This is a genomic window from Buttiauxella sp., assembly GCF_035271705.1.
Taxonomy (GTDB): Bacteria; Pseudomonadota; Gammaproteobacteria; order Enterobacterales; family Enterobacteriaceae; genus Buttiauxella.
Genome location: NZ_DATERI010000217.1, coordinates 1 through 57,671, shown reverse-complemented (window position 1 = coordinate 57,671; position 57,671 = coordinate 1). Strand labels below are relative to the sequence as shown.

Here is a 57,671-nt window from a genome sequence, read left to right as displayed (position 1 = left end):
ACGCGCTTCTTCGCCTTCTGTCAGAACCACACGCTTAGGATCCAAACGCGCCTGGGAGAAAATCGGCTTCATGAACAAGTTGGTTTTGTAAACGAATTCGGTGAGCTTATCTTTATAAGCATCGAAATCCTTAATCGGGCGGGTTGCGACACCCGAATCCATCGCCGCTTTCGCCACCGCAGGGGCAATTTGCACAATCAAACGCGGATCGAACGGTTTAGGGATCAGGTACTCAGGGCCGAATGTCAGCTCTTCTTCGCCATAAGCAGAAGCCACTACATCACTTTGCTCAGCATGAGCCAGTTCAGCAATCGCGTGAACCGCTGCCAATTTCATCTCTTCGTTAATGGCCGTGGCACACACATCCAGCGCCCCACGGAAGATGAACGGGAAGCACAGCACGTTGTTCACCTGATTGGGGTAGTCGGAACGGCCGGTGCAGATAATCGCATCCGGGCGCACTTCTTTTGCCAGCGGTGGCAGAATTTCCGGCTCTGGATTTGCCAGCGCCAAAATCAGCGGAGCACGCGCCATCTTCCTGACCATATCTGGGGTCAGCACTTTCGGGCCGGAACAGCCAAGGAAGATATCCGCACCTTCAATGACATCATCCAGGGTGCGTTTACCGCTATCTTCCACCGCGTAAGCCGCTTTGGTTTCCGCCATGTTCTCTTCACGGCCTTTGTAGATAACGCCCTTGGAATCGCAAACCACAATGTTGTGCTTCTGCATGCCCAATGCCACCAGCAGATTCATACAGGCGATACTTGCAGCCCCTGCCCCGGACACCACCAGGCGGATATCAGAAATATTTTTCTTAACCACACGCAGACCATTAAGCACCGCCGCGGTACAGATAATCGCGGTGCCGTGTTGGTCATCGTGGAACACAGGAATGTTCATGCGTTCACGCAGCGTTTTCTCGATATAGAAACACTCTGGGGCTTTGATATCTTCTAAGTTGATGCCGCCAAAAGTAGGCTCGAGTGACGCAATAATGTTAATTAATTTGTCTGGGTCCATCTCATCGATTTCGATATCGAACACGTCGATACCGGCAAATTTCTTGAACAGAACACCCTTACCTTCCATAACAGGCTTGCCGGCCAGCGCACCGATATTGCCCAGTCCTAGCACCGCGGTACCGTTAGAAATCACACCCACCAGATTGCCGCGCGCCGTATATTTGTAGGCCGCAAGGGGGTCTTTTTCTATCTCAAGACAAGGTGCCGCAACACCCGGAGAGTAGGCCAATGCCAGATCACGTTGAGTAGCCAGTGGTTTGGTCGGGCAGACCTGAATTTTTCCGGGAATGGGGAATTCGTGAAAATCGAGGGCACTTTGCTTCAGTTGTTCATCCATTTCTTCGTTCCTTTTTTCATAATCAATACCCAATGAGTTTCGGGTTGCAGGAGGGCGGCAAGGCAGCGTATTCCGATGAGCTTACATAAGTAAGTGATTCGGGTGCGCGAACACAGCCAACACACCTGCGGCCTGAAGGCCGACGGGTATAAAGGGTCGGTTAGGTCTTGGTAAGGCCAGGTAGTATCGCGCTTGCACGCGTTCTAAACTTTGAACATCGCCATACAATCAACAATACCTGGCAAAATTGTTAGGAAATCAGAGCGATTATGTTACCCATCATTAACAACAATGCCATACCTATCTGCTATGCTTTTTAGTTATGCCTTTGATGAATTTTCGTCGAAAGTGACATGGAGCACTCAAGTAATACCTTGTATCTCAAGGAGATAGCCATGAACCAGCTAGACAGCATCAAACAATTCACCACCGTTGTTGCCGACAGTGGTGACATCGAATCTATCCGTCATTACCAGCCCATGGATGCAACGACTAACCCCTCGCTACTACTGAAAGCTGCCGGATTAGCCCACTATCAAACACTCATTGATGATGCCATTGCTTATGGCAAACAGCGCGGAGGCACGCAAGAAGCTCAGGTGACTCAAGCCTGCGACAAACTGGCAGTCAATTTCGGTGCGGAAATTCTGAAAAGCATTCCAGGGCGTGTCTCGACGGAAGTCGATGCTCACCTCTCTTTTAACAAAGAAAAAAGCATCGCTAAAGCCCGCCATTTGATTGATCTTTATGAAGAGCTTGGCATTGATAAATCAAGAGTTCTTATCAAGCTCGCCTCCACCTGGGAAGGTATTCGTGCCGCTGAAGAGCTGCAAAAAGAAGGGATCGATTGCAACCTGACGCTGCTGTTCTCCTTTGCCCAGGCACGTGCTTGTGCCGAAGCAGGCGTATTCCTGATTTCACCGTTCGTTGGCCGTATCTACGACTGGTATCAGGCACGTAAACCGATGGACCCGTATGTCGTTGAAGAAGATCCGGGCGTCAAATCGGTACGCAATATCTATGATTACTTTAAGCATCATAGCTACAGCACCATCGTGATGGGTGCGAGTTTCCGCCGCACCGAGCAAATTCTGGCGTTAGTGGGCTGCGACCGCCTGACTATCGCTCCTAACCTGCTGCAACAGCTGCAGGAAAGTGATGAACCTGTAGTGCGTAAATTGGTGCCGACTTCGCAGGGCTTCCATCGCCCAGAACCGATTAGCGAAGCTGATTTCCGTTGGGAACATAATCAGGACCCAATGGCCGTCGAAAAACTCGCAGAAGGCATCCGCCTGTTCGCCATTGATCAACGCAAACTGGAAGATTTACTCGCCGCCAAACTTTGAACGACAACCACGGAGTGAAACATGTCATCTCGTAAAGAGCTTGCTAATGCCATTCGTGCCCTGAGTATGGACGCGGTACAAAAAGCGAATTCGGGCCACCCAGGTGCTCCGATGGGAATGGCAGATATTGCCGAAGTGTTATGGAACGACTTCCTGCACCATAACCCTACCAACCCCACGTGGGCTGACCGGGACAGATTTATTCTTTCCAATGGTCACGCCTCGATGCTGCTCTACAGCCTGCTGCATCTGAGCGGGTATGACTTGCCGCTGGAGGAATTAAAAAACTTCCGCCAGCTTCACTCTAAAACCCCCGGGCATCCGGAAATTGGTTATACGCCAGGTATTGAAACGACCACGGGGCCGCTTGGCCAGGGGCTTGCCAATGCCGTCGGTATGGCGATTGCTGAACGCACATTAGGGGCGCAATTCAACCGCCCCGACCATGAAATTGTCGACCACTTTACCTACGTCTTTATGGGGGATGGTTGCCTGATGGAAGGCATTTCCCATGAGGTTTGCTCCCTGGCTGGCACACTCGGCCTGGGTAAACTCATTGGCTTCTATGATCACAACGGCATTTCGATTGATGGTGAAACTGAAGGCTGGTTTACCGACGATACGGCCAAACGCTTTGAGGCTTATCACTGGCATGTGGTGCATGAAATTGACGGTCACGACCCCGAAGCGCTGAAGAAAGCGATTCAGGAAGCGCAAAGCGTCAAAGATAAGCCGTCGCTGATTATTTGCCGCACCGTCATCGGTTTCGGTTCGCCAAATAAAGCCGGTAAAGAAGAAGCACACGGATCACCGTTAGGTGAGCAAGAAGTCGCACTCGCTCGCAAACAACTGGGCTGGAACTATCCGGCATTTGAGATCCCAAAAGAGATTTATCACGCCTGGGATGCCAAAGAAAAAGGCGAGCAAGCCGAAACGGCCTGGAATGAAAAATTTGCCGCCTATGCCAAAGAACATCCTGAACTCGCGGCTGAATTTAACCGGCGGATGCACGGTGAATTGCCAGAAGGTTGGCAAGAAACCACGCAGAATTTCATTGAAAAACTGCAAGCGAATCCGGAAAAAATAGCCACCCGTAAAGCCTCACAAAACGCGCTTAATGCCTATGGCCCAAGTTTGCCAGAATTGCTGGGCGGTTCTGCTGATTTGGCCCCGAGTAACCTGACCATCTGGAAAGAGTCCAAATCCATCAAAGAGGACATCGCCGGGAATTACATTCACTACGGCGTGCGTGAATTCGGTATGACGGCCATCGCCAACGGCATCGCTCATCATGGTGGCTTTGTGCCGTATACCGCCACCTTCCTGATGTTTGTCGAATACGCACGAAACGCTGCGCGTATGGCGGCACTGATGAAAGCCCGGCAAATCATGGTCTATACCCATGACTCGATTGGCCTTGGCGAAGATGGCCCCACTCACCAGGCGGTTGAGCAACTGGCGAGCCTGCGCATGACCCCTAACTTCAGTACCTGGCGTCCGTGCGACCAGGTGGAAACGGCGGTGGCGTGGAAAACGGCCATCGAGCGACATAACGGCCCTACTGCGTTGATTCTTTCGCGTCAGAACCTCGCACAAATGGAGCGATCGCCGGATCAAGTCAAAGCGATTAGCCGTGGCGGTTACATTCTGAAAGACAGCGACGGCACGCCGGATGTGATTCTGATCGCAACAGGTTCAGAGATAGAAATCACGGTGCTGGCGGCAGATAAACTCACAGCCGAAGGGCATAAAGTTCGCGTGGTTTCGCTACCTTCAACGGATATTTTTGATGCCCAGGACGAAGCGTATCGAGAGTCTGTTTTGCCTTCAGAGGTTTCTGCGCGCATAGCAGTGGAAGCCAGTATTGCGGACTATTGGTACAAGTATGTCGGCCTGAAAGGAGCGATTGTCGGGATGACGACTTACGGTGAATCCGCTCCCGCCGATAAGCTGTTCCCGTTCTTTGGTTTTACCGTTGAGAATGTGGTCGCTAAAGCGAAGAAGGTGTTGGGCGTTTAATGGTTTCCTTGAAAATATAAAACCCTCATCCCCTATGGATTTCGAGTTGCAGGCAGGCGGCAAGAGAACAAGTCCCGATGAGCTTACTTGAGTCAGTGATTCGGGTGAGTGAACGCCGCCAACTCACCTGCAACTTGAAAGACAAAGGGGATTAGTTGGTCACCCATAAAGTTGGCCAAGAAGCACTCCCATTCCACTCATCGCAGGACGGCTCTTCTGCATACCGCACCAAACGAAAACGTTGCCCGTCAAAACGCCAGCGCGTTGCGACGCCGCAATCACCGATACCGCGCCCTTTCGCAAGTGTCGTCAGCTCTTTATTGTTTTCGTCGTATCCGGTATTCATCAGTTCAAGATCGGTGTTGCCGCTTCCTGGCGTGAACGGCAGTTTTAGACGGATTTGCCGTGCAGCGAACGGCTTCTGGCGCGATACGATCCACGCGAGATCGACAATATTGTATGCTCCGGCTTCACAGCCCACCATCAGCAGCGCTTTGTCGTCACTGAGGGCAAACACGCGCACTTCTCGGCGAGCCGGATCTAACGAACACTGGCTGTTATTCACCCGCCAGGTGCCGTAATCCATCAAGTCGCTCAGTTCCAATTGTGTGAGCGGTGTCGGCGTTGGGTTAGTCAGCTTGACGGCTTTGAGTGCGGGCGCAGGTGGCACACTCAGTGGCGGATCAGCACCTTTCTTAACCCAGGCGGTTTCGCTGCCCACTCGCTGTTGCTGGCTATCAATAAACAGTAACGAAGCTTTCAGCCCGCTGAGCGAGAGGTTTCCTTTCCCTTGTTTCAGGGTAATGGCATCCGCATTGGCCACTTTATCGAGGTAACCATTGATCGCATCCGCATCGTCGGTTTTGAGATGATGAGGGGTGACCTGCCATTTCGTCAGATCCAACACCAGCGGTTCGCCATCCAACAACATTTGTGGCGCAATCGGTGGTGCTTGCAGTTCAGTGGTAGTCAGATTGCCCAAATCAATTCTCAGGGTCGCATCGGTATGCGCACCCGCACTGCGAGTCAGCGTCATGACCAGACCATGATGAAGCCCGGTGTTACGGGCTGAACAAAAATTTTGATTGTTGCAGGTGACTTGCCAGTCGGAGAATGATTTTTGTGCCGCTGCCGCGAAAACAGAGTTCGCTATAAAGAATAAAAAGAGAAACAGCAATTCTTTGCGCAGAAACATTGTCGGCACATATCCTGAGAAGACGAAGAGAGATTAATTTATACCCTAAATAATTCGAGTTGCATCACGGCGGCAAGGGAACGAGCCCCTGGGAGCTTACATAAGTAAGTGACCTGGGTGAGGTCGCGCAGCCAACAAAAAGGCAACTTGAAGTATGACGAGCATACAAAATGTGGCGATATCTTCGTCTGGTTAACGTTTGTGCTCAATCGGATTTATCGGATAGCTCTCGTTAAAACCACCCACCACCAACTTATTGAATTCTATGACCTTTAATCCATCACTCCGCGTAATTTCAGCTGTTGAAGCAGAATGACTGTTTTTCCGTCACGAATTTCACCACTTTCGACCATTTCCATCGCCCGTTTGAAGGGTAATTCGAGCACATCAATATCTTCGTCATCAATCCCACCACCCGCATTTTCGCGTTGAGCGTCGCTGTATTGCGCAAAGTAGAAATGAATGAGTTCTGTCACACCACCCGGTGACATATAAAGCTCGAATAATTTTTCGACTTCACCCACCTCGTAACCCGTCTCCTCAATCGCTTCTTTACGCGCACAGGTTTCCGGCTCGTCAGCATCTAACAGACCCGCGCAGGCTTCAATTAACATGCCATCGGCATTGCCATTGACCCACGTTGCGACACGGAACTGGCGCGTCAGCACCACGGTTTTTTTATCGCGGTTATACAGGAGTATCGTGGCACCGTTACCCCGGTCATAGACTTCACGTTTGTGACGGATAACTTCCGCTTCGTTACGGTATAAATCGTAGGTGATATTACGGAGGATGAAGTAATTTTCTGAGAGAATTTTATCTTTGATGACTTCGATTTTGACTGACATACCGTCTCCACAATGAGTTAGGGGAGCCGATAATCATAAGCTTTGATTTAGCGTTTGTCTTGCTCTCCGTCATACTTCAAGCCGCAGATGCGTTGGCTGCAACTGCTCGCCCCAGTCACATAGTTCACTATGCTCCTGGGGACTTGCCGTCTGGCCGCCTTCCTGCAATTCGAATTATTTAGGGGAAAATAATTAATTAATAGAAAAACTAATAGCCATTTTTGACTTCGCTCATATCCGGCAACTCATGTGCAATCCCTTTGTGGCAATCCACACAGGTCTGCCCATCTTTGACCGCTTTATCATGCATTTTTGCCGCGACGGTTTTCTGGGCGGTAAAATCCATATAATCAAAATTATGGCAGTTGCGGCACTCTTGCGAATTGTTGTCTTTCATCCTGCGCCACTCGGTTTGTGCCATCGAAAGCCGATGGTCATTAAACTTTTGTGGTGTGTCGATTAAGCCAAACGCCTTGGCATACAACTCTTTGCTGGCCTGAATTTTACGTACTATTTTCGGTACCCATTCATGGGGGACATGGCAATCCGGGCAAGTCGCACGCACGCCACTACGGTTGTTGTAATGCACGGTCTGCATATACTCCTCGTAGACGTTGGCGCGCATTTCATGACAACCGATACAGAACTCTTCGCGGTTGGTCATCTCCATGCCGGTGTTAAAACCACCCCAGAAAATAATCCCACCAGCGAAACCAATCAGCAGTAACGTGCCCAGTGCCAGACGACTTGGGCGACGCCACCACTGCCATATACGCCGAATGATGCCAGGTTTACGGGTTGATTTATCCATAATGGCCTCTAGTTTCCAAAACCTTTAGACGGCGTGAATGTGTTCCCGACAATGGGTGACGCATCGGTTTGAGGAACATGACATTGCAGGCAGAAATAGCGGCGTGGCGCGACGTTCGAAAGCACGTTGCCATCGCTATCCATAAAGTGCGTCGGGCTGACGCGCGGCGCGCCTGTGGTGCGGTAATGTTCAACGCCGTGGCATTGCAGACAACGATGGGTATTTTTGCTCACCTGGTAGCCGTCAACACTGTGCGGGATAAGTGGCGGCTGATTGACATAATTCAGCGCCATACGCTCCTGCTGTTTTGGCATCCGCACCGAGCCTTCTGCCGTGCCTGAAACTTCAGGAGACGGCGTCAAATCGGCCCCGCTTGTTGCCCACAACGCGCCACTCACTAGCAGCGTAAACGCGGCAATCCATTGAAAAAACGTCTTGGTCAGGATGGTTTTTTTCATGATGTTATCCCCTTACACCTTCGCCAGTTTGACGGCGCATTTCTTATAATCCGTCTCTTTCGAAAGCGGATCAGTCGCATCCAGCGTCAGGTTATTCACCAGTTGAGCAGCGTCGAAGAATGGCAGGTACACCAACCCTTGTGGGGGACGGTTACGGCCACGTGTTTCCACAATCGAAATCACTTCACCACGGCGTGAAACCACTTTGACTTTGTCTCCACGGCGCAAATCACGCGCTTTCGCATCGAGCGGATGAATAAACAAAACCGCTTCTGGGAAGGCACGATGAAGTTCAGGTACACGACGCGTCATGCTGCCGGTATGCCAATGCTCCAGCACACGTCCGGTGGATAACCACAGGTCATATTCTTTATCTGGCGACTCTGCTGCGGGCTCAAATGGCAACGCGAAAATCACCGCCTTGCCGTCTGGTTTGCCGTAGAACTTGAAGCCTTCGCCCGCTTTCACATACGGGTCGTGGCCTTCGCTGTAACGCCAGAGCGTTTCTTTGCCGTTAACGACGGGCCAGCGTAAACCGCGTGCTTTGTGGTAATCATCGAATGGTGCGAGATCGTGCCCGTGTCCCCGCCCGAAAGCGGCGTACTCTTCGAACAGCCCTTTTTGCAGATAGAAACCCAACTCGTGAGATTCGTCATTGAGCTGGTCTTGCGCCAGTTCAGTGAGCGGGAATTTGCTGACGTTAGAATTGGCAAACAGCACGTCGAACAGCGTTTTGCCCCGATATTCCGGTTTCTGATCCACGAGTTCGGCAGGCCACACTTCTTCCACTTTGAAACGTTTGGCAAAGTTGACCAGCTGCCAGAGATCCGATTTTGCCTCGCCCGGTGCTTTAACCTGCTGGCGCCAGAACTGGGTACGGCGTTCGGCGTTGCCATAAGCCCCCTCTTTTTCCACCCACATCGCGGTAGGTAAGATAAGATCGGCGCTCAACGCGCTGATCGTTGGGTAAGGATCGGAAACAATCACAAAGTTACGCGGGTCGCGCCAGCCCGGCATACGTTCTTCGGTAATATTCGGCCCGGCTTGCATGTTGTTGTTACACATCACCCAGTAAACGTTGAGCTTGCCATCTTTCAGCGCGCGGTCTTGTGCCACGGCATGTAAGCCTACTTTTGCTGGAATCGTGCCCGCCGGAAGCTGCCACATGTTTTCCGCGATTTGGCGGTGCTTCTCGTTAGTCACCACCATGTCGGCTGGCAGGCGATGGGAGAAGGTGCCGACTTCACGCGCGGTACCACAAGCCGAAGGCTGGCCGGTTAAAGAGAACGGGCCGCAGCCAGGCTGGGAGATTTTACCGGTCAACAAGTGGATGTTGTAAACCAGGTTGTTAGCCCAGACGCCGCGCGAGTGTTGGTTGAAACCCATCGTCCAGTAAGAAATGACTTTCTTGTTCGGGTCGGCATACAACTGTGCGAGCGCTTCGAGTTGGTCTGTTGGTACACCGCTCATTTGCGCGGTTTTTTCCAGTGTGTACTCAGCAACAAACGCTTTGTAATCCTCAAAACTCATTGGCTCAGAGGCATCAGAACCTGGGTTTTTGGCCGCTTTTTCCAGCGGATGCGTAGGACGCAAGCCGTAACCGATATCCGTAACCCCTTTACGCAGATTCACATGCTGCTTAAAGAACGATTCGTTGACGGCATTGTTCTGGATGATGTAATTAGCGATGTAGTTAAGAATTGCCAGGTCACTTTGCGGGGTAAACACCATGCCGTTATCGGCCAGTTCAAAACTACGGTGCTCGAAAGTCGAAAGCACCGCGACGTTAACCTGCTCATTCGACAGACGACGGCTGGTGATGCGCGACCATAAAACCGGGTGCATCTCAGCCATGTTCGAGCCCCACAGTACGAATGCGTCGGCCTGCTCGATGTCGTCATAGCAGCCCATCGGTTCGTCCATGCCGAAGGTACGCATGAAACCCACCACCGCAGAAGCCATGCAATGGCGCGCGTTCGGATCAAGGTTGTTAGAACGGAAACCGGCTTTGAATAATTTAGACGCGGCGTAACCTTCCCAAACCGTCCACTGGCCGGAACCAAACATCCCGACGGCTTCCGGCCCTTTTTCCTTCAGGCTGGTTTTAAATTTTTGTTCCATGATGTCAAAGGCCTGCTCCCAGCTTATGGGTGTGAACTCGCCTTCTTTATCGAACTGGCCGTCTTTCATGCGCAGCAACGGCTGGGTAAGTCGGTCTTTTCCGTACATAATTTTTGGCAGGAAGTAGCCTTTGATGCAGTTCAGGCCACGGTTCACAGGTGCATCCGGATCGCCCTGGCTTGCCACCACGCGTCCATCTTGCGTGCCGACTAATACACCACAACCGGTGCCACAAAAACGGCACGGCGCTTTATCCCATTTGATGGCATCTTGTTTACCCACAACGGCACGGGCAACGCTGGGTACGCTAAGACCCGCGGCGGCCGCCGCAGCTGCAATAGCGTTCGCTTTCATAAAGCTACGACGACTGAGTTTCATGGTGTTTCCTCACCTTGCTCATCCTGCTGGTGATAAACCAGCGACACCGCCAACACACCCGCAATATTGCGTGCTGACTCAATTTGATTCAGTAGCTCATCGCTGCGCGCAGCTTCCATTACCACCACCAATTTGCCCTGACTGCCGTCGGTTAACGCAACTTCGCTACCCGGCAGCTCGCTCAATGCGTGACTGACCGCGACAACATTGTGTGGATGTGCCTGAACCACCAGGCCGCAGACGTGCCAGTCAGTTTGCATTTGCGTGTCTCATCGTGATGGCTGAAACCGGGCAACCGGCGATACATGCGCCGCAAGCGCTGCAATCGGCATGGTTGAGTAGAGGTTGGGCGATGCCCTGTAGAGAGGGGCGAAAGGCAATGGCCTGAGTTTCGCAGTTATCCTGGCAACTGCGGCATTCGATGCTGTTTTTGGCCAGGCAGTTATCGCCAATCGATAAGGTATGTTCCCAGGGGGAAACCTCGCGATTAAGAAAGATTTTTTCGGGGCAAGCTTGCGCGCAAGCGTAGCAAAAGGTGCATTCACCTTGGGTAAAATTAACTTCAGGGTAGCCCCCCTGACCGCGTTTTAAAATATGGGTTTCACAAGCAGACAGGCAAGCATCGCAGCGCGTGCAATCCACAAGAAAATGATTTTCGTCTCCGCTCCAGGGTGGGCGGAAAGCAGAACTGGAGCGTCCAAAACTGCCAGTTAATAATCCACGACGGGAAAAATTAGCCATAAAGCACATCCTTGCATCACAAATGCCAGCTCAAGGCATGCTGAAACTGGCAAACACATCTGTGTTATTTCCGTAGTTTTCTACAGGTTTTTATTAAGTGCTACGTTATGTGACAAAGGGGGAGTAGCGGCATCACCCTTTAGGGGTAAATGCAGGGATGGGATCAAAAAGGAATTCGGTTTGAAAAACAAACACTCATCCCGACGCGAAGCCGGGATGAGTTCAGCCATTAATTAAGCCGCTGAGGGGGAACTTGCAGATATTCCATAATCCCCGCTGCAGCGTGGCGACCTTCCGCCATCGCGGTCACCACCAGGTCTGCGCCACGCACCGCATCACCACCAGCGAAAATTTTCGGGTTGCTGGTCTGATAGCGCAATTTATCTTCGACGCTGGCGATGATGCGCCCCCAGCTATCGAGTTTCACGCTATGTTCTTCCAGCCACGGCATGCCATGTGGATTGAAGCCAAACGCCATAATGACCGCATCGGCTGGCATCACAAATTCGGAGCCTTCAATCGGTTTCGGGCGACGGCGGCCTTTCTCGTCGGGCTCACCCATTTGCGTACGCAGCATTTGGATCCCCATCACTTGGCCACGCTCATCCAGCTCAATGTTCAGCGGCTGCACGTTGAACTCGAACGATGCCCCTTCTTCCCTGGCATTTTTGACCTCTTTTTTGGAACCTGGCATGTTGGCTTCATCACGACGATAAGCACAAGTCACCTGCTGGGCCCCATGACGTAATGAGGTGCGCACACAATCCATTGCGGTATCGCCACCACCGAGGACAACCACCCGCTTACCCGCCATATTGATATACGGCTCTTCAGGTAATTCAGGCAGCCCCATCACCTGTTTGGTGTTGGCAATCAGGAACGGCAGCGCGTCGTAAACCCCTGGGGCGTCTTCGTTCGGCAGCCCCGCTTTCATTGAGCGGTATGTACCCACGCCGACAAATACCGCATCAAACTCCGCCAGAACCTGTTGCAGGGAGATATCGCGGCCAATTTCTGTGTTGAGTTTAAATTCGATACCCATCGCGCTGAAAATTTCACGACGACGGCTGAGTAACGATTTATCCAATTTGAACGCCGGAATACCAAACGTCAGTAGCCCACCAATTTCAGGATGACGATCAAACACCGTGGCCTGGACCCCGTTACGCGCCAGAATATCCGCACAGGCAAGCCCGGCAGGCCCAGCACCAATCACGGCGACACGGCGATTTGTCGGTTTGACATAAGAGAGATCAGGCGTCCAACCGCTGGCAAAAGCGTTGTCGGAAATATAACGTTCGATATTCCCGATGGTGACAGCCCCGTATTCGTCTTTCAGTGTGCAGGCACTTTCACATAAACTTTCTTGTGGGCAGACGCGCCCAGTCACTTCTGGCAAACAGTTGGTCTGATGTGATAACTCTACGGCCTCCAGAATGCGTCCTTCTTTGACCAGTTCAATCCATTGCGGAATATGGTTGTGCAGTGGACAAGTCCATTCACAAATACTGTGTTCGCCGCATTTAAGACAGCGGTCAGCCTGGCTTTCCGCCTGGGTTTTATCAAAAGTACGATAGATTTCGTCGAAGCCAGTTTTACGCAAATCCAGGTCAATTTTGTCCGGTTCTTGCCGCGCAGGTGTGGCACACATTTTGTTTACTTTGGTTAATTCGCAACCCACTGACGGTTGTTGCACCCTTTGCTGCGCTGTGCTGTGCCACGGCTGAGATTCCTGCGTCGCTGAGCGTAAGCGTCGGGCTTTCGCAAGCGTGGCTAGTGTCTCACTGCTTATCAATTTCAGCGCTTTGCTGGGGCAATTTTCCACACACGCCGGGCCATTTTCGCGGTGCAGACATAAATCACATTTATGGGCGTTGGCCTTAACCGAGCGCCCATCATTTAGCGGAATGGTAATGACCTGCATGGCGCCAAACGGGCAAGCCACGACACAGGATTTACAACCAATACATTTCTGCTGGTTGACCTGGACACTGTCTTTGACACGTGAAATAGCTTCATTTGGGCAACTGCTGGCGCATGGGGCGTCCTCACAATGCCGACAAGTGACGGCGTTACGTCGCCCCTCGTGCTTAATCACCGCAATCCGTGGCTGGAATTGCTCGCGGGTCAGAACATGTTTTTCATCATTGTGGGACATCACACAGGCAACTTCACAGGCATGACATCCGATACAAAGTTGTGCATTGGCAAGAACAAAACGATTCATCACTACCCCTTGCCTGTTATCAAGAACAGAAGGCGATTACTCGTTAGCATTCAAGTCGCAGGTAGGCGGCCAGGGAGCTTATCCCGGTGAGTGCAGCCAACACCCTTGCGGCTTGAAGGATGACGCGTATATTTTTTATGGGGTGATGTTATGACCTGGCGACGTACAAACTGGCAATGGTCATTTGCCCAATTTGTCCTGAAATCTGCTCATAACCTGGTGCGGATCAATTTCCTTTAGGGGTTAATGAAACATCGTTTCCCCCGTTTTGTTATGCAACAGTTATGCTTGTGATGTAACCGAGTTAATTCCTAACCTTTATTTTGGAAGATATGCCGAAATACAAACAACCAGGATTTGTGACGCCGCCAGTTTCTGATACGTTTCGCTTTCTATTCTTCGACGAGTAAATATGCAGTGATGGTAAAACGCTCTGTTTCCACGAGCCTGGCCCGAGCCTTTTTTTATATCGTCTTGTTATCGCTGCTTTCCACTGGCATTGCGATGCTCACTCTTGCGAGTAGTTTACGTGATGCCGAAGCGGTAAATGTCGCAGGCTCTTTGCGGATGCAGAGCTATCGCCTGGGGTATGATTTGCAGGGCGATCGCACCCAGATCGACAAACATCTTGAGCAATATAACCAGTCGCTGCGCTCATCTGCTCTGCTTAAAATAGAGAAATTCTGGGTGCCTGTGGAAGTACGAACTCGTTTTACGGCGATTAATAATGCCTGGGCCGAGATGGAAGCGCATATTCGCTTGGGTGATTTGCAATGGTATCGGGCCAACATTGCCAGTTATGTCGCGCAAATCGACCTGTTTGTGCTTGCTCTTCAGCATTATGCCGAACGCAAAATGATGCGGGTTGTTTTGGCCTCGGTGATTGGTTTCATTGCTATTTTTACGCTGGTGTTTTTCACGCTACGCCGCTTCCGCTATCAGGTTGTGGCTCCGCTCAAAAAGTTGATGGAAGCAAGTCGCGCGATTGAACGTCGCGAGTTCGATCACCCGCCGTTGAATACACAATTGCCGAACGAACTAGGTTTGTTATCCCATACCTTCACCCGCATGTCCGGTGAGTTGCAAAAGCTGTATCGCTCACTTGAAGACAGCGTGCAGGAAAAAACCCTGGATTTGCAGGAGGCCAATCGCACGCTAGAAGTGTTGTACGCCTGCTCACAAGCACTGACAGTCAGCACCATCGATCAACACTGTTTCGAGCGCGTATTGCAGCAAGTTCGCCAGAAAACACCGGTCAATTATCTTGAGATGAAAACCAGTGAAAACTGGAAGATACATGAAGGTATTCAACAGCATAACCAGGTGTGGCAAACCTTACCGATTGTGCTTGAAGATGAAGAGTTGGGTTTGCTTCGTTGGCAAGCGCCACAAGGTGTTCCGCCGTTGCCGCTTATGCAAAGCCTGGCCAATATGCTGGGCCGTGGGTTGTATTTCAATCAAGCGCAAAAACACTATCAGCAGCTTTTGTTGATGGAAGAGCGTGCGACCATTGCCCGGGAGTTACATGATTCGCTGGCGCAAGTGCTCTCCTATTTACGCATCCAACTCACCTTACTAAAACGTACAGTCCCGGCGGAGAACCTGCCTGCCCAGCTCATTATTAATGACTTTTCTCAAGCGCTGAACGACGCCTATCGTCAATTGCGTGAGTTGTTGGCGACCTTCCGCCTCACGCTCCAGCAGGCTGATTTACCGTCTGCATTACAGGAAATGATCGCTCAGTTGCGTAAGCAGAGCGAGGCCACTCTGACACTGGATTGTCAGATTCCGACTCAGGCGCTAGATGCCTCGCAGCAGGTGCATTTACTGCAGATTATTCGCGAAGGTGTGTTAAATGCGATTAAGCACGCGCAAGCCAATAAAATATCCGTAAGCTGTAGCACGTCCCTGTCAGGGGTTCATAATGTGAGTATTCTTGATGATGGCAGCGGGATTGCCAGCCTGACGGAACCCGAAGGGCATTACGGACTCAATATCATGCATGAGCGTGCCGCCCGTTTAGGTGGCGAGCTGGCTATTTCCCGCCCTCCACAGGGTGGGACTTTAATTACGTTGATTTTTCGTACGCCGACGTCAGAACCAACGGCGCACGGAACACCCGTGAATTTATAACGATAATAATTTGAAGAGTATTGGGGTAAGCAATGAGTGAGAAAACTGTCTGTCAGGTATTGATCGTCGATGACCATCCCTTAATGCGTCGTGGCATTCGACAACTGCTGGAAATGGATGACAGCTTTCACGTGGTGGGTGAAGCCAGCAGTGGCGCTGAGGCTATCAGTATGGCGAATCGCCTCGCTCCAGACCTTATTTTGCTCGATCTCAATATGAAAGGTTTGAGTGGGCTGGATACGCTTAACGCCATGCGTCGTGATGGGGTAAGCGGGCGTATTGTGGTGCTGACAGTTTCAGATTCACGTAGCGATATTTTCACTCTGATTGATGCCGGTGCCGACGGATATTTGCTGAAAGATAGCGATCCTGAAGTGCTGCTCGAAGATATTCGTCGTGGAGCAACCGAAGGCGAAGCCTATAGCGAACAAGTCGCGGAATATTTACGTACCCGCAGTACCGATAAACGCAGTGACGACCTGTTCGCCGTGTTAACTGAGCGCGAAATAGATGTGTTACAAGAGGTCGCCAAGGGGTTATCGAATAAACAAATTGCCTCGGACCTGCATATTTCCGAAGAGACCGTGAAAGTACATATTCGCAATTTGCTGCGTAAACTTCAGGTGCGTTCCCGGGTTGCAGCAACTGTGTTATATCTTGAAAGTCGGGGCTTTTAAATCCGCTAACATCAGCCCTACTCCACTCTAGAGCGCGAAGATTATTTACAATATCTCCTTATTTTCTCCACGTTTGGACCTGCGGTAAAGGCTACAGTGACGACTGATACTCATAATCACAATCTGAAGTACTGACGAGGTCCTGACTGAATGGCGAATTTCTTCATCAATCGCCCCATTTTTGCCTGGGTGTTAGCCATTATTTTATGCCTCACGGGTTTACTCTCCATTTTTTCCCTTCCTGTGGAGCAGTATCCTGACCTCGCACCGCCAAACGTGCGTATCACGGCGAACTATCCTGGTGCATCGGCACAAACGCTGGAAAACACGGTTACGCAAGTCATTGAGCAGAGTATGACCGGGCTGGACAACATGATGTATATGTCCTCCCAGAGTAGTAGCGCAGGCCAGGCCAGCATCACACTGAGCTTTAAAGCCGGCACTGACCCTGATGCCGCCGTCCAGCAGGTGCAAAACCAATTGCAGTCGGCCTTACGTAAATTGCCGCAGGCGGTGCAAACCCAGGGCGTCACCGTCAGGAAAACCGGCGATACCAATATCTTGATGATTGCCTTCGTTTCGACCGATGGCAGTATGGATAAGCAAGATATCGCCGACTATGTGGCCAGTAATATTCAAGACCCGATCAGCCGTCTTAACGGTGTGGGTGATGTGGATGCCTACGGTTCGCAATATTCGATGCGCATCTGGCTCAACCCGACCAAACTCACCAGTTACCAGATGACCACTGAAGATGTGGTCGATGCGATTAAATCGCAGAATGCGCAAATTGCCGTGGGTCAACTAGGCGGCACACCGTCAGTCGATATGCAGGCGCTTAACGCAACGATTAATTCCCAATCGTTGCTGCAAACCCCGCAACAATTTAAAGATATTACGTTACGCGTTAATCAGGATGGGTCACTGGTGTCACTCGGTGATGTCGCTGACGTGGAAATGGGTGCAGAGAAATATGACTTCCTGAGCCGCTTTAATGGCCAGCCTGCGTCAGGACTGGGGATTAAGCTTGCGTCTGGTGCTAACGAGTTGGAAACCGACAAACTCGCCCGCGCCAAAGTTGAAGAATTGTCGAAATATTTCCCGCCGGGCCTGGAAGCGAAAATCGCGTACGAAACCACACCGTTTGTGAAAGCCTCGATTAAAGATGTGGTGCAAACGCTGCTAGAAGCCATTCTGCTGGTTTTCCTCGTTATGTATCTGTTCTTACAGAATTTCCGGGCAACGTTAATTCCGACTATCGCCGTGCCAGTGGTATTGCTGGGCACCTTCTCAGTGCTCTATGCGTTTGGCTATAGCATCAACACGCTAACGATGTTTGCCATGGTTTTGGCCATCGGTCTGTTGGTGGACGATGCCATTGTGGTGGTAGAAAACGTCGAACGCATCATGAGCGAGGAAGGACTCTCGCCCAAAGAAGCGACCCGAAAATCGATGGGCCAGATTCAAGGCGCGTTGGTCGGGATTGCGATGGTGCTCTCTGCGGTCTTCGTGCCGATGGCCTTCTTTGGTGGTACAACTGGCGCGATTTACCGCCAGTTCTCGATAACTATCGTTTCTGCCATGGTGTTGTCGGTTTTGGTGGCGATGATCCTGACGCCCGCCTTATGCGCCACATTACTCAAACCGTTGCATAAAGGTGAGCAGCACGGCCAGAAAGGTTTCTTCGGCTGGTTCAACCGCATGTTTAATCGCAATGCGGCACGCTACGAAACTCGAGTCGGAAAGATTCTGGCGCACAGTCTGCGTTGGATCCTGATTTACGTGCTGCTGATTGGCGGAATGGTGTTCCTGTTCCTGCGCTTACCGACCTCATTTCTGCCTTTAGAAGATCAGGGTGTGTTTACCACATCCATACAATTACCCAGTGGTTCTACGCAGCAACAAACGGCCAAAGTGGTTGATAAGATCGAGCAGTATTATCTGACGACAGAGAAAGAGAATGTGCAATCCGTGTTCTCAACCATTGGTGCCGGGCCTGGTGGGAACGGACAAAACGTCGCTCGTATGTTCGTTCGCCTGAAGGATTGGGATGTGCGTGATCCGAAAACGGCCAGTTCGTTTGCCATTATCGAACGTGCGACTAAAGCCTTCAGTAGAATCAAAGAAGCTCGCATTATTGCCAGCAGCCCGCCTGCCATCAGCGGTTTAGGTAACGCCGCCGGTTTTGATATGGAATTACAAGACCACGCCGGTGCCGGTCATGATGCGTTAATGCTGGCACGTGACCAACTGCTGGATATGGCAAGCAACGAAAAAATGCTGACCCGCGTTCGCCATAACGGTTTGGATGACAGCCCGCAAATGCAGATCGATATCGATCAGCGTAAAGCGCAGGCGTTGGGCGTAACCATTGATGATATCAATAACACGTTGCAAACGGCCTGGGGCTCAAGTTACGTGAACGACTTTATGGATCGCGGACGCGTCAAAAAGGTGTATGTGCAGGCAGGGGCGGAATATCGCATGCTGCCGGAAGACATTAACCAATGGTATGTGCGCAATAAAGACGGTGGAATGGTGCCCTTCTCAGCGTTTGCCCGTTCGCATTGGGAAACCGGATCACCGCGCCTTGAACGCTATAACGGCTATTCATCACTAGAAATTGTTGGTGAAGCAGCACCGGGCGTCAGTACCGGTACCGCAATGCAAATTATGGAAACTCTGGTAGAGAAATTACCGTCTGGTTTTGGTGTTCAGTGGACGGGGATGTCTTATCAGGAACGCCTTTCAGGGGCGCAAGCTCCAGCACTCTACGCTATCTCGTTATTGGTGGTGTTCTTGTGCCTGGCAGCGCTTTATGAAAGCTGGTCTGTCCCGTTCTCGGTCATGTTGGTGGTGCCACTGGGTGTGATTGGGGCACTGTTAGCCACCTGGATGCGCGGCCTGGAAAACGATGTTTATTTCCAGGTGGGGCTACTGACGGTAATCGGGCTTTCGGCCAAAAACGCCATTCTGATTGTTGAGTTTGCCAACGATATGAATGCGCAAGGCCGTGAACTGGTTGCCGCCACACTTGATGCTTGCCGCCAACGTTTACGCCCGATATTAATGACTTCACTAGCCTTTATCTTTGGCGTATTACCCATGGCCACCAGCAGTGGTGCAGGCTCAGGTAGCCAGCATGCGGTGGGGACGGGAGTCATGGGTGGCATGATTTCAGCCACAGTGCTGGCAATATTCTTCGTTCCCCTGTTCTTTGTGCTGGTGCGTCGACGTTTCCCGCTTAAAGAGCATTCTGAAAACTAACTATTTTGAAAACTAACTATTTTGAAAAACAGGCAACAAAAAAGCGACCCAGGCAGGTCGCTTTTTGTCTGGCTCAAAGGGTATTGAGAATATACCGGCATACTTCAAGTTGCATGTGCGTTGGCCTTCCTGCAACTCGAATTATTGGGGTATAAGAACATCAAGTTCTTGCTGTTTGATTCATCTACGAAGCATATCTTCGATGAAATCTTTCCAGTTTCCTAGTTCGTGTTCGATCATAACCGCCTCTCTTATATACCCTTGATACTTCAAGTTGCAGGTGCGTTGGCTGCTCTCGTTCCCCCGAATCTCTTACTTGAGTAAGCTCATCGGGACTTTCTCGATTGCCGCCTTCCTGCATCTCGAATTATTTTGGGTATTTCTATTCAATTTATACGTAATCCCTTCCATGGAGTGAAGCGACGTGACTGAGTAGTTTCACTGGCTATCAACAAATGGTGAAAGTCGACTGCGTATTGTGATAATTATCACCTCAACAGGTAATTTAAAATGTGACGACACACTTGAAACAAAATGTATTGTCAACTTTCTGGCTTATCCACTAAGCCACTAAAAATCTGACTTGCCGTAGCTATCAGGGGTTGAGAAATTGTGTAACATCAAATGGCTATAAAACAATCACCCGGATAAAAAAGAACCGCTATTACCTCACTTTTAGATTAGCAATTAGGTTATATTTTTCCTTGCGACTTTTTTATCATTTTAATTATCCTCATTACCTGCATATACCCTAAATAATTCGAGTTGCAGGTAGGCGGCAAGGGAGCAAATCCCCTGGAGCTTACTTGAGAGTGACTGGGGTTTGTGAGTGCAGCCAACACCCCTGCAGCTTGAAGTATGACGGGTATAAATAATCATCTCTAAAGACAAGGGTTAAATCCGTGATAATTCTCTACGGTATTAAAAACTGCGACACCATCAAGAAAGCACGCCGTTGGCTTGAGACTCAAGGTGTGGATTATCAGTTTCATGATTATCGCGTCGACGGGCTGGATGCCGATTTATTGAACCGTTTTATAGCAGAATTAGGCTGGGAAGCACTGCTCAATACGCGTGGAACAACATGGCGTAAACTCGACGAAGCTCATCGTGCAAGCATTACTGACGCGCAGACAGCCGCAGTACTGATGCTTACCATGCCAGCAATCATCAAACGCCCATTGCTCTACGCGCCCGGGCAGCCTATGCTGCTGGGTTTCAATGAATCGAACTATACCCAATGGATTTCAAGTTAGATTGAGGCGGCAGCGCAGTGACTCCCCAGGAGCTTACTCAAGTTAGTGAGTGGGGTGAACGAGCAAAGCCAACAAAAAGGTCACTTGAAAAACGATGGGAATATCAGCAGTTTATCAACGAGGTGTAGTCCTATGTCTTGCCCGGTTATTGAGCTGACGCAACAGCTTATCCGCCGTCCTTCCCTGAGCCCAGACGATGCAGGTTGCCAGGCGCTAATGATTGAGCGACTGCGTGCTATCGGTTTTACTATTGAGCACATGGATTTTGGTGACACACAAAACTTCTGGGCATGGAGAGGAAAAGGCGAAACGCTGGCATTTGCTGGCCATACCGACGTCGTGCCTTCAGGCGATGTCAACCGCTGGATTAACCCACCCTTTGAACCGACTATCCGCGATGGCATGCTGTTTGGCCGTGGTGCTGCAGACATGAAAGGTTCTCTGGCAGCCATGGTGGTTGCGGCGGAACGTTTTGTTGCGCAGAACCCGCATCACAAAGGCCGGCTCGCGTTTCTCATCACCAGTGATGAAGAAGCCAGTGCCAAAAACGGCACGGTGAAAGTTATCGAAACGTTGATGGCGCGTAATGATCGCCTCGATTATTGCCTGGTCGGCGAGCCGTCCAGTACTGAAGTCGTCGGCGACGTGGTGAAAAATGGCCGTCGTGGCTCGTTGACCTGCAATCTCACCGTGCATGGTGTGCAAGGTCACGTTGCCTATCCGCATCTGGCTGATAACCCGGTTCACCGCGCAGCCCCGATGCTGAACGAATTAGTGGCTATTGAGTGGGACAAAGGAAACGAGTTTTTCCCTGCCACCAGTATGCAAATTGCCAACGTTCAGGCAGGAACAGGCAGCAACAATGTCATTCCTGGCGATTTGTATGTGCAATTTAACTTCCGTTTCAGTACCGAACTGACAGACGAAGATATTAAACAGCGCGTGATTGCCCTGCTCGATAAGTATCAACTGCGCTATACCCTCGACTGGTGGCTATCAGGCCAACCGTTCCTCACTTCACGCGGCAAGTTGGTCGATGCGGTGGTGAATGCAGTTGAGCACTATAATGAAATCAGACCGCAACTGTTGACCACTGGTGGCACATCCGATGGGCGTTTTATCGCTCGCATGGGTGCGCAAGTAGTGGAACTGGGGCCTGTGAACTCGACCATTCATAAAATTAATGAATGTGTTAACGCCGCGGACCTGCAACTTCTTGCCCGTATGTATCAACGTATTATGGAGCAGCTTGTCGCCTGACAGGCTGCAATTAACAGTCATCATCGCCAAATTAAATGGCGTTGTGGTATGGCCGCCAGGGAGCTTATCCCGATGAGCTTACTTGAGTCAGTGATTCGGGTAAGTGAGTGCAGCTAACGCCGCGACAACGTCAAGTAAGAAGGCGAAAGAGGTTATACGCATGGAATGGCTATCACACTACTGGTGGATTATCGTACTAGTATTTCTGCTGGGTGTTTTCTTGAATGTTATTAAGGATCTGAAGCGTATCGATCCCAAAAAATATATGGCAAACAAACCCGAACTTCCCCCTCATCGTGACTTCAACCATAAGTGGGATGACGAAGACGATTTCCCGAAGAAAAAGCCATAGTTATGCAAAAAAGCCACTTCTGCGAGTTAACACCGTTCACTTAAGCCAGTGAATGAGGGGAAACACCGGGATTGGGTTCCCGGAGGGACGCCAAACCCGGTGGTCGCCCCGGACATCTCGTTCTTAAATTTCTGCTTCATCCAGACGCATCAAACGATCCAACCGCTGGTGGTAACAACGCAATGTGGCTTCCACATCTGCTGCGGGCATAAACGAATCACGATACACCGCATCCACAATGTGACTTTCCTTTTGCATATCGTTGAGTAATTTAACGATGAGCTTATCCGTCATCCCCATACTCAAACCGAGTTCCCGGAAATCCATACCAAGATATTCACCATAGGCAGTTTTAAAACCCGGAGCCAGTTCGCGGTCGCCTTCTTCACAACACAGCAACGGCAGTGCCATAAAGCCCGAGCTGAAAATGGCCGGATAGGGTGCGACTGACACAAAGTCATAAACGGGTGATAGCGTCGGTTCGCCGATTCTCGGGTGAATTAAGCCAAAATTACGCAGGTGCATATCGTTATTACCCAACAGATACGCATAGGCAATGCGCCGGAACAAGTCGATTTTAAAGGCGATATTGCTATTCACATGCTGAGTCAGGAACTCCGCTAACTGCTGATAACTCACATACTGCTTACCGTCACTGCCTGTTTTACCGTACTTTTCGCCGACATTCATCGCGGCATCGAGCTGTTCTTGATGAATAGCTGCCCCGGTTTGTCTGACCCTATCAAAACGGCGAATAACAAAAGCTAATTCGTGGGGGTCATCGTGCAGTGGTGCAAAACTCACCAACCCGTTTGGTGGCACGTCAAACCCAAGACGAGCCATCAGTACCATGGTGGCGTGTTCATTTTCTGCCAAATGAGGGAATTCAGCCGGAGAAGGCTTGAGAATGTATTCTCCCTGGTGTTCAACCACGGCAAATTCACCGTTACGCACCACCATTTGCAGTTTCGGCTGATAGCCGGAAATACTCATGCCGCGCTGCGCTTTTGGCAATTCGTGAATAAATTCGTTGCGCGTAAAACTCAACTGCGGGTTCATTTTGCTCGAACCCGTCAACTGTTTCAGCCCTTTGGACGAATAACCTGACGCTTGCTCTTTGGCTTGCAGCAGCGGAGTTAACAGAATATGGCAACGCATGGCTAATCCTCCTGCATGTTGACCAGTTGCACCGCACCAATCAGGTTTTTTCCGTTATCGATAAGCATACCGAGAAGGTCCTGCTCATCGCGTTGCTGTAGTTGGCTGTAGCGCATTTTCAACCAACCTTCTGGTGCCAGAGAGGCAAAAAAAGGCGGTAATGTTTGGCTGTGGAAGTGGCCAACACGCACCGGTAAACTGAGGGACAGCGGTGGGCCGACATAGCCCTCTCGATAACTAAATTCATAACTGCTGTCATCCTGGCGCAACTCACCAACCGGCTCGCCATATAACCACACCTCTACACGGCGGCGCATAACTTCACACCTAATGCTTCGGCTACGCGTAACACGGTGCCAAATTTGACCAGTTCGGGATCTTTAAACAGGCGTTTGAGCGTTGAGGCGGAAACGCCGGTTTGTAGCTCAAGGGTCGCAAGATCGATATCCAACTCTTTGCGGCGCTGGTTCAGTTTTTGCCCCAGTTGTGCTGTGTGGGTGATGTCCTGCTCATCAGTCAGGAGATCGGATTCTTGCGCGCGCAGCGTCACGGCTTTTTTAACGTCATTCAATAAATCGCTCATGGCCTGCAGTTTGTCGGCGAGCGTGGCATTGTTGTAGTTCATATATGACCTTAAATTCATCATAAATACTGAGAGGTGTTATTTATGGATCCATAATGCAAATATGTATCATAAATGAACCTTATTTTAATTATTAACTAAAAATGGGTCATTTACGGTCTCTTGTCAATCATAGGGTTCATAAAAAGTCTTTTTCAGTATTTCTATACTGTTTTTAGACCATTTATAAACTCCACAGCGGAGATGTAGCAGAGTTGTGCGCGGCTTATCCAGATTTTGGCTAACGAAATGTAAATTAATTGTTTCACTCGTAAGAGCGGAAACCTTATTAATGAAGGCATGTTAATCAACACGAGTTTGTGGCATGTCTTATCGAATCAGCCTGTTGGATAAAATCCCGGTCGCGAAGGACGATACTCCTGGCGACGCCCTGAAACACACGCTGCATCTGGCACAACAAGCAGAAGCCTGGGGTTATCACCGCTTCTGGATTGCCGAGCACCACAACACCTCACGGCTGGCAAGCCCATCACCGGAACTGCTGATTGCCTGGATTGTCGGGCAAACCCGCCGCATTCGTGTCGGATCGGGTGGGGTGATGTTGCAACACTACAGCCCTTACAAAGTGGCAGAAAACTTCAATCTATTGGCAAACCTTGCGCCGGGTCGCGTTGATCTCGGAGTCGGTAAAGCGCCTGGTGGGTTACCACTGTCTACCCAAGCGTTGCAGCGCGGTGGGCTGGATAAAACGTCGTTTGCCGACAAATTCGCTGAACTGGATCACTGGCTTTCTTTACCCGCCACACCTGAGGACGACGCTCCCGACGACAAAGAAATCTTACGTGCAACACCGGTTCCTGTGCGCAGTGCCGATCGCTTTTTGCTCGGCGCAAGCCTCGAAAGTGCAGCCCTTGCCGCAAGCCTTGACTGGAACTTCGTGTATGCCGCCCACCTGAATGGCGATAAAAACTTGATGCGCCAGGTGCTCACGGCCTGGAGCAGTAAAAGCCAGCGCGACACGGTGGTGGCCGTGCAGGTGATTGTTGCGCAGGATGCTGAAAAAGCGGCTGAACTGGCAAATCTGGTGGAAATCTGGAGTGTTGAGCTGGAAAACAGCCAGCGAGTCAGTGTTGCGAGCGAAGAGCAGGCTCACGCATTTGCTCGCCAGGCGGGCAGTGCCATCAAACGGATCGAACGCCGCGAACCTTTGCTGCTCCAGGGCACCGCCGAGACGGTTAATGCCGGGCTTGCGGCATTACGCCAGGAATTTGGCATCGACGAATTCATTATTGATACCCCTATTGCTGACCCCGCTGCACGTTATCAGTCGCTGCGTTTGTTGGCAGGCGTTCAACAAATAAAATCGGTATCTGATTTTGCCGCCGAACATGAAGCCTGGTAAGGGGAAACCGATGACATTCGCACCCGTGACATTCAAACAACAGCTAATCGACTGGCGGCGTGAGTTGCACCAGCACCCGGAGTTATCCGGGCAGGAAGTTGCGACCACCACGCGCATCCGTCACTGGCTGGAAGCGAGCGGATTACGGCTGTTGCCATACTCGCTTGCAACGGGCGTGGTGGCTGAAGTTGGCCAAGGGGAAAAGGTGATTGCGCTGCGTGCTGATATAGACGCGCTGCCAATACAGGAAACCAGCGGCGTGTCGTTTAGTTCACAACGCGAAGGCGTGATGCATGCCTGCGGACATGATATTCACAGCAGCGTGATACTGGGGGCCGCTCTGCTATTAAAAGAGCGTGAGGCGCACTTACCCGGGCGCGTTCGTTTGTTGTTTCAACCGGCTGAAGAAAACTTCACTGGCGCTAAGGCACTGATTAAAGCCGGAGCATTAGAAAACGTGTCCGCTATTTTTGGCATGCATAACGAGCCTGGCTTACCGGTGGGCACCTTTGCCACCAGAGGCGGCGCATTTTATGCCAACGTTGACCGTTTTGTGTTACGGGTTCGGGGCAAAGGCGCACATGCCGCCCGTCCGCAAGAAGGTACTGACGCCATCGTGATTGCCAGCCAGTTGGTATTGGCATTGCAAACTATCGCCAGCCGCAACATTGATACTCTGGATTCGGTGGTGGTGAGTGTCACGCGCATACAAGGGGGAAATACCTGGAATGTGTTGCCTGAAAGTGTCGAACTGGAAGGCACGGTGCGCACCCATCGTGACGATATTCAGCAACAGGTCGAGAAACGTATCAGTGATATTGCAGCCGGTTTAGCCAGTGCGTTTGGCGCACAAATTGAGGTGGAATGGTTTAACGGGCCAATCACATTGAATAACGATGAAAAATGGGCGGCATTTGCGATGCAAGCCGCAAAAGATGCGGGCTACCAGACACAAACCTCCGAACTGCATATGGGCGGTGAAGATTTTGCTGTTTATTTGCAAACCATTCCCGGTGCGTTTGTCAGCATAGGCAGTAATAGTATTTACGGGTTACATCATTCGGCCTTTAACCCGGATGAAGCATTAATTGAAGATGCAGCACGCTATTTCGCCACGCTTGCGGAAAAAGCCTTGCTGGAAATCTAATTATTTCTAATACGCAGGGGTCAACTCCCCAGGATGCGTGCACCCTGAAAATGAGGATGGAATATGTCTGATAATCGACAACTGCGCCTTGGAACAATCTTACATGGTGCTTCAGGAAATATGTCCGCATGGCGACACCCGGCCGCTATTGCCGATGCCAGTATTAATTTTGATTTTGTCAAAGAGACCGCTTTAAAAGCCGAGCAGGGCAAACTGGACTTTTTGTTTGTCGCTGATGGTTTATATATTAATGAAAAATCTATTCCGCATTTTTTGAATCGCTTCGAACCACTCACAGTGCTGTCGGCGTTAGCCAGCGTCACCTCCCATTTAGGGCTGGTCGGTACGTTGTCGACATCCTATAGCGAGCCGTTCACTGTGGCGCGCCAGTTCGCAAGCCTTGACCATTTAAGCAAAGGACGCGCGGGCTGGAACGTAGTGACTTCACCGTTGGAAGGTTCGGCAAAGAATTTTTCCCGTGACAAACATCCAGAACATGCACTGCGTTACCGCATTGCTGATGAATATTTGGATGTCGTGAAAGGATTATGGGACTCCTGGGAAGAAGATGCGTTTACGCGGGATAAAGCCAGCGGGCAATTCTTTGATCCAGAAAAGTTACACACGCTGAATCATCAGGGTGATTTCTTTAAAGTCGCAGGGCCACTGAATATTTCCCGCACCCCACAAGGCAGGCCGATTGTATTCCAGGCGGGTGCCTCTGATGACGGTAAGAAATTAGCCGCACATCATGCCGACGCTATTTTTACCCATCACGATACGCTTGAAGAAGCGCAGCATTTTTATCGGGATGTAAAAGGGCAACTGGAAAACCATGGCCGCCGTGCAGATGATTTAAAAATATTCCAGGGTGTCAGTGTAATTGTCGGCAAAGATGCTGATGACGTAGAAAACCAGTATCAAACCACTGCTGCACTGGTGTCGATATCTGACGCACTGAATTATCTTGGCCGCTATTTTGAACATCACGATTTCAGCCAATACCCTCTCGATGCACCATTCCCGGATATCGGTTCACTTGGGCAGAACAGCTTCCGTAGTACTACCGATGAAATCAAACGTCATGCCCGCGAACGTAACCTGACGCTGCGCCAGGTGGCACTGGAAGCCGCATCACCGCGTCCACGTTTTGCTGGCACCGCCCAGCAAGTGGCGGATGGATTACAGCAGTGGTTCGAAAGCCACGCCGCAGACGGTTTCATCATTCAGGGCGGTACGCCTGATACCTTCACACGTTTTGTTGATGAAGTGGTTCCGGTACTGCAAGCACGGGGCTTATTCCGCAAAGAATATCCAGGCACAACATTGCGGGAAAGTTTGGGTTTGGCAAATCCCGTGAATCAATTTTCGTAACCACATAAAAAAGAGAACACCTGCTATGAAAAAACAATCGCTAATCTTGGCTATCGCTCTGGCTGTTTCATCTGCATCAGCGGCAAGCTGGGCGCAAGAAGTCACCATTAATGGCACGGGCGTAAGCCTGGAAGCCAATAAAACGCCGATTAATACCGTCGTCAATCCAGCGGCGGTTGCACAACTACCAAAAGATTATCGCTTTGCGGTTCCTGGTAAATTCACCGTCGCGGTAGCGGCTCTCAATTCACCCCCTTTAACGGTGTTTGCTGAAGATAACAAAACACTGCTCGGCAGCGAGGTGGATATCGCGCGTCTGGTTGCGGACAGCCTCGGGCTTGAGCTCAACGTGGTACCCACTTCATGGGAAGACTGGCCGCTGGGCGTGACATCGGGCAAATACGATGCGGCCATCAGCAATATCACCGTCACTAAAGATCGCAAACAGAAATTCGACTTTGCGACCTACCGTAAAGACTCCCTCGGCTTCTACGTGAAATCTGACAGTTCGATTAAGAAGCTTGAGAAAGCTGAAGATATCGCCGGGTTGCGCATTATCGTCGGCTCAGGAACAAACCAGGAATCTATCTTGCTGTCGTGGAACGAAGAGAACCTGAAAAAGGGGCTTAAACCCTTCACGCCGGTTTACACCAAAGATGATGCCGCACAAACCCTGGCGTTGCAGTCTGGCCGTGCTGATGCCTTCTTTGGCCCGAATGTCACCGGTGCCTGGAAAGCCGCTCTGACGCAGAAAACCCAATTAGTCGGCACGGTGGATGGTGGCTGGCCGAAAGCGGCACATATCGCCGTCACCCTGAAAAAAGATAGCGGCCTCGTCGAATCGGTGCAAACCGCGCTCAATGGCGTCATCAAGAACGGCGATTACAACAAAGTCCTGAACCGTTGGGGGGAAGGCGTGGAACAAATCCCAGCATCCGAAATTAACCCAGCCGGCCTTGGCGATTAAGGAGCTGAACATGCGCGAACAATTCCGAGATGTTTCACCGGAAGCCCCCGAGCTTCAGCCGATTATTAGCGGGCTGTTTGGTGAGTATGAAGCGCGTTATGGGGATTACTTTTCCCGTGATGCCGAAGTGGAGTTAACCGAATGGTATCTGCCGCCGCAAGGGTTGTTCATTGTGCTGGAGCGTGACGGGGAAATCATTGCCACGGGTGCATATAAACCTTTCGATGAACATACCGCCGAGTTGAAGCGCATCTGGACACATCCCACTTTGCGTCAACAGGGGCTTGCACAACGTATTGTGCGTGAACTGGAAAACAGGGCGCAGTTTGCCGGTTACAGCCATGCATTCCTGACCACCGGTTTTCGCCAACCAGAAGCGGTAAAACTCTATCTGAGTCTCGGTTATCAACCTCAGTTTGATATTCACCGTAACCCAGAAGAATACAGCGTTGCGCCGTTCGATGGGCGCCTGCGCTTTACCAAAGTGCTGGCACTGGCACGTCTGAAAACGGCCTGAGGAATCATGATGACTACACCATCAACCCTACCATCAACCATTAAAGTGGTTCCGGCGCGTTATCCGCTACGCACGCTGGGTGCTGTTGTCGCCCTGTTCGTGCTGGCGATTGTTATCCAGTCAGTGGCGTTTAACCCGCGCTGGGAGTGGAGCGTATTTGCCCGCTGGTTCTTCGACCCCGTCATCCTTGAGGGGTTGGTGCAAACCTTACTGTTGACCCTGATTGGCACCGTTCTCAGCGTCATATTTGGCGGTTTGCTGGCGCTGGCCAGGTTGTCCTCCTCCTGGCTGCTCAATAGCCTGGCCTGGGGGTATATCTGGCTGTTTCGCTCACTGCCACTGATCGTGGTGCTGATCATTCTTTATAACTTCTCGTATCTGTATGACACGCTTTCGATTGGTATTCCGTTTACACAAATTAGCTGGGGAAGCTACCAGACCATTAATGTGCTGGGGCAGTTTTCTACCGCAGTAGTGGGGCTGACGCTGGTACAAAGTGCTTATACCGCGGAGATTATTCGCGGCGGTTTTTTAGGTGTCGATCATGGGCAATATGAAGCCGCGGCGGCATTAGGTTTACCCGCCTGGCGACGTACCGTGCGCATTATTTTACCGCAGGCCTTACGCACTATTTTACCGTCTGGTTTTAATGAAATTATCAGCCTCGCGAAAGGGACGTCGATGGTTTACGTCTTGGCGATGCCGGAGCTGTTCTACACCATTCAGATGATCTACAACCGCACGCAGGAAGTGATTCCGTTACTGATGGTGGGCGCAGTCTGGTATCTGGTTATCACCAGCGTGTTGTCACTCATTCAACATCTGGTTGAACGTTGGCTGGCACGTAGTGAAAGACGCTCGGCGATTAATCAACAAAGCCATGCTCGTCATCCATCTTCACGTCAGCCCGTGCTGCAAACTCAGGAGATCGTTCATGTCCCTATCCCATAATCCAAACGGCCAGACGGGGCATATCTCGATTACCGGTGTCAGCAAATATTTTGGCCGCCATAAAGCGCTGGATAACATCTCGCTTGATCTGAAACCTGGCTCGGTGACAGTTATTCTGGGGCCTTCGGGCTCCGGTAAATCCACCTTGCTGCGTGCCATTAATCATCTTGAGCGCGTTGATGAAGGCTTTATCCAGATTGATGGCGATTACATCGGCTATCGCCAGGCGGGGGACAAACTGTATGAACTGAAGGAAAAGGAGATCCTGCGCCAGCGCGTGAACGTAGGCTATGTGTTCCAGAACTTTAACTTGTTCCCGCATCTCACGGTGTTGGAAAACCTGATTGAAGCACCGATTGCCCACAAACAGCTCAATCGTAAACAGGCGATTGAGCAAGCTTATGAACTGCTGGATGTCGTTGGGCTGCGCAATAAAGCGGATGCCTGGTCACGGCATCTTTCCGGTGGGCAACAGCAGCGTATTGCTATTGCCCGTGCACTGGCATTGCGTCCACGGGTGATGCTATTTGATGAGCCGACTTCCGCACTCGACCCGGAGCTGGTGGGGGAAGTACTGGATGTGATTAAGAAATTAGCCCGTTCGGGTACCACGCTGGTGGTGGTGACGCACGAAATTGGTTTTGCCCGGGAAGTGGCGGATAACGTGGTGTTTATGGTGGACGGGAAGATTGTTGAGCAAGGTAGCAGCGATGAGGTGCTTAACCATCCGCAACATTCACGAACGCGTCAGTTTTTATCTAAGGTTCTTTCTTAAGGAGCAGGCATGAAATTTGTCCCACTGGCGCTATTGATGATGAGTACCACGCTGTATGCACAGGGAAATCTGGATCTCAAAGCGAATGAACAACCCATCCATGCTGTGAAAGACCCGCAGGCTATCAGCAAAATTCCGCAGGACTATAAGTTTGTTGAGCCGGGAACGCTAACGGTGGCTATCTCGGCACTCAACTCGCCGCCGCTGGCACTGCTGGCGAGTGATAACCGCACCAGGATCGGCAGTGATCCTGATATTGCGCGTTTGCTGGCCGACAGTTTAGGGCTAAAACTCAAACTGGTGCCGACCGCCTGGGAGGATTGGCCTTTGGGGATTACCTCTGGCCGCTACGATGTGGCACTGGTGAATATTGCCGTGACCGAGCAGCGTAAAACGAAATTCGATTTCGCGACTTATCGAGTTGATTCGTTGGCGTTTGCGGTAAAATCTGACAGCCCGATTCAAAAAATCAGTGGGCCAGCAGACGTCGCAGGTTTACGTATTATTTTAGGTTCTGGCACAAATCAGGAAAAAATCCTGTTGGGTTGGAATGAAATAAATGAACGTGAAGGGCGCAAAGCCGCACAACCGATTTATCTGACTGATGACGCATCTGGCAATTTGTATATTCAGGCGGGGCGTGCGGATGCCACTTTCGGCCCGCAAAGTGTGGCAGCCTATAAAGCTGCGCTCACCGGGACCACGCGGGTTGTCGGGTTGGGGCCGAAAAAAGCCTATGTCGCCACCACCACTAAAAAAGGCAATGGGCTGGTTTATGCGCTGCAAGCGGCACTGGATGGTGCGGCAAAACGCGGTGAATACCAGCAAGTGCTGGACAGATGGGGAGAAAAGGGCGAAGAAGTGGCTACGTCTGAGGTGAATCCGCCAGGGATTACCTATCCGTAGCGATTTCCGGTTAAGCCAAAAGGACTTGGCTTATAAACCCATGAATATCGTCCAGCGCCTGCTCGCGTGCCAGCGGCGCATTGTCGATAATCAGCTGATCCGAATACCCGTTTAGCAACGCGCTAAGCTGGCGGGTCACCCGCCCGACATCGGTCTGGCGAAACACGCCGCTCTCAATGCCGGTTTCAATAATGCTTGCCAGCAATGCATCCCACTTTTCGGTCAGCGTCAGGGCAAGATCGGCATACACCTTGTTATGTACCGCCAGCCGCCACAACGAACCGTACAACTCCCAAACGGCATCGGCGCGGTCAGGCAAATAATCTTCGATGAAAATATTCAAGCCTTGTTCTGGCCCCACGGCGCGCGTCTTTTGGCTAAAGGCTTCCAGCTCCGCAACCATAAAGCGTTCAAACGCTGCGATGCACAGCGTCTGCCAGTCGGGGAAATAGTGATAAATATGGCTACGGGCGATACCCACTTGTTCGGTGAGTTCGCGGGTCGTCACTTTTTCTACCCCTTTATCCGTGAACAGCCTGATCGCGGCATCAAGAATATTCTCTTTTAGAACAGACGTTTTTTCTTTCATCCCGGTACCTTCGTTGACTTTGAGCAAGTGCTCAAATAGAATCTTTTCATTCTTGAGCAACCGCTCAAGAATAACAATCTAAGAATATAAAGTCATGTCTACTTGTCAGCAAACCGCTCAGCTTAAACCATCGAACGGTGCATTGAATACTTTAAAAAAACTCGCAAAACTCCACAGTAAAAAGCTGGTTGTTACTCTGCTACTGGTGGTCGCCGAGAACGTCGTTTACTTGCTGTATCCGTTAATGGCGGGCTTTGCCATTAATGCCATCATCAACGGGCAATCCCTGCATGCGTTGTTGTATGCGCTGGTGGTTTTCATTATGTGGGCGATAGGTGCTGCACGCCGCAGCATGGACACACGCACCTTCGCCAGAATTTACGCAGGCCTTGCGGTGCCGGTTATCCTGGAACAGCGTAAAAACGATCATAGCCATTCGACGATCGCTGCACGTGTGACGTTGTCACGTGAATTTGTCAATTTCTTCGAAACACATCTGCCGCTGCTGATGACTTCGCTGGCGTCGATCATCGGCGCAGTTGTGATGCTGTTAACCATTGAGTTCTGGGCGGGCGTGGCTTGCCTGGCGGTGATGGTTTTCTTCGCACTATTCCTGCCCAGCTATACACGCAAGAATGAATTGCTGTACGAGAAACTGAACGACCGGCTGGAAAAAGAGGTGGGTTTTGTCGGCACAGCCTGTGAAAACACGCTCAACAAGCATTACAACTTTTTGGCGCTGGTGCGTATTCGGTTGTCTGACCGTGAAGCGTACGGTTATCTGGCCATTGGTATTGCCGCAGCGTTCCTGTTCGCTATGACCATTTGGCTTATGACCATGAAAGGGGTTGGGAACGCCGGGCATATTTACTCGGTCATGACGTACATGTGGATGTTTGCCATGAGTCTTGATGACGGCCCATCTCTGCTGGAGAAATACTCGCAGCTTAAAGAGATAGGCAAACGGGTGAATACCGGGCTGGTGGATTAACCGACTTCAGGCAGTGCGCCTGTGGCAATCAGCGCCTGGATAACAATCACGGCGATGCCGCAGGCAAAGACTAAAATCAACAGCGGTTTGCCGCCAGCGACGCGGTAAACCGACTCGGTTTGCTGCTCACGGCTTTTCCACACTAAAAGTGAAGGGATGATCAGCGCCAAAATCGCCAGCGCCACACCGGCATAACCTAACGCCATCACAAAACCTTGCGGATAGAACAGGGCGAAGACCAGCGGAGGCACAAAGGTCATCAGTCCTGTTTGCATCCGGCCTGACGCTTTGCGGCTGCGGTTGAATAAATCGCTCAGGTAATCAAACAACCCCAACGACACCCCTAAGAATGACGTCGCCAACGCAAGATCGGCAAACAGGTGAACTGCCAGCTCAACATGCGGTGAGGCCACCACTTCACGAACCGCCTGCAACAAACCATTCAGACCAGAATGATTGGCTAATAACCCACTGAATACCCCAGAGTCAATCGCCCCCAACGTCGCGACTTGCCAGAAAATATAGGCAACTAACGGGATTGCGCTGCCGATGATAAACACCCAACGCAACTTACGCAGATTCCCGTCCAGGTAACTGACAATACTGGGCACGCTGCCATGGAAACCAAACGAGGTGAAAATCACTGGGATAGCAGAAAGTGCTAAGCCTTTTTCCAGCGGCAATGTCAGCAGATTAGTGTGATGGATATGCGGCATCATCAACGCCAGCATCACCACCAACATAATAATCTTGGCGCTGAACAACACACGGTTGAACATATCCACCATATGTGTGCCGATACAAACAATGCCCCCGGCAACAATAGTGAACAGCAATACGCCAGTAGTGACAGATATCTGGGTTGCGAACCATTGACTGAGGCTGGCTGACAGCAGTTCTCCCGCACCACTGATATACGCCGCAGTTAACGCGTACATCAGGAATAACATACTAAAACCGGTTATCCACTGCCCTGGTTTGCCAAGATAACGGCGGGCGAGAGTGCCAAGGCCGGTATCAGCAGAAACGTGTTGATAAACCTCCACCAATAACAGCGCGGTGTAGCACATCAGCCCCCAAAGACTGACCAACAAAAGCAACGTTACGCCAAAACCCACGCCGGCTGAAGCCAGTGGCATTGCCAGCATTCCTGCGCCAATTGTGGTCCCTGCGACGATAAAGATACTGCCAAGAGTGCGATTCTTCACGCTTCCCTCTAAATTTACGCTTGTTATAACGACATTGTGCCGCGCAGATTAAGGGATTGCAGGGAGTCCGTCAAATGTGGGTTACAAGTGGTGTAATGTTAGCTTTACGATTTAAGGTGGCGGGTTAAAGTGCCCGCAAGCAAACGAGCTAATCCTGGAAATTGGGTGTCTGGGAAATGATGTATTTTCGCTACGCTTAATGCTGTGATGGGCACAAAGAGGGGACGGAAAGAGTGGATAATCTGTTTAAACATTTTCCCGATGCAGCAGTGCATCAGGAGGCGGAAACATTCGAAGCATTGCTAAACGCACCCGGCGTAAAAATTGAAAGAATCATTTCTACGGGACAATCCACGCCTCCAGAAACCTGGTACTGCCAGGCCGAGTGCGAATGGGTGATAGTTTTGCAAGGTTCTGCGGGTTTACGCTTTGAACAAGAAGCGCAGATACGGACTCTTTATCCTGGTGATTTTGTCAATATTCCTGCCAACTGCCGTCACCGTGTGGAGTGGACGGATGCGAATACCCCAACAGTTTGGCTTGCGGTGCACTATTTATCCGAGGAATAAGGGCGGATGACGTTTGCGCTTATTCGCCCTACAAAACAAACTTCTGCATTTGTAGGTCGAATAGTCGTGAAGTCTCTGCTGCGTGCTGGCACAGAATGCAGAGTTATTCATCGCAAACGTGCATTCCGGAAAAGAGATTACAGATCTTGCGGATATAGATGGCCTGCGGAACGTCGATATTTTATGGCGTTTATCTGGATGAAAATCGCTATATCTATAAAACTGAATTAATTGATGGGTAATTTGAGATAAGTATTCAATAAATATAATTTACCTATCAATTTTAGTACTTATCCTATTGATTACTTGACTTTTCATTCGTCGATGGTGACATTGCTACGTCCTGAACGGGCGCATGTTAACAAGAATCCTAATAGATTCTTGCGCGTATTTTTTTATTTAAAATTAGAAATTGCATTAATCGACTATTACATTGCTTAACTATTAAATTACTTAACTACAAGGATTTGTTTGGATGAAAACCAAAAATTTATTTCTGTCTGCCGTTGTTTTGACCGCTTTACTGCTCAGTGGCTGTGCCAGCGTCCCATTGGCTCCAGAGCCAGAGTCCATCGCCGCGAAAGCATTCCCTGCACCGGAGCAGAATAAAGCTGGATTATATATTTATCGCGACAGTTTCGTGGGTAAAGCACTCAAGAAAGATCTCTATGTTGATGGAAAATGTATTGGTGAAACTGCGGATAGAACCTTTTTCTATATGCAAGTAACCGGCGATCAGACTCACAAGGTTTCAACTGAGTCTGAATTTTCAGCAAATGATCTGTCTTTGTTCATGAAAGCCGGGAAAAATTACTTTATCAGGCAATATATTAAAATGGGCGCATTCGTTGGTGGTGCGGGTGTAAGTGAATCAACTGAAACCGAAGGCACACGCGTTGTCTCTAAACCAGAAGTCCGCATGGCCAAACAAGGCCACTGCGATAACTGAGTGAGTAATATTTCAAATACACACGTGTAACACCGAGGAATAAGGGCGGATGACGTTTGCGCTTATTCGCCCTGCAAAACCCGTTAACTCGGTTATCGTAGGGCGGATAAGTGCTGCGTCATCCGGCTGTTATTTCTGCTCTTTTTTCCCCGCCAGATTCAGCGTTGGCGTCTCATTAAAGAAGTTCCACGGTTTCAGCAGCGTGTGAACCCATTCCGTTGGCATGATTGGCCACTCTTCGGCGCGGGCGACGTGAGTGGTGCCGGTTGTCATCCAGACCACATCATCCTGGTTATCCAGCGTCTGATTATCTTTGCTGTACTGGCCAAGACCGGTGTCGTGCGCCGAACGGTTCGGGTATTTGCCTTCCGGATAACGTTCTTCAGGGTTGTAACGTGTCACCCACAGTTGTTTATCCATAAAACTCAGGCGGTTATAAATCCACTCATCCGGGGCGAACTTCGCGCCGGACGCCACCGGATGCGTGCCGCCTGCAAACGGAATGATTTGGTACGAAACCGGATTGCCCATTTTGTTCTCTTTACTGGTGTTACTCAGTAAACGAATGGTACCTGGGTCAAACTTCTGTGCCGCTTCCTGCTCAGTACTAATATCGTGCTGGTTGATTTGCATAGTACTGGTGCGCGGGCCGCCAGCGGTGTTCGGTTTCACTTCCGGGTCGAGTGCGACCAGTTTGTTGTTCTCACCATCTACATCCATATCCAGGCGGAAGTTGTAGATATGTTGGTGCGTGGTGCCAACAATATTGTGGTCGATAAGCGTGCCGTATTGGGTGTCGTCTTTGGCGGTTTCATCGTGCATGGTTTTGGCTTTCACGCCTTTCACCGCTTCAATACCGGTTGCGCCAGCATCAATGCCGATGGTGCCGTTCTGGTGGAATACCCAGTCAAAGATGTAATCGTAGTTACCCACGGTACTGACCCAACGCACCACCAATTCCCGACGTTCGGTACTGATATTCGGTTGCCCCATTTCCTGATGTTTATATTCAGGCCCTGCGTAGCGCTCAAATACCGCAACCGCGTGTGGGATGGTGGTCGGTTTCCCGGTGTAATCAGCAATAGTTTCATCCAGCAAAACCGCATTCACTGGCGCATCTTTGCCGCGAGCTAGAGGGGATGTCAGCGTACCCATGCCGTAATCACCCGCATCCAGATAAGCTTTGAAATACCAGCCAACATCAGGGTCACCATAAGGGACAATCATGCCGCCGAGAGACCCTTCGTACATCACTTTGCGTTTGTTGCCGTTGTCGTTATAAGTCACGGTCGAAAGAATCGGCCCGACGCGGGAGTTCAGGCGCAGGTGGAAATCCCAGTTCTGCCAGTGAATGGTATCGCCAGTAATGGTGTAGTTTTTGCCTTCTGGCTCAACAATTTCTAACGGCTTAACCGTCGGCGCTACGCGGTCACGGCCATCAAACGGACGCGGATTCATCGGCACCGGGATCACCTGGCCTTCTTCAATCTTGATGATTTTCTTCTGCTCAAGATCAACCACGGCGACAAGGTTTTCAATCGGATGCGCCCAGTAGTTGCCATCGCCCGTATCAAGATAACTCACCACTTTCAGCAGGCGCTGGTTATGTTCCAGGCCATCTTTACCATCAAAGAAGCCCACCGTCAGCGGGGTGGTAATCACTTTGGTTGGGTCGTCGACACCATGTTTTTTCAGCGCTTCAGCGTACTCTTTGCTGCCGTTGATAATGCTCTGTACGCTGAAGAAATCATCGATCAAGACCATGCCATGTGCGCCTTCAATCGGTGTCCATGACACCACTTTACCGGCGTCCAAATCCACCACACCTTCAACGATATGAATCCCGTCGAGCATAATCACATCCGCCTGACGAGGTGCTGTCACCGCCTGGCCGCTCATCACGAACTGCCAAACCTGGTCTTTCGGTGGCTCGTGCAGGGATATTTCAGTAAAACGCGTCCCGCTTTTAAAGTCCGGAGCGGCCTGAACAATCGACACCGCTTTTGATATTTCATCTGCGGTTAATGAATTAAGTGGATGCGGCTTTTTCTCAACTGCGAAAGTTTGATCCAGACCAGACTGGAAAACCTCGTTAATAAAGCCTTCAGAAATATATGCCTTCTTATTTTTGAAGATAATCGGCACTTGTAGCTGTAATGTTTTGCCATTCACTATCGCCGATTTGGTATTGGGTTTTACTTTCACAAACGCACCATCTTTAACGATGGTGTACATCTGTGCATAGCCATCCCACTGAATATCAGCACCAAACTCCGTCAGAGTTTTTTCCATCGGCACCATCTTAGCGGCGTTGCTGTGGGCAAGGGCGCCTGAAGATGTCAGGAGTGCGATGGCTAAAGCCAGGGCTTTCTTTCCGGTTGTTAAATTCATGAAATTCTCACTCTTGGCTGATGTAATTTATTGTTGTGTGTTGACAAAAAGGCATGAATTCAAAATAACAACTTCTGCGACAAGAGATATTGTGCTGCTTGCCAACTTGTTTGTTGGCCTTGCCAAATTAAGGGTGGATGACGCTATGCTTATCCACCCTACACAAAACTCCGGCCATTCTTAGGTCGGATAAGCGTTACGTCATCCGACAAAAATGCTTAATTCCTGCGCGCAACCAGCGTCAAAATGGAATATAACGCCACAGACTGGTTGTCCTGATTTAGGACTTCTACCGCCCATTCCACGACGCCGACTGGCTTATCTTCTGCGGTTTTCTGTGGCTTGGCCGTTTTGCGTTTACAGGTCAGGCGCACTTGCAGGGTATCGCCGATTTTCACCGGTTCGATAAAACGCAAGTTTTCCATGCCGTAGTTGGCGATAACAGGCCCCACACCTGGGTCAACAAACAGCCCCGCTGCGGCAGAAACCACAAAGTAGCCGTGTGCCACGCGCTCACCAAAGAACGATTCTGCCGCCCCGATTTTATCGACGTGGGCATAGAAATGGTCGCCACTGAGGTTGGCAAAATTCACAATATCGGCTTCGGTAATGGTGCGCCGTGCCGTCAGCAGACTTTCGCCAATCTGTAACTCCTCGAAGTGCTTACGGAAAGGGTGAACGGCATCCTCTTTCACAGCCGCCCCGTAGCTCCACTGTTTACTCACCGCCGCAAGCATTGATGGGCTACCCTGAATCGCCGTACGTTGCATGTAATGTTTCACCGCACGCAAGCCACCGAGTTCTTCGCCACCCCCAGCACGCCCTGGGCCGCCGTGTACCAGCATTGGTAATGGCGAACCGTGGCCGGTAGATTCCACCGATGATTCTTGATTCAGCACCTGAATACGTCCATGCGCCCGCGCAGCACCCAAAATAAACTGGCGCGCAATATCGCCATTAGCTGTCACCAGCGTCCCCGCAAGGCTCCCCTGGCCGGCACGCGCCAGCGCCATTGCGTGTTCCGCATTTTGATAAGGCATTACGGTGGCAACGGGGCCGAAAGCTTCCAGTTCGTGAACCGCAGGGGTTTCATCCGGTTGTTGGCACAGCAACAGCGTCGGTGGGAAAAATGCCCCAGCGCGAGTGGTATCGGCCTGGCCGCCAACCACCACTTTGCAACCAGCGTTAATCAACTGCTGCACTTTGCTTTGGACATCATCACGCTGTTCAATGCTGACCAAAGCGCCCATCTTCACGCCTTCCTGAGCGGGGTCGCCGGGCTGGATTTTGGTAAGTTTTGCCTGCAATGCTTGTGTGACGCTTTCCAGTTGCGCCTGTGGAACCATGATGCGGCGAATAGCGGTACATTTTTGCCCAGCTTTTGCCGTCATTTCGCGCACCACTTCACGGATAAACAGTGCAAATTCAGGCTGTTCTGGGGTGATATCTTCCCCCAGTACACAACAGTTCAAGGAATCGGCTTCCATGGTGAAGGGTATTGAACGGGCAATAATATTAGAGTGACAACGTAACTTTTGACCGGTACTGGCAGAACCGGTAAATGTCACCACATCCTGCTCGTCGAGCAAATCAAACAGGTTAGCCACGCCGCCGCAAATCAGGCTGATGGCACCATCCGGCACCAGCCCTGAATCAACAATCGATTTCACCATTGCGTGCGTTAACTGGGCGCTCGCGGTACCAGGTTTGATCATGGCAGGCATACCGGCAAGCCACGTCGGAGCCAGTTTTTCCAGCATTCCCCAGCACGGGAAGTTAAACGCATTGATGTGTAACGCCATGCCGGACTTAGACGTCAGCACATGGCGGGCGGCAAATCCACCTTGTTTCGACAGCGGGATCATTTCGTCTTCTGGCCACAACACGTCATCCGGCAATTCGCGGTTCCCCATGCCCGCATAAGCGAACAGGGTGCCGATACCCCCTTCAATATCCACCCAGCTATCTGCTCGCGTTGCACCTGTCTGATATGAAATGGCGTAAAACGATTCTTTATTGGCCAACAGATGTTTCGCTACCGCTTTGATCATGGCGGCGCGTTGCACAAAGGTCATCTCGCGTAATGCAGTACCACCGTTGTCGATGGCGTAACGGCGGGCGTGCGCCATATCCAACCCTTCACTCGTCACCTGATACAGTGCTTCGCCGCTAATTGCATGATTTATCGTGCGTTCTTTGCCGTGTCCCATCACCCAAAAACCTGACAGATAACTTGTTAACTGTTGCATTTCGCACTCCACTAAGAATTACGTTTAATTGCATCAATGGTTGATTTGTGAATCATAAAAATCAAGATGTAATTTAATAATATATTAACAATGTGATTTGGCGTGTTTTTCGGTATTTTTTCATGCATATGAATAATAAGTAATAATTGATATTTATCGTGATAATGCTCACAAAGTATGTGTGATAATTTTGGTGTTTTAGTTAACTTGTCTGTAACTTTTAATCATCAAGTGATTCGCAAAACCGTAATTATCGAATCTTTTTTGAATCATAAAAGGTGATGACGTGACTGAACAACACCGCTTTGATGAGCGAATCGCACAGGAAATTGCGATTGAAGCGCAGGATTGGATGCCGGACGAATACCGCAAAACGCTGATCCGCCAGATTGGGCAACACGCCCATTCCGAGATTGTGGGCATGCTGCCGGAAGGTAACTGGCTGACCCGCGCACCGAGTCTGAAGCGCAAAGCCATTTTGTTAGCCAAGGTGCAAGACGAAGCTGGACACGGGCTTTATCTGTATAGCGCCGCGGAAACACTCGGCTGCGCACGAGAAGACATCTACCAGAAGATGCTCGACGGCAAGATGAAATACTCCTCCATCTTCAATTACCCCACGCTCAACTGGGCGGATATTGGCGTGATCGGCTGGTTGGTCGATGGCGCGGCGATTGTTAATCAGGTCGCTCTGTGCCGTACCTCTTACGGCCCGTATGCCCGTGCGATGGTGAAAATCTGCAAAGAAGAGAGCTTCCACCAGCGCCAGGGTTTTGAAGCCTGCAACGTGCTGGCTCAGGGTAGCGAAGAGCAACGCCAGATGTTGCAAGACGCCATCAACCGTTTCTGGTGGCCTGCGTTGATGATGTTTGGCCCGAACGATGACAACTCACCGAATAGCGCCCAGAGCCTGGCCTGGAAAATCAAACGTTTTGGTAATGACGAGCTGCGCCAGCGCTTTGTGGATAACACCGTGCCGCAAGTTGAAATGCTTGGCATGACGGTACCGGACGACGGTCTGCACTGGAACGACACCACCGGGCATTACGAATTCAGCGAAATTGACTGGCACGAATTTAATGAAGTGATCGCAGGACGCGGGCTGTGCAACGAAGAGCGGCTGGCCGCCAAACGCAAAGCCTGGGAAGAGGGCACTTGGGTACGAGAAGCCGCCCTGGCTTACGCCGAAAAACAACACGCCCGCAACGTCGCGTAAAGGAGAATGTTATGAGCAAAGTTCACTGGCCGTTATACGAAGTGTTTATCCGCAGCAAACAGGGTTTGTCCCATCGTCACGTCGGCAGCTTGCACGCCGCTGATGAACAAATGGCGCTGGAAAACGCTCGGGATGCCTACACCCGCCGCAGTGAAGGCTGCTCAATCTGGGTGGTGAAAGCGAGCGAAATCGTTGCTTCCCAGCCTGAAGAACGCGGTGCCTTTTTTGATCCGGCGGAAACAAAAATTTATCGCCACCCGACGTTCTACACCATCCCTGATGGCATCGAGCACATGTGAGGCGCGAAATGACTTATTCCCCATTAACCACCTACACCTTGCGTATCGGCGACACCTGCCTGGTGCTGGCACAGCGCTTAACGGCGTGGTGTGGACACGCGCCGGAGCTGGAGATTGACCTGGCGCTGGCCAATATCGGCCTGGATTTACTCGGCCAGGCGCGCAATTTCCTCACCTATGCCGCCGAACTTCAGGGCGAAGAGTTTGATGAAGACAAACTGGCATTTGGCCGCGACGAACGTCAGTACCGCAATGTGTTACTGGCAGAGCAACCGAACGGCGATTTTGCCGACACCTTGATGCGCCAGTATCTGCTGGATGCCTGGCATGTGGTGCTGTTTGAGCGCCTGGCTGCCAGCCGCGATGCACAGCTTGCCGCCATTGCCGCGAAAGCCATCAAAGAAGTGCGTTATCACTTGCGATTCAGCCGTGGTTGGTTGGTTCGCTTAGGCAACGGTACCGAATTATCCCAGCAAAAAATGCAGCACTCGCTGAACAAACTGTGGCGTTTTAGCGGTGAAATGTTTGAAGCCGACGAGCTGGAAATCAGCCTCGCAGAACTTGGCATCGCGGTGGACCCACGCACGCTGCGTGCGGCCTGGGAAGCAGAAGTATTCGGTGGTCTGCTTGAGGCAACGCTGGTTAAACCGCAGGAAGCGCAATATCGCACGGGCGGTAAACAGGGGCTGCACACCGAACATCTCGGACCGCTGCTGGCAGAAATGCAGTATCTGCAACGCGCGTACCCCAATCAGCAATGGTAGTGAGGTAAAGATGCAAACTCTCGATGTGGTTGAACCGGCGCAAACTCGCGAAGTATGGCGCATTCTCGGGCAAATCAGCGACCCTGAAATCCCGGTGCTGACCATCACCGATCTCGGTATGGTGCGCAGCGTTCACCATCGGGCTGACGGCTGGCACATTGGTTTCACGCCAACCTATTCGGGCTGCCCGGCCACCGAGTTTCTGCTCAAGGCGATTAATGAAGCGATGGAGAAAGCGGACCTTCATCCGGTGCACATTGAACAGATGCTGCACCCGGCGTGGACTACCGACTGGATGACGCCTGCGGCCAAAACACGTTTGCGTGAATACGGCATCAGCCCGCCACAAGGGCACGCTTGCCACGCTACATCAGCCGCGGTAGACGTGAGTTGCCCGCGCTGCGGCAGTGTGCATACCTCGCTGATTAGTGAATTCGGATCGACGGCCTGCAAAGCGTTATATCGCTGCGATAGCTGCCGTGAACCCTTTGATTACTTTAAATGTATTTGAGGTTGCCATGACAACGTTTCATTCGCTAACGGTGGCGCGCATTGAGCAGGAAACTCCTGAAGCGGTTGCCATCACTTTTGCAGTACCTCCAGATTTGCAGGCACATTACGCTTTCAAACCCGGCCAGCATTTGACCCTGAAAACGCGACTGGGTGGCGAAGAGTTACGCCGCTGCTACTCCATTTGCCGCGTCGAACAGCCAGGTGAGATTTGTGTGGCGGTGAAAGCCATCGACGGCGGGCGCTTTTCCCAGTACGCGCTGACCGACTTAGTGGCAGGAACGGCGATGGACGTGATGATCCCGCAGGGGATATTTGGTTACCAGCCGCAACCGGCTACCACAGGCAACTATTTGGCCCTGGCGGTCGGTTCTGGCATCACGCCAATGCTCGCTATTGTTAGCGCCACACTGGCCACTGAGGCGAACAGCCGCGTGACGCTGGTTTATGGTAACCGTAGCAGCCGCAGCATGATGTTCCGCCAGGCGCTGGCAGACCTGAAAGACCGCTACACGCAGCGTTTGCAGCTTATCTATCTGTTTAGCCAGGAAGTGCAGGAAAGCGAACTGCTCAGTGGGCGACTCGACGGCGCGAAAGTCAAAGCGCTGGGTGACCATCTGCTGGATGTAAAAGGCTTTGATCGGACCTTTATTTGTGGCCCACAGAACATGATGCAGGAAACCGAGGCCGCGCTGCTTGCAATGGGCGTCGCAAAAGAAGCCATTTTCATCGAACACTTCAACACACCTGGCACGGCACCGAGCCGCGAGCGCCGGGAGCAGGCCGCCGGAAAAGTGGTGACCCTGCGCCTGGACGGGCGTGAGCGCAAAATTACCCTCGACTCCCACGACGAAAGCATTCTCGACGCGGCATTGCGCCAGGGCGCGGATCTGCCCTACGCCTGTAAAGGCGGCGTGTGCGCCACTTGTCGCTGCAAAGTGGTGAGTGGTGAAGTGGAAATGGGCGTCAATTACAGCCTCGAGCCAGATCAACTGGCGGCGGGTTACATCTTAAGTTGCCAGTCACTGCCCAAAGGCAATGACGTGGTAATCGACTTTGACGCACAGGGGCTTTGATGAACGAACTGATAAGTTGCCAAAAAAATCGCGTGTTGACGCTGACGTTAAATCGCCCGGAGGCGCGCAACGCCCTGAACAATGCGCTACTAGAGCAACTTGCGCAGGCGCTTGAGCAAGCCCAAAACGATGACAGCATTGGCGCGGTGGTGGTCACCGGTAACTCACGGTTTTTCGCCGCCGGAGCTGACCTCAAAGAGATGGCCAGCCGCGATATGCCCGCGACCTTAAACGACCCGCGCCCGCAGCTTTGGGCACGTATCGAACGTTTCCCTAAACCGTTGCTGGCCGCCGTAAACGGTTATGCACTGGGTGCCGGCTGCGAGCTGGCAATGCTTTGCGACATCGTGTTGGCCGGGGATAACGCCAGTTTCGGGCTACCGGAAATCACCCTGGGCATCATGCCGGGGGCTGGCGGCACACAACGACTGATTCGTAGCGTCGGTAAAGCACTGGCCTACCGCATGGTATTGACTGGCGAGACGATTAACGCCGGACAAGCGCAGCAGGCTGGGCTGGTTGCTGAAGTCTGCCCGGCGGCGCTGACGCTGGAGTACACCCAAAAACTGGCCGCTCGCATCGCACAACATGCGCCGTTGGCATTGCAGGCGGCAAAAACCGCGCTGCGCCAGGCGCACGAGGTTTCTCTTACTCAGGGCTTACAGCAAGAGCGCCAGCTTTTTACGCTGCTGGCGGCAACCGAAGACAGGCAGGAAGGCATCGCCGCATTCCTCGAAAAACGACCCGCTGCGTTTAAAGGACGATAACCATGAATTTCATTCTTAGCGATGTGCAAAACGGCGTAATGACGCTGACGCTTAATCGCCCTGAACGCCTGAACAGCTTTAACGATGAAATGCACCGCCAGCTGGCTGAGGTTCTTACGCAGGCCGAGCGTGACGACACCATTCGCTGCCTGCTGATTACCGGTGCCGGGCGAGCATTTTGTGCCGGACAGGACTTAAACGACCGTAACGTCGACCCCACCGCTGCAGCACCCGATTTAGGCGCATCAGTAGAAAACTTCTATAACCCGCTGGTTAAACGGCTGGCAAAACTGCCAAAACCGGTGATTGCCGCGGTTAACGGCGTTGCCGCAGGCGCAGGTGCCACGCTGGCATTGGGATGCGACATGGTTATCGCCGCGCGTTCTGCCCATTTTATTATGTCTTTCAGCAAGCTAGGTTTGGTTCCTGATTGTGGCGGTACCTGGTTCCTGCCGCGCCTGGCTGGACGGGCTCGTGCCATGGGTCTTGCGCTCATGGGCGATAAACTCAGTGCGGAGCAGGCGCAACAATGGGGCATTATCTGGCAAGTGGTTGATGACGAATCATTAAGCGACACCGCCCAACAGCTCGCCACGCATTTTGCCAGCCAACCGACGTTTGGCCTCGGTTTGGTGAAGAAAGCGCTGTATGCCTCGGAAACGAACACCCTCGATACGCAACTGGATCTGGAGCGTGATTACCAGCGTCTGGCAGGGCGCAGCGACGATTATCGCGAAGGGGTGTCGGCATTTCTGGCAAAACGCCCTCCGGTGTTTAAGGGGAAATGATGATGCTGACTCCACATTCAGTTATCGCCGTGATTGGCAGCGGAACCATGGGCGCAGGTATTGCTCAGGTTGCCGCTCAAGCGGGGCACCCGGTCAGAATTTATGACATCCAGCCAGGCGCTGCGGCGCGTGCCATTGATGGTATCGCTACGGCACTGAGCGCTCGGGTTACGAAGGGCAAGCTTTCTGAAACCGACAAAAATGCCACCGTTAACCGTTTAGTGGCGGCACAGAGTGTTAATGAACTGGCGGATGCGGCACTGGTGATTGAAGCCGCCGCCGAACAAATTGATATCAAACAGGCGATTTTTCGCGAACTCGCCACGGTTTGTTCGCCCGATACGATTTTCGCCAGTAACACCTCGTCAATTTCCATTACCGCGATTGCCAGCGGCGTAGAACATCCACAGCGCGTTGCGGGGCTGCATTTCTTTAATCCGGCTCCGGTGATGAAACTGGTGGAAGTGGTGAGTGGGCTGGAGACCGCGCCCGCGGTGCTCGAAAGCCTGACTGGGCTTGCGTTACGCTGGGGGAAACAACCTGTGCGTTGCCACTCCACACCAGGATTTATTGTCAACCGCGTCGCCCGTCCTTTTTATGCTGAAGCGTGGCGTGCACTGGAAGAACACGTTGCACCGGCAGGCGTGATTGATGCGGCACTGCGCGACTGTGGCGGCTTCCCAATGGGGCCGCTTGCGCTGACGGATTTGATTGGCCAGGACGTTAACTTTGCCGTCACCTGTTCGGTGTTTAACGGCTTCTGGCAGGAGCGACGTTTTTTACCGTCGCTGATTCAACAAGAACTGGTACTTGGCAAACGTCTGGGCAAGAAAACCGGGCAGGGTGTCTATAGCTGGCCGCTCAACGAATCCTTACCCTATATGCCACTGCAACCTGCCAGTGCTGGCGCCGAGCATATCCAACCCCATGGTCGCGCAGCATGGCTGAAGAATACTGATTCAAGTGACGGTGTCACCGATTCATTCCTCGAACTCGATGACGTTTGGGTGCAAGTCACGCAAGGTGAAACGGCGACTCAACTGGCAAAACGACTGCAACGGCCAGTGGTATTGCTGGATTTGGTCAACGATTGGCAGCGCTCACCGTTAGTGGTACTGGCGCAAGCCGCAGGTAACACCGCAGAACAAACCGGCAAAGCGATTCGTTTCTTCCAGCAGCAGGGCAAACAGGTGCTGATGATTAACGATTACCCTGGCATGTTGGTCTGGCGCACGGTGGCGATGTTGGCCAATGAAGCGTCAGACGCGCTGCAAAAAGGGGTGGCAAGCGAACAGGACATTGATACCGCCATGCGCCTGGGGGTGAATTACCCGCATGGCCCGCTGGCGTGGGGGGCGGAACTCGGCTGGCAGCACGTGCTGCGCCTGATGGAAAACTTGCAACAACATTACGGCGAGGAGCGCTATCGCCCGACATCACTGCTGCGTCAACGCACACTTCTGGAGACTCAACATGAGCATTAATGCATGGGCCCACGCCCGGGAAATGTACGCCCGCGACAACTGTGCGCAGCAGATGGGTATTGAACTCCAGGAGATGGGTGAAGGCTTTGCGCGCCTGACGATGACCGTTACTGAAGCCATGCTCAATGGCTACCAGACCTGCCACGGCGGGCAACTGTTTACGCTCGCTGACACCGCATTTGCCTACGCCTGCAACAGCCAGGGGCTGGCGGCTGTGGCATCCGGTTGCAGCATCGATTTTGTCCGTCCTGGCCTTGTTGGCGACACGCTAACCGCAGTGGCACAGGTGCGCACTCAGGGGCGGCTAACGGGCGTGTATGACATTGAAATTATTAATCAAGACGAGAAAACGATAGCGCTGTTTCGTGGGCGTTCGCACCGTATAGGCACAACTGTTTCCGGAGCCAAACTATGAATGACGCATTTATCTGTGACGGTGTAAGAACGCCCATTGGCCGTTACGGTGGCGCACTTTCTTCCGTGCGTGCCGACGATCTGGCGGCCATTCCACTCAAAGAACTGATGGCGCGTTACCCGAATCTGGACTGGAACGCGGTAGACGATGTGCTGCTGGGCTGTGCAAATCAGGCGGGGGAAGATAACCGTAACGTGGCGCGGATGGCGACGCTGTTAGCCGGTCTGCCGCAAACGATTTCTGGCACCACCATTAACCGCCTTTGTGGTTCGGGTCTTGACGCTTTAGGTATGGCGGCACGGGCCATTAAAGCCGGTGACGCCGCGTTAATGATTGCCGGTGGCGTGGAGTCAATGTCTCGGGCGCCGTTCGTGATGGGCAAGGCAACCACACCTTTCCAGCGTCAGGCAGACATGTTTGATACCACAATCGGCTGGCGTTTTGTGAACCCGCTCATGGCTGAACACTTTGGAACTGACAGCATGCCCGAAACGGCAGAAAATGTAGCTGAGTTGTTAAGCATTAGCCGTGAAGATCAAGATGCTTTCGCGTGGCGTAGCCAGCAACGCGCAGAGCAGGCGCGTCAAAATGGCATCCTGGCGCAGGAAATCGTACCGGTAGTGCTGAAGGGTAAAAAAGGGTCGGTGATGGAAGTTCGCGAAGATGAGCATCCTCGCCCTGAAACAACCTATCAACAACTTAATGGACTGAAAGCGCCGTTCCGCAAAAACGGGGTGATCACCGCAGGTAATGCTTCTGGGGTGAACGATGGTGCCGCAGCACTGATTATTGCCAGCGAAGCGGCTAGCCGTCGCCACGGTTTAACACCAAGAACCCGCATTGTGGCAATGGCAACCGCGGGTGTTGAACCCCGTCTGATGGGACTCGGGCCAGTCCCTGCCACCCGCAAGGTGTTGGAGCTGGCTGGGCTGTCTATCAACGATATGGATGTTATCGAACTCAATGAAGCCTTTGCCGCGCAGGCGCTGGGAGTGTTACGACAATTGGGGCTGCCTGACGATGCCCCACATGTTAATCCCAACGGTGGTGCGATTGCGTTAGGTCATCCATTGGGCATGAGTGGAGCCCGACTGGCGCTAGCCGCCAGCCACGAACTGCATCGCCGCAATGGACGTTTCGCCCTTTGTACGATGTGTATCGGTGTTGGCCAGGGCATTGCCCTGATCCTTGAGCGTGTGAGTTAATCAACCCTGCGAGTACCCTATAATGATAAACACAACAACAAAGCTGGAACCGATTGAAACCGCGTCAATTGATGAGCTGCAGGCGTTACAAACGCAGCGTATGAAATGGACGCTTAACCACGCCTACAACAACGTACCGATGTATAAACGCAAATTCGATGCGGTAGGTGTACATCCTAATGATTTCAAAGAGCTGAATGATATTCGCCTCTTTCCCTGCACCACAAAACAGGATTTGCGCGATAACTATCCGTTTGACACCTTTGCGGTGCCGATGGAACAAGTCGTACGTATCCATGCGTCATCTGGCACCACCGGTAAGCCAACGGTGGTGGGTTATACGCAAAAAGACATTGATACCTGGGCCGATATTGTTGCTCGTTCGCTACGTGCTGCGGGCACTACGCCAAAAGACAAAGTGCATGTGGCTTATGGTTACGGTTTATTTACCGGCGGCCTGGGTGCGCATTATGGGGCAGAGCGCCTCGGGGCGACGGTTATCCCAATGTCTGGCGGGCAAACGGAGAAACAGGCTCAGCTGATTCGTGATTTCCGCCCGGATGTGATTATGGTGACGCCATCCTGGTGCCTGAATCTGATTGAAGAGCTGGAACGCCAGATGGGCGGGGATGCGCGGGATTGCTCGCTGCGTGTTGGGGTGTTTGGTGCCGAACCGTGGACTCACGCCATGCGCCGCGAAATCGAACGTCGTTTGGGGATAACCGCCCTGGATATTTACGGTCTGTCAGAAGTGATGGGCCCAGGGGTGGCGATGGAGTGCCTGGAAACGACCGACGGCCCGACCATTTGGGAAGATCACTTCTATCCAGAAATCGTCAACCCCATTAGCGGCACGCCGCTGGAAGATGGCGAGCAGGGCGAATTGCTGTTCACTACGCTGACCAAAGAAGCGCTGCCGGTGATTCGTTACCGTACACGTGACCTGACTCGTTTGCTGCCAGGCACTGCGCGTACCATGCGCCGCATGGACCGCATCACCGGACGTTCAGACGACATGATGATCATCCGTGGCGTGAATGTGTTCCCGTCACAGCTCGAAGAAGAGATTGTGAAGTTCGAACACCTTGCGCCGCATTATCAGCTGGAAGTGCATCGCGATGGCCATCTCGACACGCTTTCCGTCAAGGTGGAGCTCAAAGAGAGCAGTTTGCATCTCAGCCAGGAACAACGTTGTTCTGTGTGCCATGAGTTGCGTCACCGCATCAAGTCCATGGTCGGCATTTCGACAGATATCAGCATTGTGAACTGCGGCAGCCTGCCACGTTCGGAAGGAAAAGCGATTCGCGTTTGCGACTTGCGCCAGGCTGCGAATCATTAAAAGACCGTGTGCTTATCCGCCCTACGAATGCAAATTTGTAGGTCGGATAAGCGTAGCGTCGTTGGAAATGTATTCCATAAAAAATCATAGATACAAAAATGTGAATCACATGGGTAATGATATGATTTTTATTATCTTTGCTGTGCTATGTTTGAGGTATTGACGGTTTTAAACGGAATTTTTGTCTGACGATGAGCAACAAACTGGAACAGTTTATTCAGCAGGCGGTCAGCGCCGTTCCCATTAGCGGAACATCGCTGATTGTCTCGTTGTATGGTGATGCGCTGGCGCATCGCGGTGGAGAAATCTGGCTGGGTAGTCTGGCGACAATGCTGGAGTCACTCGGTTTCGGCGAGCGTTTCGTGCGCACCTCGTTATTCCGACTCAACAAAGAGGGCTGGCTTGATGTGGAGCGCGTCGGGCGGCGCAGTTTTTATCGCCTGACCGAGATGGGCCAACGCATGACTCGCCGTGCTGAAGCGAAAATCTATCGTGCCGGCCAACCCGAATGGGATGGCAAGTGGCTGTTGTTACTTTCTGAAGGGCTTGAGAAAAACACCCTGCAACAGGTCAAGAAACAGCTTATCTGGCAGGGGTTTGGCACGCTTGCGCCAAGCCTGATGGCATCGCCGTCGCAAAATCTTGCTGATGTACAAAACTTGCTGCATGAAGCTGGTGTTGCGGATAACGTCATCTGTTTTGAAGCCAGTTCACCGCTTCAGACTTCGGAAACTGCGCTCAAAGCGCGAGTCGAAGAGTGCTGGTTGCTCACGGATAAAAATGAACGCTACGGTGAGTTTATTCATTCGTTTCGCCCGTTACTGCCATTGTTACGTGAAGCGGACGAAAGCGAACTGACGCCGCAGCGCTGTTTCCAGATCCAACTTTTGCTTATCCATTTCTACCGTCGCGTGGTGCTAAAAGACCCACTACTGCCGGATGAATTGCTGCCGCCACACTGGCAGGGGCAAAGTGCGCGCCAACTGTGTATCAACATTTATCAACGTGTGGCACCCGGCGCACTGCTGTTTGTTAGCGAGCATGGAGAAACCTCAGTGGGCGACTTACCGCTGCCAGGAAGCGGTTATTTCCAGCGCTTTGGTGGAATCAACCTGAGTCCGTAAAGGAAAATTATGCCTGTATATCAAATCGATGGGCTAACGCCCGTGGTACCGGAAGACAGTTATGTGCATCCCACTGCCGTATTGATTGGTGATGTGATTATCGGCCATCGGGTGTATATCGGGCCAAATGCCAGCTTGCGCGGCGACTTTGGGTGCATCATCGTCAAAGATGGTGCCAACGTGCAGGATAATTGTGTGATGCACGGTTTCCCGGAGCAGGACACGATTGTTGAAGAGGATGGGCACATCGGTCACGGCGCCATTCTGCACGGTTGTTTGATTGGCAAAAATGCGTTGATTGGCATGAATGCGGTGATCCTTGATGGCGCGAAAATTGGCGAAAACAGTATTGTTGGCGCTACAGCGTTTGTGAAAGCGAGAGCTGAGTTTGGCGCCAATCAAATGATCCTCGGCAGCCCGGCTAAATTCGTGCGTGAGTTACGTGCGGATGAACTGGAGTGGAAAAAGCAGGGGACGCGGGAATATCAGGAACTGGTTATTCGTTGCCAACAAACGCTGCATCCGGTTGAACCGTTGCGTGAAGTTGAAGCCAATCGCCACGAAAAAACCATGGGCAGCGCCCACCGACCAAAATCCTCGAAGTGAACCCTCAGCAGGGAAACGTGCATTTTCATACGTTTCCCTCGCTAATCAATCATTGCCAGCGTTTACGGTATTCCCCAGGGGATACGCCAAAACGTAACTTAAACGCGGTCGAAAAATGGCTGTGATCAGTGAATCCCCAGTTATAGCCAATTCCTGCCAGTTTCTCGGTGACGCTTGCGGTGCGCAGGGCTTGTGCGCATAAGTCCAGACGGCGGTTTTTAATGTATTGCGCCACGACCAGGCCTTTATCGGCGAACATGCGGTACAGACTGCGTACTGACATACCCGCTTCACTGGCAATCCATTCCGGGCGCAGATCTTCCGACTGAATATTGTTATCAATAAGGCCCATCACGCGCTCAAGTTGCTTATCACGGCGGGAGTGCTGGGCATCACGCATCTGCAACACCGGGCGTAGCAGGCAAATAATGGCTTCCATTGCGGCTTCGCTTTCGCAAACATTTAGGGTGGGGTTTTTCATGCTTTCATGCAGCAGGCGCTGACTCATTTTCACCACCGGCATCTCGGCACCCAGCCGTTGCGCACAAGGGAGTTCACCGGAACGCCGGTTTTGCTCAATTAAATGGCGCGGGACCAGCAGGGAAATTTGTTTCGTGGGCTGGGTATAAGTAATGCTACACGGGCGGGAGGCGTCGATAAGGGTGATATCACCGCCGTGCAAGACGGCTTGATGAGTGCCTTGTTCCAGTACTGACTCACCATCAAGTTGAAACACAGTATAAAACCAGGCGTCATTGCTGCGGGCGACTTCATGTTGGGAGCGGAACAGGCGTGAATGGGACGTCTCAACCACGCTCAGTTTCATGGCATTGGCGTGATACTCCAGCAACGTGCCGTGAAATCCTCCGTCCAAAAGTTGCCCAGAGAAAGGGCCGCAGGCGCGGTTGATACTATCGAGCCAATTATCAAAACGCTCGTGATTTGCCGATTCATCCATTGTTCACCTCACCAATTGCACCGAGGGTGCCATGTGTTAATTCATTGTTACAGCTTGCGCGATACGGGGGAAGTTCTTCGCGTCTGGTATATGAATTCACTATAGATAAATTGGGCAACAAAGCGGCAAACAACATCAGCAATTGTGTGGGATGTCACAGGGAACAAAGCAATTGTCAGGCACAGAAAAACCTTTTGCGTCGCCACGGCCTAGACTTCAAACAAGGCCGCTGGCCATTACGATAATAAGGAGAAACTATGTCTGCTAATACTGTTGCTGTGCTCGAGTCGGTTCAATCTTTTCTGAAACGGAATCATGGGCTGTATATTGACGGAAACTGGCAGTCTTCGGGGTCGCCAGCTCGCCTGAGTGTTTATAACCCAGCGGACGGGCAACAAATCGCGACCAGTGCCGATGCCAATGAAGCCGATGTCGATAAAGCTGTCACCTCGGCCTGGCGTGCGTTCACCAGTGGCGTGTGGGCCAATATGTTGCCTGCCGCCCGTGAGCGTATCTTGCTCAAATTTGCCGACCTGGTTGAGCAAAATGCTGAAGAACTGGCGCAGCTTGAAACGCTTGAGCAGGGTAAATCAATCAATATTTCCCGCGCTTTTGAAGTGGGCTGTGCGCTTAACTGGATGCGCTACACCGCAGGGCTGACCACCAAAATAAGCGGCCGCACCTTAGATGTGTCGATTCCGATGCCTGAAGGCGCTCGTTATCAGGCCTGGACCAGAAAAGAACCGGTTGGCGTGGTCGCGGGTATCGTGCCGTGGAATTTCCCGTTACTTATTGGGATGTGGAAAGTGATGCCAGCGTTGGCCGCCGGTTGTTCGATTGTGGTGAAACCGTCGGAAACCACACCGCTGACCCTGCTGCGGGTTGCGGAACTCGCCAGCGAAGCCGGTGTGCCCGACGGCGTGTTTAACGTGGTCACGGGGAGCGGTGCAGTCTGCGGGCGAGCACTTTCACAACATCCCCTGGTAGCAAAAGTGAGTTTCACCGGTTCAACTGCCACGGGCAAAGGCATTGCACGCGCGGCGGCGGATCGTTTAACCCACGTCACTTTGGAACTGGGGGGTAAAAACCCGGCCATCGTGCTTAAAGACGCCGATCCGGCGATGGTTATTCAAGGGTTGATGGCCGGGAGCTTCTTGAATCAGGGGCAAGTTTGTGCGGCCAGTTCACGCATCTACATTGAATCCCCTTTGTTTGACACCCTGGTGAGTGGGTTTGAACAAGCGGTGAAATCGCTGTCCGTCGGTGCAGGCATGGATATGACCACGCACATAAACCCGCTGGTTTCTAAAGCACATCAGCAAAAAGTCGCCAGTTATCTGGACGACGCGAAGCAAAATCATGCGGAGATTATCAGCGGGAATGTGGCGCCAAAAGGCGAGGGTTACTACGTTACGCCAACACTTGTGGTGAACCCCGCAGCGGAATTGCGCCTGAATCATGAAGAAGTGTTTGGCCCGGTGGTGAATCTGGTTCGGGTTAATGATGCGGAAGAAGCACTGCATCTGGCCAATGATACCGAATATGGTTTAACGGCCAGCCTGTGGACCAACAATTTGCAGGCGGCAATGAGTTATTCATCGCGTATTCAGGCGGGTACGGTTTGGGTGAACAGCCATACGCTTATTGATGCCAATATGCCCTTTGGTGGCATGAAACAGTCCGGTTCTGGCAGAGATTTTGGTCCGGACTGGTTGGATGCTTACACGGAATTAAAATCAATTTGTGTACGCTATTAATCTTATCCCCGTCATACTTCAAGTTGCAGGTACGTTGACTGCACCCCGTGCGCCCCAGTCACATAGTTATCTATGCTCCTGGGGACTTACGGCTTAGTCGCCTTCCTGCAACTTGAATTATTTTGGCTCTATAATCCTAATAAAGAAAAACCCCGGAATATTCCGGGGTTTTTCTTTATTAGCGATGGTGGCGATGATGATGCGATCCGTGATGATGGCCACCATCTCTGTAAATACAACCAGACAAGCTCATGACAATAACTATACTACTGATAATCAATGCAAATTTTTTCATGAATCACTACCGATTTTCACTATGAAGATTAAGAGTGATTATCGGTTGATATCATTCCTGAACAACCAGAATAAACTCAATTTTCCGGTCTTCACATTTTCCTCAATATTGCTCACTTCTTATGCTTAATAGCCATTGACTATTAAGCATGCCCGGATGGGTGATATCGCTTTTAGCCGGGCAATGTTATTTCGGCTGCGTGAATATTCATTGAGTAACCGTATTGCCCCACCGGCTTTTAAGGTAACTGACGGCTTCCTGCGTTTGCGGTTGGTTAAGGTAGTCTTCTCTGAACAAAATTGTGCCGTTAATTTGTGGCAATGATTCATTCAAATCGATCTGTTTTTTCAGCTCCGGCACTCCGCCATTTTTCACCCAGTCTGGTTCGATTTTTGAACGTTCACCGACCTTGTACAGCGCAACACCAATATAGAGGCGGGTGTTGGTCGGTTTCACCACATCTGACCACCATTTTGCCAGCACGTCGTAACGAGCGGCATCACGGGCGAACGGCCAATACAACTGCGGGGCGATATAATCCAACAGACCTTGTTGCACCCACTGGCGGGTGTCAGCAAAAGATTCATCGTATGCCGCAGCCCCTCGCGTATCGGAACCATTTGGATCAAACGAACGATTGCGCCACACACCGGCAGGGCTGACGCCGAATTCAACGCCAGGTTTCAACTGCTTGATAGTACGAGAAACCTGTTCGATTAATTGCTGAGTATTGTGGCGTCGCCAGTCAGCTTTTGAGTTAAATCCCTGACCGTATTGTTTAAAGGTTTGGTTGTCGTTAAGCGCAGAACCGGCGGTCTCGGTGTAGAAGTAATCATCAAACTGTACGCCATCAATATCATATCCTTTGACGACTTCAGCCACGATGTTGGTTATCCAATCACGCGCTTGCGGAATACCTGGGTCGAGCACGAAGCGATCACCCGCAGTACGGACCCAATCCCGGTGCAAGACATACACACTCGCTGGCTCCTGCGACAATGTACGGTTCAGCTTGGCAACGGTGGTCGATGTCGTGTTGGTGGAGACACGGTAGGGGTTAAACCAGGCGTGGACTTTAATGCCACGTTTATGCGATTCGTCGAGCATAAATTGCAGCGGGTCATAGCCCGGGTTCTCACCAATATTTCCTGTAAAGACATCTGACCACGGCAAAATTTTTGATGACCAAAGTGCGGTGCTATCGGGTTTAACCTGGAAGAAAACCGTGTTAATGCCCAGGCCTTTCAGCTTGTCCAGTTTATCGGTCAGCGCTTTTTGTTGCAGGCGTACGCGAAGGTCAGCGTTACTGATATCTGCCGATGACACAGGTGGCCAATCCAGACGCGAAACAGTTGCAAGCCAGATACCCCGCATCGGTTCACGACTTTGCGCAGATTTTCCCTGAGCAGGTTTCGTCACGGATGGTAAAGGAGTCACCAGCGATTTCGGTGGTTTGGATGAGCAACTGGTGAGTAACAAAACAGCGGCAACAAGGGTGCCTAACGTTTTCGCTTGAGTGACAAGGGGAATGCTACGAGGACTGCTGATGATAGACTCCAGTTGTTCGGATAGTCGCGCCAGAAGAAGCATTCTCTTATTATTCGACGTTAAGTCAATCAGTGTGACTCACAAATGGTGTGGTATCTCGCCGGGGTTAAATGAGTCATGGCCCAGCCCCCAGAATTTACAGGCGGTGATGCCGGTGCGGTCAATGGCGATTTCAATGTCCGGCAAGGGTAACGAGGTATGGGTCACATTGTCGGTAATACCGAGGGTAAAACCGTCTTTCGGCAGCGGTTGTTTTAGACTGTCGAATACTGCAACAATTACTACAACAACGAAAGAATAAGCCTGAAATTAAAAGGCCTGAGTCCGGTAGAATACCGAACCC

50 protein-coding genes and 2 pseudogenes (1 of these 52 running past the window's edge) are annotated in these 57,671 nt (G+C 51.5%); 33 read left to right on the top strand and 19 right to left on the bottom strand.

Annotated elements, in window-relative coordinates:
* Positions 1 to 1,362: the 5' portion of an NADP-dependent oxaloacetate-decarboxylating malate dehydrogenase gene (gene maeB / locus VJY99_RS19575; protein WP_324121472.1), read on the bottom strand. Its footprint begins 918 nt before the window's first position; the window shows 1,362 of its 2,280 coding nt (coding positions 1-1,362); its start codon is at positions 1,360 to 1,362; its stop codon lies beyond the left edge, outside the window.
* 395 nt (positions 1,363 to 1,757) lie between these two features.
* Here maeB and tal point away from each other — a divergent pair, with 395 nt between their 5' ends.
* Both tal and tkt read left to right on the top strand, forming a co-directional pair.
* Positions 1,758 to 2,708, top strand: a complete 951-nt coding sequence (gene tal / locus VJY99_RS19570) for a transaldolase (RefSeq protein WP_324121470.1) — start codon at positions 1,758 to 1,760, stop codon at positions 2,706 to 2,708.
* A 21-nt stretch (positions 2,709 to 2,729) separates the two neighbouring features.
* Positions 2,730 to 4,727, top strand: coding sequence for a transketolase (gene tkt / locus VJY99_RS19565; RefSeq protein ID WP_324121468.1), 1,998 nt, complete (start codon positions 2,730 to 2,732; stop codon positions 4,725 to 4,727).
* 151 nt (positions 4,728 to 4,878) lie between these two features.
* On the opposite strand, the gene VJY99_RS19560 is transcribed toward tkt, so the two are convergent.
* The 8 genes from VJY99_RS19560 to aegA form a co-directional block, all read right to left on the bottom strand.
* Entirely contained in the window at positions 4,879 to 5,922 is a 1,044-nt protein-coding gene (locus VJY99_RS19560) for a DUF1176 domain-containing protein (protein WP_324121466.1), read from the bottom strand.
* Between the two features lie 272 nt (positions 5,923 to 6,194).
* Positions 6,195 to 6,770 (bottom strand): GDP-mannose pyrophosphatase NudK, encoded by a 576-nt coding sequence (gene nudK / locus VJY99_RS19555; RefSeq protein WP_324121464.1) that lies wholly within the window; start codon positions 6,768 to 6,770, stop codon positions 6,195 to 6,197.
* 208 nt (positions 6,771 to 6,978) lie between these two features.
* Positions 6,979 to 7,581 (bottom strand): cytochrome c-type protein NapC, encoded by a 603-nt coding sequence (napC, locus tag VJY99_RS19550; RefSeq protein WP_324121462.1) that lies wholly within the window; start codon positions 7,579 to 7,581, stop codon positions 6,979 to 6,981.
* Between the two features lie 8 nt (positions 7,582 to 7,589).
* A complete protein-coding gene (gene napB, locus VJY99_RS19545; protein WP_324121459.1) occupies positions 7,590 to 8,039 on the bottom strand; it encodes a nitrate reductase cytochrome c-type subunit in 450 nt (149 codons plus the stop codon).
* A 12-nt stretch (positions 8,040 to 8,051) separates the two neighbouring features.
* On the bottom strand, positions 8,052 to 10,538 hold the full coding sequence (gene napA / locus VJY99_RS19540) for a nitrate reductase catalytic subunit NapA (protein ID WP_324121457.1): 2,487 nt from the start codon (positions 10,536 to 10,538) through the stop codon (positions 8,052 to 8,054).
* The gene (gene napD, locus VJY99_RS19535) at positions 10,535 to 10,798 is read right to left on the bottom strand and encodes a chaperone NapD (protein ID WP_324121455.1); all 264 of its coding nucleotides are present in this window, start codon (positions 10,796 to 10,798) and stop codon (positions 10,535 to 10,537) included. The genes napA and napD overlap by 4 nt, the downstream gene beginning before the upstream one ends.
* Positions 10,788 to 11,279, bottom strand: a complete 492-nt coding sequence (napF, locus tag VJY99_RS19530; protein ID WP_324121453.1) for a ferredoxin-type protein NapF — start codon at positions 11,277 to 11,279, stop codon at positions 10,788 to 10,790. Before napF ends, napD begins: the two co-directional genes overlap by 11 nt.
* A 229-nt stretch (positions 11,280 to 11,508) precedes the next feature.
* On the bottom strand, positions 11,509 to 13,506 hold the full coding sequence (gene aegA / locus VJY99_RS19525; RefSeq protein WP_324121451.1) for a formate-dependent uric acid utilization protein AegA: 1,998 nt from the start codon (positions 13,504 to 13,506) through the stop codon (positions 11,509 to 11,511).
* 420 nt (positions 13,507 to 13,926) lie between these two features.
* Here aegA and narQ point away from each other — a divergent pair, with 420 nt between their 5' ends.
* The 3 genes from narQ to acrD all read left to right on the top strand — a co-directional run bounded on the left by narQ (position 13,927) and on the right by acrD (position 19,583).
* The gene (narQ, locus tag VJY99_RS19520) at positions 13,927 to 15,639 is read left to right on the top strand and encodes a nitrate/nitrite two-component system sensor histidine kinase NarQ (RefSeq protein ID WP_324121496.1); all 1,713 of its coding nucleotides are present in this window, start codon (positions 13,927 to 13,929) and stop codon (positions 15,637 to 15,639) included.
* 32 nt (positions 15,640 to 15,671) lie between these two features.
* Positions 15,672 to 16,316: a nitrate/nitrite response regulator protein NarP gene (narP, locus tag VJY99_RS19515; RefSeq protein ID WP_324121449.1), complete on the top strand. Its 645-nt coding sequence runs from the start codon at positions 15,672 to 15,674 to the stop codon at positions 16,314 to 16,316.
* 150 nt (positions 16,317 to 16,466) lie between these two features.
* Positions 16,467 to 19,583, top strand: coding sequence for a multidrug efflux RND transporter permease AcrD (acrD, locus tag VJY99_RS19510; RefSeq protein ID WP_324121447.1), 3,117 nt, complete (start codon positions 16,467 to 16,469; stop codon positions 19,581 to 19,583).
* 180 nt (positions 19,584 to 19,763) lie between these two features.
* Here acrD and ypfM read toward each other — a convergent pair whose 3' ends face one another.
* Entirely contained in the window at positions 19,764 to 19,823 is a 60-nt protein-coding gene (gene ypfM / locus VJY99_RS19505; protein ID WP_324121494.1) for a protein YpfM, read from the bottom strand.
* A 662-nt stretch (positions 19,824 to 20,485) separates the two neighbouring features.
* Between ypfM and VJY99_RS19500 the strand changes: the two genes are divergently transcribed.
* The 3 genes from VJY99_RS19500 to VJY99_RS19490 all read left to right on the top strand — a co-directional run bounded on the left by VJY99_RS19500 (position 20,486) and on the right by VJY99_RS19490 (position 22,451).
* Positions 20,486 to 20,839: an ArsC family reductase gene (locus VJY99_RS19500; protein ID WP_324121445.1), complete on the top strand. Its 354-nt coding sequence runs from the start codon at positions 20,486 to 20,488 to the stop codon at positions 20,837 to 20,839.
* Positions 20,840 to 20,971: 132 nt separating this feature from the next.
* Complete coding sequence (gene dapE / locus VJY99_RS19495; protein ID WP_324121443.1) at positions 20,972 to 22,099, top strand: succinyl-diaminopimelate desuccinylase; 1,128 nt, start codon at positions 20,972 to 20,974, stop codon at positions 22,097 to 22,099.
* A gap of 160 nt (positions 22,100 to 22,259) precedes the next feature.
* Positions 22,260 to 22,451: a YpfN family protein gene (locus tag VJY99_RS19490; protein WP_324121441.1), complete on the top strand. Its 192-nt coding sequence runs from the start codon at positions 22,260 to 22,262 to the stop codon at positions 22,449 to 22,451.
* A 123-nt stretch (positions 22,452 to 22,574) separates the two neighbouring features.
* On the opposite strand, the gene VJY99_RS19485 is transcribed toward VJY99_RS19490, so the two are convergent.
* Genes VJY99_RS19485 through VJY99_RS19475 form a run of 3 tightly spaced genes read right to left on the bottom strand, consistent with a single transcriptional unit; the run spans position 22,575 to position 24,234 of the window.
* Positions 22,575 to 23,609 (bottom strand): HipA domain-containing protein, encoded by a 1,035-nt coding sequence (locus VJY99_RS19485; protein WP_324121438.1) that lies wholly within the window; start codon positions 23,607 to 23,609, stop codon positions 22,575 to 22,577.
* 2 nt (positions 23,610 to 23,611) lie between these two features.
* A complete protein-coding gene (locus tag VJY99_RS19480) occupies positions 23,612 to 23,926 on the bottom strand; it encodes a HipA N-terminal domain-containing protein (RefSeq protein ID WP_324121436.1) in 315 nt (104 codons plus the stop codon).
* A complete protein-coding gene (locus VJY99_RS19475; protein WP_324121434.1) occupies positions 23,911 to 24,234 on the bottom strand; it encodes a helix-turn-helix domain-containing protein in 324 nt (107 codons plus the stop codon). Before VJY99_RS19475 ends, VJY99_RS19480 begins: the two co-directional genes overlap by 16 nt.
* Positions 24,235 to 24,556: 322 nt before the next feature.
* Here VJY99_RS19475 and VJY99_RS19470 point away from each other — a divergent pair, with 322 nt between their 5' ends.
* The 7 genes and pseudogenes from VJY99_RS19470 (at position 24,557) to VJY99_RS19440 (ending at position 32,231) form a co-directional block, all read left to right on the top strand.
* Positions 24,557 to 25,594, top strand: coding sequence for an MsnO8 family LLM class oxidoreductase (locus VJY99_RS19470; protein ID WP_324121432.1), 1,038 nt, complete (start codon positions 24,557 to 24,559; stop codon positions 25,592 to 25,594).
* Between the two features lie 25 nt (positions 25,595 to 25,619).
* Positions 25,620 to 26,741: an amidohydrolase gene (locus tag VJY99_RS19465; RefSeq protein ID WP_324121492.1), complete on the top strand. Its 1,122-nt coding sequence runs from the start codon at positions 25,620 to 25,622 to the stop codon at positions 26,739 to 26,741.
* Between the two features lie 63 nt (positions 26,742 to 26,804).
* Positions 26,805 to 29,082, top strand: a pseudogene (locus VJY99_RS19460) (NtaA/DmoA family FMN-dependent monooxygenase).
* Positions 29,083 to 29,092: 10 nt separating this feature from the next.
* Positions 29,093 to 29,599 (top strand): GNAT family N-acetyltransferase, encoded by a 507-nt coding sequence (locus VJY99_RS19455; RefSeq protein WP_324121430.1) that lies wholly within the window; start codon positions 29,093 to 29,095, stop codon positions 29,597 to 29,599.
* Positions 29,600 to 29,608: 9 nt separating this feature from the next.
* Complete coding sequence (locus tag VJY99_RS19450) at positions 29,609 to 30,550, top strand: amino acid ABC transporter permease (protein ID WP_324121428.1); 942 nt, start codon at positions 29,609 to 29,611, stop codon at positions 30,548 to 30,550.
* Complete coding sequence (locus VJY99_RS19445; protein WP_324121426.1) at positions 30,534 to 31,325, top strand: amino acid ABC transporter ATP-binding protein; 792 nt, start codon at positions 30,534 to 30,536, stop codon at positions 31,323 to 31,325. The genes VJY99_RS19450 and VJY99_RS19445 overlap by 17 nt, the downstream gene beginning before the upstream one ends.
* Before the next feature lie 9 nt (positions 31,326 to 31,334).
* Positions 31,335 to 32,231, top strand: coding sequence for a transporter substrate-binding domain-containing protein (locus VJY99_RS19440; RefSeq protein WP_324121424.1), 897 nt, complete (start codon positions 31,335 to 31,337; stop codon positions 32,229 to 32,231).
* 10 nt (positions 32,232 to 32,241) lie between these two features.
* On the opposite strand, the gene VJY99_RS19435 is transcribed toward VJY99_RS19440, so the two are convergent.
* Positions 32,242 to 32,820 carry a TetR/AcrR family transcriptional regulator gene (locus tag VJY99_RS19435; RefSeq protein WP_324121422.1) on the bottom strand — a complete coding sequence of 193 codons (579 nt, stop codon included), beginning with the start codon at positions 32,818 to 32,820 and terminating at the stop codon, positions 32,242 to 32,244.
* Between the two features lie 94 nt (positions 32,821 to 32,914).
* On the opposite strand from VJY99_RS19435, the gene VJY99_RS19430 reads away from it, so the two are divergent.
* Positions 32,915 to 33,811, top strand: coding sequence for an ABC transporter six-transmembrane domain-containing protein (locus VJY99_RS19430; protein ID WP_324121420.1), 897 nt, complete (start codon positions 32,915 to 32,917; stop codon positions 33,809 to 33,811).
* Here VJY99_RS19430 and tyrP read toward each other — a convergent pair.
* Positions 33,808 to 35,019, bottom strand: coding sequence for a tyrosine transporter TyrP (gene tyrP, locus VJY99_RS19425; protein ID WP_324121418.1), 1,212 nt, complete (start codon positions 35,017 to 35,019; stop codon positions 33,808 to 33,810). The genes VJY99_RS19430 and tyrP overlap by 4 nt on opposite strands.
* 233 nt (positions 35,020 to 35,252) lie before the next feature.
* Between tyrP and VJY99_RS19420 the strand changes: the two genes are divergently transcribed.
* Together VJY99_RS19420 and VJY99_RS19415 are read left to right on the top strand one after the other, a co-directional pair.
* Positions 35,253 to 35,588 carry a cupin domain-containing protein gene (locus VJY99_RS19420; protein WP_324121416.1) on the top strand — a complete coding sequence of 112 codons (336 nt, stop codon included), beginning with the start codon at positions 35,253 to 35,255 and terminating at the stop codon, positions 35,586 to 35,588.
* A gap of 475 nt (positions 35,589 to 36,063) precedes the next feature.
* Positions 36,064 to 36,537 carry a DUF2846 domain-containing protein gene (locus VJY99_RS19415; protein ID WP_324121414.1) on the top strand — a complete coding sequence of 158 codons (474 nt, stop codon included), beginning with the start codon at positions 36,064 to 36,066 and terminating at the stop codon, positions 36,535 to 36,537.
* Positions 36,538 to 36,666: 129 nt separating this feature from the next.
* On the opposite strand, the gene tynA is transcribed toward VJY99_RS19415, so the two are convergent.
* Together tynA and paaZ are read right to left on the bottom strand one after the other, a co-directional pair.
* Positions 36,667 to 38,928, bottom strand: coding sequence for a primary-amine oxidase (gene tynA, locus VJY99_RS19410; protein ID WP_324121412.1), 2,262 nt, complete (start codon positions 38,926 to 38,928; stop codon positions 36,667 to 36,669).
* 218 nt (positions 38,929 to 39,146) lie between these two features.
* On the bottom strand, positions 39,147 to 41,177 hold the full coding sequence (gene paaZ / locus VJY99_RS19405) for a phenylacetic acid degradation bifunctional protein PaaZ (RefSeq protein WP_324121410.1): 2,031 nt from the start codon (positions 41,175 to 41,177) through the stop codon (positions 39,147 to 39,149).
* Between the two features lie 286 nt (positions 41,178 to 41,463).
* Here paaZ and paaA point away from each other — a divergent pair, with 286 nt between their 5' ends.
* From paaA to paaY, 13 genes are all read left to right on the top strand, one after another.
* Positions 41,464 to 42,393: a 1,2-phenylacetyl-CoA epoxidase subunit PaaA gene (paaA, locus tag VJY99_RS19400; protein ID WP_324121409.1), complete on the top strand. Its 930-nt coding sequence runs from the start codon at positions 41,464 to 41,466 to the stop codon at positions 42,391 to 42,393.
* 11 nt (positions 42,394 to 42,404) lie between these two features.
* Positions 42,405 to 42,692 (top strand): 1,2-phenylacetyl-CoA epoxidase subunit PaaB, encoded by a 288-nt coding sequence (gene paaB, locus VJY99_RS19395; RefSeq protein ID WP_324121407.1) that lies wholly within the window; start codon positions 42,405 to 42,407, stop codon positions 42,690 to 42,692.
* A gap of 8 nt (positions 42,693 to 42,700) precedes the next feature.
* The gene (paaC, locus tag VJY99_RS19390) at positions 42,701 to 43,456 is read left to right on the top strand and encodes a 1,2-phenylacetyl-CoA epoxidase subunit PaaC (protein WP_324121405.1); all 756 of its coding nucleotides are present in this window, start codon (positions 42,701 to 42,703) and stop codon (positions 43,454 to 43,456) included.
* Between the two features lie 10 nt (positions 43,457 to 43,466).
* Positions 43,467 to 43,967, top strand: coding sequence for a 1,2-phenylacetyl-CoA epoxidase subunit PaaD (gene paaD / locus VJY99_RS19385; protein ID WP_324121403.1), 501 nt, complete (start codon positions 43,467 to 43,469; stop codon positions 43,965 to 43,967).
* A gap of 7 nt (positions 43,968 to 43,974) precedes the next feature.
* On the top strand, positions 43,975 to 45,042 hold the full coding sequence (gene paaE, locus VJY99_RS19380; RefSeq protein ID WP_324121401.1) for a 1,2-phenylacetyl-CoA epoxidase subunit PaaE: 1,068 nt from the start codon (positions 43,975 to 43,977) through the stop codon (positions 45,040 to 45,042).
* Entirely contained in the window at positions 45,042 to 45,809 is a 768-nt protein-coding gene (paaF, locus tag VJY99_RS19375) for a 2,3-dehydroadipyl-CoA hydratase PaaF (RefSeq protein WP_324121399.1), read from the top strand. Before paaE ends, paaF begins: the two co-directional genes overlap by 1 nt.
* Before the next feature lie 2 nt (positions 45,810 to 45,811).
* On the top strand, positions 45,812 to 46,597 hold the full coding sequence (gene paaG, locus VJY99_RS19370; RefSeq protein WP_324121397.1) for a 2-(1,2-epoxy-1,2-dihydrophenyl)acetyl-CoA isomerase PaaG: 786 nt from the start codon (positions 45,812 to 45,814) through the stop codon (positions 46,595 to 46,597).
* Positions 46,597 to 48,081, top strand: a complete 1,485-nt coding sequence (paaH, locus tag VJY99_RS19365) for a 3-hydroxyacyl-CoA dehydrogenase PaaH (RefSeq protein WP_324121395.1) — start codon at positions 46,597 to 46,599, stop codon at positions 48,079 to 48,081. Before paaG ends, paaH begins: the two co-directional genes overlap by 1 nt.
* Positions 48,071 to 48,496, top strand: a complete 426-nt coding sequence (paaI, locus tag VJY99_RS19360) for a hydroxyphenylacetyl-CoA thioesterase PaaI (RefSeq protein ID WP_324121393.1) — start codon at positions 48,071 to 48,073, stop codon at positions 48,494 to 48,496. The genes paaH and paaI overlap by 11 nt, the downstream gene beginning before the upstream one ends.
* On the top strand, positions 48,493 to 49,701 hold the full coding sequence (gene pcaF / locus VJY99_RS19355; protein ID WP_324121391.1) for a 3-oxoadipyl-CoA thiolase: 1,209 nt from the start codon (positions 48,493 to 48,495) through the stop codon (positions 49,699 to 49,701). The genes paaI and pcaF overlap by 4 nt, the downstream gene beginning before the upstream one ends.
* A 22-nt stretch (positions 49,702 to 49,723) precedes the next feature.
* The gene (paaK, locus tag VJY99_RS19350; RefSeq protein WP_414641629.1) at positions 49,724 to 51,040 is read left to right on the top strand and encodes a phenylacetate--CoA ligase PaaK; all 1,317 of its coding nucleotides are present in this window, start codon (positions 49,724 to 49,726) and stop codon (positions 51,038 to 51,040) included.
* 191 nt (positions 51,041 to 51,231) lie between these two features.
* A complete protein-coding gene (gene paaX, locus VJY99_RS19345) occupies positions 51,232 to 52,164 on the top strand; it encodes a phenylacetic acid degradation operon negative regulatory protein PaaX (RefSeq protein WP_324121389.1) in 933 nt (310 codons plus the stop codon).
* Positions 52,165 to 52,173: 9 nt separating this feature from the next.
* Positions 52,174 to 52,770: a phenylacetic acid degradation protein PaaY gene (gene paaY / locus VJY99_RS19340; RefSeq protein WP_324121387.1), complete on the top strand. Its 597-nt coding sequence runs from the start codon at positions 52,174 to 52,176 to the stop codon at positions 52,768 to 52,770.
* 49 nt (positions 52,771 to 52,819) lie between these two features.
* Here the strand turns inward: paaY and feaR are convergent, their stop codons facing one another.
* The gene (feaR, locus tag VJY99_RS19335) at positions 52,820 to 53,728 is read right to left on the bottom strand and encodes a transcriptional regulator FeaR (RefSeq protein ID WP_324121384.1); all 909 of its coding nucleotides are present in this window, start codon (positions 53,726 to 53,728) and stop codon (positions 52,820 to 52,822) included.
* Between the two features lie 257 nt (positions 53,729 to 53,985).
* Between feaR and VJY99_RS19330 the strand changes: the two genes are divergently transcribed.
* Positions 53,986 to 55,485: an aldehyde dehydrogenase family protein gene (locus tag VJY99_RS19330; protein ID WP_324121382.1), complete on the top strand. Its 1,500-nt coding sequence runs from the start codon at positions 53,986 to 53,988 to the stop codon at positions 55,483 to 55,485.
* Between the two features lie 502 nt (positions 55,486 to 55,987).
* Here VJY99_RS19330 and VJY99_RS19325 read toward each other — a convergent pair.
* Positions 55,988 to 57,370: a glycoside hydrolase family 10 protein gene (locus VJY99_RS19325; RefSeq protein ID WP_324121381.1), complete on the bottom strand. Its 1,383-nt coding sequence runs from the start codon at positions 57,368 to 57,370 to the stop codon at positions 55,988 to 55,990.
* A 219-nt stretch (positions 57,371 to 57,589) separates the two neighbouring features.
* On the opposite strand from VJY99_RS19325, the pseudogene VJY99_RS19320 reads away from it, so the two are divergent.
* Positions 57,590 to 57,671, top strand: a pseudogene (locus tag VJY99_RS19320) (IS3 family transposase); the annotation flags it as partial.

Coding starts and splice junctions, on each gene's coding strand:
- tal (WP_324121470.1), top strand. CDS start 1,758: ATGAACCAGCTAGACAGCATCAAACAATTCACCACCGTTGTTGCCGAC.
- tkt (WP_324121468.1), top strand. CDS start 2,730: ATGTCATCTCGTAAAGAGCTTGCTAATGCCATTCGTGCCCTGAGTATG.
- VJY99_RS19560 (WP_324121466.1), bottom strand. CDS start 5,922: ATGTTTCTGCGCAAAGAATTGCTGTTTCTCTTTTTATTCTTTATAGCG.
- nudK (WP_324121464.1), bottom strand. CDS start 6,770: ATGTCAGTCAAAATCGAAGTCATCAAAGATAAAATTCTCTCAGAAAAT.
- napC (WP_324121462.1), bottom strand. CDS start 7,581: ATGGATAAATCAACCCGTAAACCTGGCATCATTCGGCGTATATGGCAG.
- napB (WP_324121459.1), bottom strand. CDS start 8,039: ATGAAAAAAACCATCCTGACCAAGACGTTTTTTCAATGGATTGCCGCG.
- napA (WP_324121457.1), bottom strand. CDS start 10,538: ATGAAACTCAGTCGTCGTAGCTTTATGAAAGCGAACGCTATTGCAGCT.
- napD (WP_324121455.1), bottom strand. CDS start 10,798: ATGCAAACTGACTGGCACGTCTGCGGCCTGGTGGTTCAGGCACATCCA.
- napF (WP_324121453.1), bottom strand. CDS start 11,279: ATGGCTAATTTTTCCCGTCGTGGATTATTAACTGGCAGTTTTGGACGC.
- aegA (WP_324121451.1), bottom strand. CDS start 13,506: ATGAATCGTTTTGTTCTTGCCAATGCACAACTTTGTATCGGATGTCAT.
- narQ (WP_324121496.1), top strand. CDS start 13,927: ATGGTAAAACGCTCTGTTTCCACGAGCCTGGCCCGAGCCTTTTTTTAT.
- narP (WP_324121449.1), top strand. CDS start 15,672: ATGAGTGAGAAAACTGTCTGTCAGGTATTGATCGTCGATGACCATCCC.
- acrD (WP_324121447.1), top strand. CDS start 16,467: ATGGCGAATTTCTTCATCAATCGCCCCATTTTTGCCTGGGTGTTAGCC.
- dapE (WP_324121443.1), top strand. CDS start 20,972: ATGTCTTGCCCGGTTATTGAGCTGACGCAACAGCTTATCCGCCGTCCT.
- VJY99_RS19490 (WP_324121441.1), top strand. CDS start 22,260: ATGGAATGGCTATCACACTACTGGTGGATTATCGTACTAGTATTTCTG.
- VJY99_RS19485 (WP_324121438.1), bottom strand. CDS start 23,609: ATGCGTTGCCATATTCTGTTAACTCCGCTGCTGCAAGCCAAAGAGCAA.
- VJY99_RS19480 (WP_324121436.1), bottom strand. CDS start 23,926: ATGCGCCGCCGTGTAGAGGTGTGGTTATATGGCGAGCCGGTTGGTGAG.
- VJY99_RS19475 (WP_324121434.1), bottom strand. CDS start 24,234: ATGAACTACAACAATGCCACGCTCGCCGACAAACTGCAGGCCATGAGC.
- VJY99_RS19470 (WP_324121432.1), top strand. CDS start 24,557: ATGTCTTATCGAATCAGCCTGTTGGATAAAATCCCGGTCGCGAAGGAC.
- VJY99_RS19455 (WP_324121430.1), top strand. CDS start 29,093: ATGCGCGAACAATTCCGAGATGTTTCACCGGAAGCCCCCGAGCTTCAG.
- VJY99_RS19450 (WP_324121428.1), top strand. CDS start 29,609: ATGACTACACCATCAACCCTACCATCAACCATTAAAGTGGTTCCGGCG.
- VJY99_RS19445 (WP_324121426.1), top strand. CDS start 30,534: ATGTCCCTATCCCATAATCCAAACGGCCAGACGGGGCATATCTCGATT.
- VJY99_RS19440 (WP_324121424.1), top strand. CDS start 31,335: ATGAAATTTGTCCCACTGGCGCTATTGATGATGAGTACCACGCTGTAT.
- VJY99_RS19435 (WP_324121422.1), bottom strand. CDS start 32,820: ATGAAAGAAAAAACGTCTGTTCTAAAAGAGAATATTCTTGATGCCGCG.
- VJY99_RS19430 (WP_324121420.1), top strand. CDS start 32,915: ATGTCTACTTGTCAGCAAACCGCTCAGCTTAAACCATCGAACGGTGCA.
- VJY99_RS19415 (WP_324121414.1), top strand. CDS start 36,064: ATGAAAACCAAAAATTTATTTCTGTCTGCCGTTGTTTTGACCGCTTTA.
- tynA (WP_324121412.1), bottom strand. CDS start 38,928: ATGAATTTAACAACCGGAAAGAAAGCCCTGGCTTTAGCCATCGCACTC.
- paaZ (WP_324121410.1), bottom strand. CDS start 41,177: ATGCAACAGTTAACAAGTTATCTGTCAGGTTTTTGGGTGATGGGACAC.
- paaB (WP_324121407.1), top strand. CDS start 42,405: ATGAGCAAAGTTCACTGGCCGTTATACGAAGTGTTTATCCGCAGCAAA.
- paaC (WP_324121405.1), top strand. CDS start 42,701: ATGACTTATTCCCCATTAACCACCTACACCTTGCGTATCGGCGACACC.
- paaD (WP_324121403.1), top strand. CDS start 43,467: ATGCAAACTCTCGATGTGGTTGAACCGGCGCAAACTCGCGAAGTATGG.
- paaE (WP_324121401.1), top strand. CDS start 43,975: ATGACAACGTTTCATTCGCTAACGGTGGCGCGCATTGAGCAGGAAACT.
- paaF (WP_324121399.1), top strand. CDS start 45,042: ATGAACGAACTGATAAGTTGCCAAAAAAATCGCGTGTTGACGCTGACG.
- paaG (WP_324121397.1), top strand. CDS start 45,812: ATGAATTTCATTCTTAGCGATGTGCAAAACGGCGTAATGACGCTGACG.
- paaH (WP_324121395.1), top strand. CDS start 46,597: ATGATGCTGACTCCACATTCAGTTATCGCCGTGATTGGCAGCGGAACC.
- paaI (WP_324121393.1), top strand. CDS start 48,071: ATGAGCATTAATGCATGGGCCCACGCCCGGGAAATGTACGCCCGCGAC.
- pcaF (WP_324121391.1), top strand. CDS start 48,493: ATGAATGACGCATTTATCTGTGACGGTGTAAGAACGCCCATTGGCCGT.
- paaK (WP_414641629.1), top strand. CDS start 49,724: ATGATAAACACAACAACAAAGCTGGAACCGATTGAAACCGCGTCAATT.
- paaX (WP_324121389.1), top strand. CDS start 51,232: ATGAGCAACAAACTGGAACAGTTTATTCAGCAGGCGGTCAGCGCCGTT.
- paaY (WP_324121387.1), top strand. CDS start 52,174: ATGCCTGTATATCAAATCGATGGGCTAACGCCCGTGGTACCGGAAGAC.
- feaR (WP_324121384.1), bottom strand. CDS start 53,728: ATGGATGAATCGGCAAATCACGAGCGTTTTGATAATTGGCTCGATAGT.
- VJY99_RS19330 (WP_324121382.1), top strand. CDS start 53,986: ATGTCTGCTAATACTGTTGCTGTGCTCGAGTCGGTTCAATCTTTTCTG.
- VJY99_RS19325 (WP_324121381.1), bottom strand. CDS start 57,370: ATGCTTCTTCTGGCGCGACTATCCGAACAACTGGAGTCTATCATCAGC.